At 71.9% G+C, this 57,671-nt stretch carries 42 protein-coding genes (2 of these 42 only partly in view); 14 read left to right on the top strand and 28 right to left on the bottom strand.

What is annotated here, in order from left to right:
• The 3 genes in view from ngcE to Pen02_RS15875 are tightly spaced (at most 20 nt apart) and all read right to left on the bottom strand, a layout consistent with a single transcriptional unit that may run on beyond the window.
• On the bottom strand, window positions 1–466 hold the start of the coding sequence (gene ngcE, locus Pen02_RS15885) for an N-acetylglucosamine/diacetylchitobiose ABC transporter substrate-binding protein (protein ID WP_203866762.1). It extends 1,007 nt beyond the left edge of the window; only the first 466 of its 1,473 coding nucleotides appear in the window; the start codon lies at window positions 464–466; its stop codon lies beyond the left edge, outside the window.
• A 20-nt stretch (window positions 467–486) separates the two neighbouring features.
• Window positions 487–1,245: a sugar isomerase domain-containing protein gene (locus tag Pen02_RS15880; RefSeq protein WP_203866761.1), complete on the bottom strand. Its 759-nt coding sequence runs from the start codon at window positions 1,243–1,245 to the stop codon at window positions 487–489.
• On the bottom strand, window positions 1,242–2,165 hold the full coding sequence (locus tag Pen02_RS15875) for a MurR/RpiR family transcriptional regulator (RefSeq protein WP_203866841.1): 924 nt from the start codon (window positions 2,163–2,165) through the stop codon (window positions 1,242–1,244). The genes Pen02_RS15880 and Pen02_RS15875 overlap by 4 nt, the downstream gene beginning before the upstream one ends.
• Before the next feature lie 99 nt (window positions 2,166–2,264).
• On the opposite strand from Pen02_RS15875, the gene Pen02_RS15870 reads away from it, so the two are divergent.
• A complete protein-coding gene (locus tag Pen02_RS15870) occupies window positions 2,265–3,299 on the top strand; it encodes an N-acetylglucosamine kinase (protein WP_203866760.1) in 1,035 nt (344 codons plus the stop codon).
• A 58-nt stretch (window positions 3,300–3,357) separates the two neighbouring features.
• Here Pen02_RS15870 and Pen02_RS15865 read toward each other — a convergent pair whose 3' ends face one another.
• The 3 genes from Pen02_RS15865 to Pen02_RS15855 all read right to left on the bottom strand — a co-directional run bounded on the left by Pen02_RS15865 (window position 3,358) and on the right by Pen02_RS15855 (window position 9,537).
• Window positions 3,358–6,687, bottom strand: coding sequence for a ThuA domain-containing protein (locus Pen02_RS15865; RefSeq protein WP_203866759.1), 3,330 nt, complete (start codon window positions 6,685–6,687; stop codon window positions 3,358–3,360).
• A 75-nt stretch (window positions 6,688–6,762) separates the two neighbouring features.
• Window positions 6,763–7,872, bottom strand: a complete 1,110-nt coding sequence (locus Pen02_RS15860) for a sugar phosphate isomerase/epimerase family protein (protein WP_239140768.1) — start codon at window positions 7,870–7,872, stop codon at window positions 6,763–6,765.
• A gap of 420 nt (window positions 7,873–8,292) precedes the next feature.
• Window positions 8,293–9,537 carry an alanine racemase gene (locus Pen02_RS15855; protein ID WP_239140765.1) on the bottom strand — a complete coding sequence of 415 codons (1,245 nt, stop codon included), beginning with the start codon at window positions 9,535–9,537 and terminating at the stop codon, window positions 8,293–8,295.
• A 157-nt stretch (window positions 9,538–9,694) separates the two neighbouring features.
• Between Pen02_RS15855 and Pen02_RS15850 the strand changes: the two genes are divergently transcribed.
• The 7 genes from Pen02_RS15850 (at window position 9,695) to Pen02_RS15820 (ending at window position 17,439) form a co-directional block, all read left to right on the top strand.
• The gene (locus Pen02_RS15850) at window positions 9,695–11,020 is read left to right on the top strand and encodes a MarR family transcriptional regulator (RefSeq protein WP_203866757.1); all 1,326 of its coding nucleotides are present in this window, start codon (window positions 9,695–9,697) and stop codon (window positions 11,018–11,020) included.
• Window positions 11,017–12,342, top strand: a complete 1,326-nt coding sequence (locus Pen02_RS15845; protein WP_203866756.1) for an amidohydrolase/deacetylase family metallohydrolase — start codon at window positions 11,017–11,019, stop codon at window positions 12,340–12,342. Before Pen02_RS15850 ends, Pen02_RS15845 begins: the two co-directional genes overlap by 4 nt.
• Before the next feature lie 3 nt (window positions 12,343–12,345).
• Window positions 12,346–13,632, top strand: coding sequence for an extracellular solute-binding protein (locus Pen02_RS15840; RefSeq protein ID WP_203866755.1), 1,287 nt, complete (start codon window positions 12,346–12,348; stop codon window positions 13,630–13,632).
• Window positions 13,633–13,638: 6 nt separating this feature from the next.
• Window positions 13,639–14,538, top strand: a complete 900-nt coding sequence (locus Pen02_RS15835; RefSeq protein WP_239140763.1) for a carbohydrate ABC transporter permease — start codon at window positions 13,639–13,641, stop codon at window positions 14,536–14,538.
• Window positions 14,538–15,371 (top strand): carbohydrate ABC transporter permease, encoded by an 834-nt coding sequence (locus tag Pen02_RS15830; protein ID WP_203866754.1) that lies wholly within the window; start codon window positions 14,538–14,540, stop codon window positions 15,369–15,371. Before Pen02_RS15835 ends, Pen02_RS15830 begins: the two co-directional genes overlap by 1 nt.
• Window positions 15,368–17,131 (top strand): beta-N-acetylhexosaminidase, encoded by a 1,764-nt coding sequence (locus Pen02_RS15825; protein WP_239140761.1) that lies wholly within the window; start codon window positions 15,368–15,370, stop codon window positions 17,129–17,131. The genes Pen02_RS15830 and Pen02_RS15825 overlap by 4 nt, the downstream gene beginning before the upstream one ends.
• Window positions 17,132–17,217: 86 nt before the next feature.
• The gene (locus Pen02_RS15820) at window positions 17,218–17,439 is read left to right on the top strand and encodes a hypothetical protein (protein WP_203866753.1); all 222 of its coding nucleotides are present in this window, start codon (window positions 17,218–17,220) and stop codon (window positions 17,437–17,439) included.
• 212 nt (window positions 17,440–17,651) lie between these two features.
• Here Pen02_RS15820 and Pen02_RS15815 read toward each other — a convergent pair whose 3' ends face one another.
• Window positions 17,652–22,775: a fibronectin type III domain-containing protein gene (locus tag Pen02_RS15815; protein ID WP_203866752.1), complete on the bottom strand. Its 5,124-nt coding sequence runs from the start codon at window positions 22,773–22,775 to the stop codon at window positions 17,652–17,654.
• Between the two features lie 186 nt (window positions 22,776–22,961).
• Window positions 22,962–23,177: a hypothetical protein gene (locus Pen02_RS15810; protein ID WP_203866751.1), complete on the bottom strand. Its 216-nt coding sequence runs from the start codon at window positions 23,175–23,177 to the stop codon at window positions 22,962–22,964.
• A 120-nt stretch (window positions 23,178–23,297) separates the two neighbouring features.
• On the opposite strand from Pen02_RS15810, the gene Pen02_RS15805 reads away from it, so the two are divergent.
• Window positions 23,298–26,447 (top strand): AfsR/SARP family transcriptional regulator, encoded by a 3,150-nt coding sequence (locus tag Pen02_RS15805; protein ID WP_203866750.1) that lies wholly within the window; start codon window positions 23,298–23,300, stop codon window positions 26,445–26,447.
• Here the strand turns inward: Pen02_RS15805 and aceB are convergent.
• Both aceB and aceA read right to left on the bottom strand, forming a co-directional pair.
• On the bottom strand, window positions 26,444–28,075 hold the full coding sequence (aceB, locus tag Pen02_RS15800) for a malate synthase A (RefSeq protein WP_203866749.1): 1,632 nt from the start codon (window positions 28,073–28,075) through the stop codon (window positions 26,444–26,446). The genes Pen02_RS15805 and aceB overlap by 4 nt on opposite strands.
• Window positions 28,075–29,358 carry an isocitrate lyase gene (gene aceA / locus Pen02_RS15795; protein ID WP_203866748.1) on the bottom strand — a complete coding sequence of 428 codons (1,284 nt, stop codon included), beginning with the start codon at window positions 29,356–29,358 and terminating at the stop codon, window positions 28,075–28,077. Before aceA ends, aceB begins: the two co-directional genes overlap by 1 nt.
• A gap of 202 nt (window positions 29,359–29,560) precedes the next feature.
• On the opposite strand from aceA, the gene Pen02_RS15790 reads away from it, so the two are divergent.
• The 3 genes from Pen02_RS15790 to Pen02_RS15780 all read left to right on the top strand — a co-directional run bounded on the left by Pen02_RS15790 (window position 29,561) and on the right by Pen02_RS15780 (window position 35,375).
• A complete protein-coding gene (locus Pen02_RS15790) occupies window positions 29,561–30,967 on the top strand; it encodes a short-chain fatty acyl-CoA regulator family protein (protein WP_203866747.1) in 1,407 nt (468 codons plus the stop codon).
• Between the two features lie 332 nt (window positions 30,968–31,299).
• Window positions 31,300–33,060 carry a peroxidase family protein gene (locus Pen02_RS15785; protein WP_203866746.1) on the top strand — a complete coding sequence of 587 codons (1,761 nt, stop codon included), beginning with the start codon at window positions 31,300–31,302 and terminating at the stop codon, window positions 33,058–33,060.
• Window positions 33,061–33,233: 173 nt separating this feature from the next.
• Window positions 33,234–35,375 carry an MMPL family transporter gene (locus Pen02_RS15780; protein ID WP_203866745.1) on the top strand — a complete coding sequence of 714 codons (2,142 nt, stop codon included), beginning with the start codon at window positions 33,234–33,236 and terminating at the stop codon, window positions 35,373–35,375.
• Window positions 35,376–35,405: 30 nt separating this feature from the next.
• On the opposite strand, the gene Pen02_RS15775 is transcribed toward Pen02_RS15780, so the two are convergent.
• The 4 genes from Pen02_RS15775 to Pen02_RS15760 form a co-directional block, all read right to left on the bottom strand.
• Window positions 35,406–35,948, bottom strand: a complete 543-nt coding sequence (locus Pen02_RS15775; protein ID WP_203866744.1) for a dihydrofolate reductase family protein — start codon at window positions 35,946–35,948, stop codon at window positions 35,406–35,408.
• Between the two features lie 164 nt (window positions 35,949–36,112).
• Entirely contained in the window at window positions 36,113–37,174 is a 1,062-nt protein-coding gene (locus tag Pen02_RS15770; protein WP_203866743.1) for a sigma-70 family RNA polymerase sigma factor, read from the bottom strand.
• Between the two features lie 35 nt (window positions 37,175–37,209).
• Window positions 37,210–38,793, bottom strand: coding sequence for a phospholipase D family protein (locus Pen02_RS15765; RefSeq protein WP_203866742.1), 1,584 nt, complete (start codon window positions 38,791–38,793; stop codon window positions 37,210–37,212).
• Window positions 38,794–38,920: 127 nt separating this feature from the next.
• Window positions 38,921–39,340 carry a GntR family transcriptional regulator gene (locus Pen02_RS15760; RefSeq protein ID WP_203866741.1) on the bottom strand — a complete coding sequence of 140 codons (420 nt, stop codon included), beginning with the start codon at window positions 39,338–39,340 and terminating at the stop codon, window positions 38,921–38,923.
• Window positions 39,341–39,624: 284 nt separating this feature from the next.
• Here Pen02_RS15760 and Pen02_RS15755 point away from each other — a divergent pair, with 284 nt between their 5' ends.
• Window positions 39,625–39,864: a hypothetical protein gene (locus Pen02_RS15755; RefSeq protein WP_239140759.1), complete on the top strand. Its 240-nt coding sequence runs from the start codon at window positions 39,625–39,627 to the stop codon at window positions 39,862–39,864.
• A gap of 53 nt (window positions 39,865–39,917) precedes the next feature.
• Here Pen02_RS15755 and Pen02_RS15750 read toward each other — a convergent pair whose 3' ends face one another.
• From Pen02_RS15750 to Pen02_RS15735, 4 genes are all read right to left on the bottom strand, one after another.
• Window positions 39,918–41,102 carry a low temperature requirement protein A gene (locus Pen02_RS15750; RefSeq protein ID WP_203866739.1) on the bottom strand — a complete coding sequence of 395 codons (1,185 nt, stop codon included), beginning with the start codon at window positions 41,100–41,102 and terminating at the stop codon, window positions 39,918–39,920.
• A gap of 126 nt (window positions 41,103–41,228) precedes the next feature.
• Entirely contained in the window at window positions 41,229–41,570 is a 342-nt protein-coding gene (locus Pen02_RS15745; RefSeq protein WP_203866738.1) for a cupin domain-containing protein, read from the bottom strand.
• Window positions 41,571–41,710: 140 nt separating this feature from the next.
• Window positions 41,711–42,112, bottom strand: a complete 402-nt coding sequence (locus Pen02_RS15740) for a nuclear transport factor 2 family protein (RefSeq protein ID WP_203866737.1) — start codon at window positions 42,110–42,112, stop codon at window positions 41,711–41,713.
• A gap of 103 nt (window positions 42,113–42,215) precedes the next feature.
• Window positions 42,216–42,848, bottom strand: a complete 633-nt coding sequence (locus Pen02_RS15735) for a TetR/AcrR family transcriptional regulator (protein WP_203866736.1) — start codon at window positions 42,846–42,848, stop codon at window positions 42,216–42,218.
• Between the two features lie 73 nt (window positions 42,849–42,921).
• On the opposite strand from Pen02_RS15735, the gene Pen02_RS15730 reads away from it, so the two are divergent.
• Window positions 42,922–44,130, top strand: a complete 1,209-nt coding sequence (locus Pen02_RS15730) for an FAD-dependent monooxygenase (protein ID WP_203866735.1) — start codon at window positions 42,922–42,924, stop codon at window positions 44,128–44,130.
• 71 nt (window positions 44,131–44,201) lie between these two features.
• Here Pen02_RS15730 and Pen02_RS15725 read toward each other — a convergent pair whose 3' ends face one another.
• The 10 genes from Pen02_RS15725 to Pen02_RS15680 all read right to left on the bottom strand — a co-directional run.
• Window positions 44,202–45,902 carry a CocE/NonD family hydrolase gene (locus Pen02_RS15725; protein ID WP_203866734.1) on the bottom strand — a complete coding sequence of 567 codons (1,701 nt, stop codon included), beginning with the start codon at window positions 45,900–45,902 and terminating at the stop codon, window positions 44,202–44,204.
• A 227-nt stretch (window positions 45,903–46,129) separates the two neighbouring features.
• Window positions 46,130–46,870 (bottom strand): anti-sigma factor, encoded by a 741-nt coding sequence (locus tag Pen02_RS15720; RefSeq protein ID WP_203866733.1) that lies wholly within the window; start codon window positions 46,868–46,870, stop codon window positions 46,130–46,132.
• A complete protein-coding gene (locus tag Pen02_RS15715; protein ID WP_203866732.1) occupies window positions 46,867–47,508 on the bottom strand; it encodes a sigma-70 family RNA polymerase sigma factor in 642 nt (213 codons plus the stop codon). Before Pen02_RS15715 ends, Pen02_RS15720 begins: the two co-directional genes overlap by 4 nt.
• Before the next feature lie 257 nt (window positions 47,509–47,765).
• Window positions 47,766–49,418, bottom strand: coding sequence for a hypothetical protein (locus Pen02_RS15710; protein ID WP_203866731.1), 1,653 nt, complete (start codon window positions 49,416–49,418; stop codon window positions 47,766–47,768).
• Window positions 49,415–50,737, bottom strand: coding sequence for a tetratricopeptide repeat protein (locus Pen02_RS15705; RefSeq protein ID WP_203866730.1), 1,323 nt, complete (start codon window positions 50,735–50,737; stop codon window positions 49,415–49,417). The genes Pen02_RS15710 and Pen02_RS15705 overlap by 4 nt, the downstream gene beginning before the upstream one ends.
• A gap of 109 nt (window positions 50,738–50,846) precedes the next feature.
• Window positions 50,847–52,577, bottom strand: a complete 1,731-nt coding sequence (locus tag Pen02_RS15700) for a DUF4331 domain-containing protein (protein ID WP_203866729.1) — start codon at window positions 52,575–52,577, stop codon at window positions 50,847–50,849.
• A 284-nt stretch (window positions 52,578–52,861) separates the two neighbouring features.
• On the bottom strand, window positions 52,862–54,073 hold the full coding sequence (locus tag Pen02_RS15695; protein WP_203866728.1) for a serine hydrolase domain-containing protein: 1,212 nt from the start codon (window positions 54,071–54,073) through the stop codon (window positions 52,862–52,864).
• 279 nt (window positions 54,074–54,352) lie between these two features.
• Window positions 54,353–56,716 (bottom strand): WD40/YVTN/BNR-like repeat-containing protein, encoded by a 2,364-nt coding sequence (locus Pen02_RS15690; RefSeq protein WP_239140757.1) that lies wholly within the window; start codon window positions 56,714–56,716, stop codon window positions 54,353–54,355.
• A 175-nt stretch (window positions 56,717–56,891) separates the two neighbouring features.
• Window positions 56,892–57,392, bottom strand: coding sequence for a hypothetical protein (locus Pen02_RS15685; RefSeq protein WP_203866726.1), 501 nt, complete (start codon window positions 57,390–57,392; stop codon window positions 56,892–56,894).
• 18 nt (window positions 57,393–57,410) lie between these two features.
• A protein-coding gene (locus Pen02_RS15680; protein WP_203866725.1) for a carbohydrate ABC transporter permease crosses the window boundary here: on the bottom strand, window positions 57,411–57,671 show its final stretch. 618 nt of this gene lie beyond the right edge of the window; 261 of the gene's 879 nt are visible here — the last part of the coding sequence; its start codon lies off the right edge, out of view; it ends in the stop codon at window positions 57,411–57,413.

Below are 57,671 nucleotides of genomic sequence, written 5' to 3'. Positions count from 1 at the left end.
TGAGCTTGCCGGCGGCGACCAGGGTGGCCAGGTCGAGCCGGCCGGCGCCGGTGTTGTCGACCACGTCCGGCGGGGTGTCGGCGACGAACCGGGGTTGCAGCGCCTCGCCGACCTTCTGGATCGCCTTGTGGTCGACGGTGGCACCGGGAAACCGTCCCTTGTAGATGGACTCGGCGTTGGTGGCGTACTCGTCGCCGTAGCCGCCGTCGAAGACGACCACCTCCAACGGCGTCGACGCGGGCACCCCGAGCGGATTGTCGGCGCTGGTCTCGCCCTTGGCGGCGGCCGGCTGCCCGTCGTCGCCACCACTGGTGACGCAACCGGCCAGCGCGGGAGCGGCCAGCCCGACGGCGGCGGCCCGCAGCACACTCCGTCGACTCGGGCCGGTGGTGGATGCCGGCCCGCCGACAGGTGCCGGGCCGGTGGTCGGTGCCGACCCGGAGCGGGCCGGACGGAAAGAGTTCATGGCGCCTCGCCTTCTTCTCGTCAGGCGGTGCGCCGGATGCGTCCGGCGTACCGCGCCTCTAGCTCGCTGTTCTGTTCCCGGCCGCCCGGGACGTTCGCGGACAGGTAGACCGGTGGCCGGGTACCGGCGTCGAGCAGCCGGGCGACGACCTCGGCGACGACCTGCTGGGCGAGCAACGCACCGGTGATCGAGGAGATGGCCCCGACGGCACCGCCACCGGGCAGGGGCAGGGCGGCGTCGCCGTACGGCGCCCCGTTGTCGAGTACGACGTCGGCGAGGTCGGCGAGCCGCCGCCCCGACGGGTGCCCCGGGGTGACCCGGGTGGTGTGGTCGAGTGAGGTGATCCCGATCAGCGGATGGCCGTGCTCCTTCGCCAGCAGGGCGAATTCGACGATCACCCCGTTGACGCCGGAGTTGGAGGTGAGCACGAATACGTCGTCCGGCTTGACCGGGGCGAGTTCGTAGAGCCGGTGTGCGACCGTCGGGTCCCGTTCCAGCAGCGGGTTTTCGAGGACGGTCCGGTCGGCGCCGCCGTAGAGCACCAGGTCGCGCAGGGCGATCCGGTTGCTGGGTACCAGTCCGCCGGCCCGACCGGCGATCTCCATCGAGAGCGCCTCGGAGTGCCCGCAGCCGAACGCCTGCACCACGCCGCCCCGGTCCAGCGCGGTGGTGATCAGGTCGGCCGCCCGGCGTACGGCGTCGGTCTGGGTGGTGGCGACCCGGTCGATCGCGGCGGTGACGGCGGTGAGGTAGGCGGCGGCGCCGATCTCGGTGGTCATGTTCCCTCCGTGGTCTTGAGCGGCCGGCGGGCCGTCCGGGGCGACTCGTCCGGCACCCGGTGCGCGTCGACGGCCCGGGCGGTCACCTCGAACGCCTCGGTGGTGCGCTGGTAGGTCCGCTGGGCGACGGCGACGTAGATCAGGTCGAGCACCAGCAGTTGGGAGTGCAGCGCGGAGAGCGCGGCCAGCCGGAACGTCGTCTCCTGCACGGCGGTGGTCAGCACCACGTCGGCGACCTCGGCCAGCGGGGAGCGCCGGAACGAGGTGACCGCGACGGTCAGCGCGCCGTGGTCGGCCGCCTCGGCCAGCACCTCGATCACCTCCCGGGTACGCCCGCTGTGTGAGAGCCCGATCGCCACGTCGCCGGGGCCGAGCAGGGCGGCGTTGGTCAGCGCGGTGTGCGGGTCGGCCCGGTGCCAGACCGGGATGCGGATCCGTTCCAGCCGGAACGCCATCTCCCGGGCGGCGTTGCCGGAGCTGCCGAGCCCGAACAGGTCGACGCGCTGGGCCCGCGCGACGGCTCCGGCGACCCGGTCGACGGCGGCCAGGTCGACCTGACCGGCGGTGTCCTGGATCGCCCGGGCGTCGGCGCTGGCCACCACCCCGAGCAGGTGGTCGAGCGGGTCGTCCGGCCCGATCTCCCGGTCGATGTCGGTGTCCCAGCGCGCCTGGGCGGCCCGGCCGATCTCGGTGGCCACCGCCACCCGGAGCTGGGCGTACCCCCGGTAGCCGAAGACGCGGCAGAACCGGGTCACGGTCGCGGTGGAGGTGCCGGCCCGCTCGGCCAGGTCGATGATCGTGGCCCGGGCGGTCTCCTCGGGCGCGATCAGGATCTGCTCGGCGACCCGCTGTAGGGCGACCGGCAGCGTGGCCAGCTCGGTGCGCAGCCGGCCCAGCAGCCCGCTCTCCTCCATCAACATTCCTTTCACGACATCCAGGTGATGAAAAAAGTTATGACCGCAGTGGCTCATGAGTCAATAGGTTTGACATTTTCGATCGGTACCCCGACCATCGGCACCATGGTCGATGCGCTCGTGCTCGGCGCCGACTGCGGCGGCACGGCCACCCGGGTGGTACTGGCCACCGTGGACGGTCGGATCGTGGGGCGCGGCAGGGCGTGCGCCGGCAACCCGGTGGCCGCCGACCCGGCCGAGACCGCCGCCGCGCTCGGCGAGGCCGTCCGGGCCGCGCTGCACGGGCACGATCCGGCCCGGGTGGTCGGCGCCGTGGTCGGGCTGGCCGGCGTCTCCCGGCTCGCCGAGCCGGCAGTGGCCGCCGGGTACGAAGCACAGTGGTCACGGCTCGGGCTGACCTGCCCGATGTCCCCGGTCGGCGACGCGGTGGTGGCGTTCGCGGCTGGCACGGCGGCGCCGCGCGGCACGGTGCTGATCGCCGGCACCGGTGCGGTCGCCGCCGAGGTGCACGACGACACGGTCGGGCGCGTCGCGGACGGCCTCGGCTGGCTGCTCGGCGACGAGGGCTCGGGATTCTGGCTCGGCCTGGCGGCGGCACGGTCGACCGCCCGGGCGCTCTACCGTGGCCCGCCGACCAGTCCACTGACCCGGGCCGTCGCCGCCGAGATCGGCGCGAGCGACCCGGACGCCTTCGTCACCCGGATCTACCGGCGCAGCCGTGAGCGGCTGGCCCGGCTGGCGCCGTTGGTCGGTGCAGCGGCCCGGGACGGGGATCCGGAGGCGGTCGCCATCCTGGACGCCGCCGCCGAGCGGCTCGCCGGGACGCTGCTGTCGCTGCACCCGGTGCCCGGCCCGGTGGTGCTGGCCGGCGGAATCCTCGCCGGGGTACCGGAGATCCGCGACGCCGTGCAGCAACGCCTCACCGCCCGGCTCGGTCGACCCGGCGTGCCGGCCGGCGACCCGGCTGCCGGCGCCGCCTGGGTCGCCGCCCGCCGCTTCCTCGGGTACGCCGACCCGGCGCTGCACGCCCGACTGCTGGCCGAGGCACCCGGTGGCCTGCCGGGTGACGATCCGGGCGCCCAGGTTGCCGGGGCTGCGGGCCGGCCTGCCGGCGATCGGTCCACAGACGAGTGGGCCTGAGAGTCACGATCATGACTCTCAGGCCCACTCGGCAATCGGGCTATCGCGCTGCCCGGGGCTACTTCGGGGTGAACTCCACCCAGTTGAGGTTCACCAGCCCGGTGGTCGGGCCGCCGGTGACCGGCTGGAAGACCAGATAGAGCCGGTGCCCGCCGGCCGGCTGGTCGACCGCCAGGGTCTGGCTGGACCAGTCGTTGTTGCCGGTCGTGGCGTTCAGCGTGGCGGTACCGGCCAGCGGACCGGTCGGCGAGTCGAGCCGCAGTTCGACGGTGGCCCGGGGCGTACCGGCGGTGGCTGCCGAGCCGCCGGAGACCCGGAAGGTCACCGCGCTGGCGTCACCCAGGTTGATCGGGTCGAACGCGATCGAGTCGCCCGCGTCGATCCCGTTGACGTGCTGACCGCCACCGGCGTCGCTGGTGTTGGCGATCGTCACGTTCTGCTTCACCTGGGCGAACTCGGCCTGCTGCCGGGGCACCTGCACGACGACCTGGCTCACCGTGGTCAGCGCCGGCTGGCCGCCACCGCCGAGGTCGGTGTACATGGCGCTGATCCCGCCGTACAGGTAGCCGCCGGCGTGGTCGGCGCCGTCGGCCGGGGACTGGAGCACCCCGGTGCAGCCGGTGGTCGAGCCGTGCTCGTGGCCGTGGGTGTCGTGCCCGAGTACGAAGCTCACGGTGACCCGGGAGCAGTCGATGGTGCCGTCCTCCGGGTCGGTGACCGTCACCGTGTACGGCACCGGGTCACCCCAGTTGAAGAAGGAACCCGGGACCGGGCCGGTCACCGTCACCGTCGGGGCGGTGTTGCCGACCGTGATGGTCCGGGTCAGCACCCCCGTCTTGCCACTGGAGTCGGTCACCGTCAACCGCGCGGTGTACGTCCCGTTCGCGGTGTAGGTGTGCGACGTGCTCGGATCGGCCGAGTCGACCGTACCGTCGCTGGTGAAGTCCCAGGCGTAGGAGATCGACTCGCCCGGGTCCGGGTCGTACGAGCCGACGGCCGAGAAGTTCACCGTCAGCGGGGCCTGCCCGGAGGTGGGGCTGGCGTTCAGCACCGCGACCGGGGACCGCTTGCCCTTGACGTACCGGATCACCGAGAGCTGGGCGTCCGGGTTGGCGGTGAAGAAGCCGTCGCCGTACTCGAGCAGGTAGAGGCTGCCGTCCGGGCCGAACTCCATCTCCATCGGGTTGTCGAAGACGAAGCCGGGCAGCAGTTGCTCGACCCCGGTCAGGTTGCCCCTGCCGTCGGTCCGCATCATGAAGATCTTGTCCCGGGTGAACTCGCCGAAGGCGACGGCGTTGTCGTAGTACTCCGGGAACTTCGTCTCCGAGGTCGACTCCGGGTCGTAGTCGTAGATCGGTCCGCCGTGCGGGCCGACGCCGCCGGTCCCGATCACCGGCCACTTGAAGTCGCAGCTCGTCGGCGGCGTCTCCAGGTACGCCCCGGGGCACGGGGTACGCGCCTCGTAGGTGTACCAGAACTGCGGGTCCTGCACCGGCGGCAGCACCGTCCGGCCGGTGTTCCGGGGCGAGTCGTTCACCGGGGCGCCGCAGTTGAACGGCTGACCGGAGGTACGGGTGGCGAAGTCGAAGTCGACGTACGGCAGGCCCGGCGAGTAGCAGTACGGCCAGCCGTAGTTGCCGGCCTGGTTGGTGGCGAACCACCGGCCGGTCCCCTCCGGCCCGCGGGCCGGGTTCGAGGTGCGGCTGTCCGGCGAGTAGTCGGCGACGTAGACCCGGCCGGAGGCGTCGACGTCGAACCGGAACGGGTTGCGCAGCCCCATCAGGAAGATCTCCGGACGGGTCCGGTTGTCGTGGTCCTGCGCCTCCGGGAAGAGGTTCCCGGCCGGGCTGGTGTACGTGCCGTTCGCCCGTACCTTGATCCGGAGCACCTTGCCGCGCAGGTCGTTGGTGTTGCCGGAGGAGCGCTGGGCGTCGTAGCCCGGGCCCTGGGTCGGCGACTCGTTGATCGGGGTGAAGCCGTCCGAGCCACCGGCGTTGGTGTCGTCACCGGTGATCAGATAGAGGTTGCCCTTGCCGTCGAACTTCACCTTGCCGGCGACGTGGCAGCAGATGCCCCGGTCCACGTCCACCCGCATGATCTGCTGCTCGGTGCTCATGTCCAGGTGCGGGGTCTCGCCGTCGACGAACTTGACCCGGGAGAGCTGGTTGTAGCCCTTGAACTTGTCCCAGACCGTCGGGTCGGCGCTGGTGGCCGGCGCGTCGCCCTCGTTCACGCCCGGGGTGGCCGGGTTGTCGACCGGGGTGGAGAGCGGCGGCGAGTAGTAGAGGTAGACCCACTTGTTGGTGGCGAAGTCGGGGTCGATCGAGATGGTCTGCAACCCGTCCTCGTCGTGGCTGTAGACCGGGATCGTGTTGATCACCGGGCTGGCGCCGCTGGTCGGGTTGTAGAGCCGCACCTGGCCGCCCCGGGTGTTGTGCAGCACCCGCCCGTCCGGAAGTACGGCGAGCGACATCGGTTCGCCCGGCTCGTCGTTGAGGGTGACCTTCTCGTAGTTGCCGATCACCGTCGCGCCGCAGTCGCCCTCGACCACGCCGGCGGCCCACTGGATCCCGCCGAGCAGGTGCCGGGTGAACGGCTTCGACCGGTAGGTCTCGATGGAGTGGCCGAGCCCGGTGTACCAGGAGCGACCGCCCTGGTAGTCCTTGCACCAGGCGACCGGGTGGTCGAAGCCCATCGTGCCGCCCGCGAAGCTGCGCTCGTCGGCGGTGGCCAACACGTGCGACACGCCCCGGACGTTGGCGGAGAAGTTGTACCACTCCTCGGTCAGGGTCAGCGTGCGCGGCACCGTCTCGGTGGACGGGTGCGCCCGGTCGGCGACGTCGATGTTGCCGGGCTCGACCGGGGAGGCGCCGGTGGCCTTCGCGCCGAGCAGGCTCTGGTAGAACGCCCAGTCCGGCTCGGTCTCGGCCGCCGCGTGCACCCCGGCGAAGCCGCCGCCGGCCTTGACGTAGGACTCGAACGCCGCCTCCTGGGTGGCGTTCAGGATGTCGCCGGTGGTGTTGAGGAAGACCACCGCACGGTACTTTCCGAGGTTCTGCTCGGTGAACTGGGCCGCGTCCTGGCTGACGGTGACCCGGAAGCCGTGCTCCTGGCCGAGGTCGCGGATCACCTTGACCCCGTCCGGAATGGACGCCCGCCGCGTGCCCGCCGTCTTGGTGAAGACCAGTACGCCGTAGTCGCGCGGCGCGCGGGCGTCCGAGCGGAGTGCGGCCGGGCCGTTCTCCTCGGCGACCAGCGTCTCGGCGGGTACGCCGCCGGGACCCGGTCCCGGATCCGGTACGGCTGCCGCCGGTGCCTGGACCGTCAGCGGGGCGATCGTCGCGGTCGCCACCAGCACGGTCAGCCAGCGACGTTTGCTTGTCCTCATTGCTCCTCCGTCTGCACGCCGTAGGGGGTTACGGGAAGCGGGCGGGACACGGCGGTCCGTGTCCCGCCCGGAGGGTCACCGGCGGTAGATGGTCAGCTCAGACATGTTGGTGTAGCTGAGCGCGGCGAAGTCGAGCGACTGGCCGGGGTTGGTCGCGCCGCCGGGCGCGGTGTCCTGCTCCCAGTTGGCGTGCCGGAACTCCGGGTCGCCGATGGTCTGGAAGAACTGCTGGAAGTTGATGTCGCCCTCGCCGAGCGGGATCATCTCGTAGCCGTTGGCCAGCGCGCTGTTCCGGTTGCCGTCCTTGGCGTGGAACAGCGGGAACCGCTTGCTCTGCGAGACCACGTTGAGGATCGGGTCGAACAGGTCGGTCTTCTCCCGGCCCCACCGGTCGACGTACTTCTGGTGCTTGAACCGGGCGACGTAGGCCCAGTAGATGTCCAGCTCGAAGAAGACGTACCTGGGGTCGGTCTTCTGGAAGAAGTACTCCAGCCGGCGGGTGCCGGAGGAGCGGGTCGGTCGGCCGTTGGCGTCCAGCGGCCCCGCGTCGAGCAGGAACGAGTACGCGGCGTCGTGGTTGTGCGTGTAGAGCCGCAGTCCCCGCTTGCGGGCCTGTCGGCCCAGCTCGTTCCAGACGTCGGCCGCCGCGTCCCAGTCCGACGTGTACGACGAGTTCGTCGGGTCGCTGCCGGTGCCGATGTTCTTCATGCCGAGGGTTTCGGCGATGTCCATCTGCTGCTCGAAGGTGGCCGGGTTGATCGAGGCGTGGGTGCCGTTGGCGACCAGCCCGTTGTCGTCGAGGATCTTGCGGATCTCCTCCGGGGTGATCTGCCGGCCGAGGATCTGGGTGTTCTGGGTGTAGCCGGCGAACTCCACCTCCTTGTAGCCCAGCTCGGCGATCCGGGCCAGCACCCGCTCGAAGCCGTACGGCACGCCGCTGTCGTCGGGCGCGGCGGAGATGCGGTCCCGGACGCTGTAGAGGATGATGCCCCGGTTGCGTCCGGGGATCAGCGGCTCGGCCCGCAGTTGCCCGTGCGCGACGGCGGGGGCCTCGGTCCGGACCACGTTGGCGCCGACCGCACTGAGCGCTGCCGCCGCGCCTGCCGAGGCGGCGAGGATGCTCCGCCGGGTGAGTCGGCGTCGGGCCGCCGGGTCCATCGGCGATTCACTCTGCGTTGTGCCCATGTCCTGCACCTTTCCGGGCGGCGACGCCTCCGCCACCCATGCTTGTATCGATTCAAGAAGCTTTCGGTGGACAGTTCGGACGGGACCGGTGCCTGCCCACGCCGGGGGAAGTCGAGGTGACGGGCGCGCTCACGTGCCACTCGTGGCGCGCGGGGACGTACGTCGCGGCCGTGGCCGGGCCGGACGTCTTCGTGGGCTCCTGCTCCGGGCGGCCACCCGGGCGGGATATGACGATCAGCGGTCGTCTCTGTTACGAATAGACACACGCTAGAGGCTGCGCCGCGAGAAGAAAAGGGCAGGACGCAGCAACTTTGGTTCTGGCCTACAAAAGTTCGTCGTGCCCTGCGGAAAGTTTCCGTCGATTGTGGTCGAACGGGACGACGGACCAGGCCGGGGCGGCGGTGGCCGGCCTCCTGCGGCTCAGAAGTAGGTGCGCAGCACGTCGACGATGACGTGGTCGTCGTCGACCACCGGCATCGCTCGCCACTTGTCGAAGGCGGTGCACGGATGGGAGATGCCGAAACAGACCAGGTCACCGGGGTGGACCTCGACGCCGGGCGGCACCGCGAGATATCCGTGGTGGTCGTTGAGCCGGTCGACGGACATCCCCTCGACGGCGTGCACCTCGCCGGAGCGACGCCGGACCCGCAGCGGCACCGGCAGGCCCTCGTCGTACGACGCGTCCCGCTTGCCCATGCCGACGATCGCCAGCCCCGGCTCCGGAGTGGAGGTGACCTGCGCCCAGAGTTCCAGGGCGGCGTCCAGCCCACCCTCGCCGGGGATCCGGTGGAACGGGGTGTGCTCGGCGTAGAAACCGTGGTCGTGGGTGACGTAGGCACCGCTGCGCAGCACCACCCGTAGGTCGTGGCCGGCCAGCCAGTCGCCGCCGAGTTCCTCGGCCACCAGGTCGAACCAGGCACTACCACCGGCGCTGACCAGCACCTCGGGGCCGACCAGCCGACGACGGGCCAGCTCGGTCGCCGCCGCGCGGAGCCGCCGCAGGTACGCCGTCACCGCCGCATCGTCCGGCAACCCGCCCTCGTAGCCGGCGACGCCGTCGAGGCGTACCCGGGGGGTCGCGGCGACCGCCTCGGCCACCTCGACCACCTGCTCGACGGTGCGGCAGCCGGCCCGACCGCCGGGGAAGCCGAGTTCGACGAGTACCCGCAACGGCGCTTCGCCGGGCTGGTCGGCGAGGGCGGTGGCGATCGCCTCCACCCCGGCAACCGAGTCCACGAAGAAGTACGCCTCGAAACCCCGGTCGAGTTCGCCGGCCAGCCAGCGCAGCGGGGTCGGATCGAGCAGTTCGTTGGCGAGCAGCACCCGGGGTACGCCGAGGGCGCGGCAGGCGAGCAACTGGCTGGCGGTGGCCATGGTGATCGCCCAGGCACCGGCGGCCAACTGGGCGTCGAGGAGCGACGGCGCCATGGTGGTCTTGCCGTGCGGCGCGAACGAGAACCCGTGCCGGGTGCAGAAGTCGGCCATGGTGGCGACGTTGTGCGCGACGGCGGAGCGCCGGACGGCCAGCACCGGCCAGGTGACGGCACCGCCGAACAGGGAATGCCCGGCGGCGGCGAACACCGCGTCCGGGACCGGCGGGTCGGGCTGCCAGAACCCCTTGGCCCGCCAGTCGAGCGCAGGCTCGTCGAGTTGGTCGTGGCGCACCGGCTGTCCCCCGTGGCAGGTTCGGATGTGGCTCGCTGTTAGCTGCTCAGCCTGCCGGACACGAGCCGTTCTCGTCAACGTCTTGACGAGGAAGGGCAGGAAGAGCCAGGCTAACCGCGCCACCGTTAACGGACCATTTTCGAACCTGGGGAGCCGGATGGTGATCGGTCTCGTCATCCACGCCAGCCATCGCGCCGTCTTCGAGGACGCGGCGCGGACGCTGGCCGGGGTGACGCTGGAGTGGATCGTCTACGAGCACGAGGACGCGGTCCGGGAACTCGTCGACGGCTCGCTCGCCCGGCAACGCGTCGACGGCCTGCTGCTCGGCCCGGTCCCGTACGCGAAGTGCCGTGATCTGCTCCCGGCCGACCTGCCGGTGGCCATCCTGCGCTCGGCCGGGCTGGACCTGTCGCTGGCACTGTTCAAGGCGCTGGCCCGGGGCTGGCGGCCCACCCCGGTGAGCGTCGACACCTACGACAGCCAGACCGTGGACGAGGTGGCCCGGGCCCTGGAACTCGACCCGGCGCAGATCACCTGCCTGCCGTACGACCCGGAGCAGAGCGTGGCCGAGATCGTCGCGTTCCACCGGGCGGCGCTGGCCCGGACCGGCGCCGACTACGTGATCAGCCTGCGTACCGCCGTCGCGGCCGAGCTACGGCAGAGCACTCCGGTGCTCGGCGGGCTGCCCGGACCGGCCACCCTGCGGGCCCAACTGCACGAGCTGGCCCTCCAGGTGCAGTCCAAACAGGCCAGTGCGCTGCGCTTCGCCGCCGGCATCTTCCTGGTCGGCCGGGCCGGTCCGCAGCTCGACCTGGACCGGGCCCGGGTCGGGCTGATGAACCTGCTGCTGAACACGCCAGAGTTCGGCGACGCCTGGATCGACAACCGGGGCCGGCGCGGCGTGGTGGTCTTCGCCCACCAGGCGCTCTTCGAGCAGGCGACCAACAGTTGGGTGTCACTGCCCGCGCTCAACCAGGCGCAGGAGACCCTCGGCATCCGGGTCGCCGCCGGCTTCGGTGTCGGTGCCTCGGCCCGGAGCTGCCTGCACCTGGCCGAGCGGGCCGTCGCGCGGGCCGAGCAGGAGGAGTCGCCGAGCGCGTACCTGGTGGAGGACGGCGGGGTCATCATCGGTCCGATGAGCCCGGCCGGGGCCGCGCTGGCCTTCACCTACCGGGAACACGGTGCCGAACTCGAACGGCTGGCCGGCGAAGTCGGGCTGAGCGCGGCCACGCTGTCCCGGCTCTCGGCCATCGAACGGGCCCTGGAGGGCCGGGCCATCTCCCCCAGCGACCTGGCCCAGCATCTCGGCATCACCGACCCGAGCGGCCGGCGGCTGATCCGCAAGCTGAGCGACTCGGGACTGGTCGAGGTGGAGGGCAGCACACAGGTGCACCGCAAGGGCCGGCCGGCCCGGCTCTACCGGCTGCGGATCGGCTCCGCCGTCGACGGCGGAGCCGCCGTCCCCGCCGAGGCGGCCCGATGAGCGGGCACCGCGCCGAACCCGTCGCCGGACAGCACCCGCCACCGGCCGAGGACCCCGGTCCGGGCCGCTGGGACCTGCTGCTGCGCGGCGGAGACCTGCTCGATCCGGGTACCGGCCGGGCGGGGCGGCACGACGTCGCCGTCCGGGGTGGCCGGATCGCGGCGGTGGCGCCCGAACTGCCCCGGGAACGGGCCGCCGAGGTGGTCGAACTGGCCGGGAAACTGGTCACGCCCGGCCTGGTCGACCTGCACACGCACGTACACCCCGGGGCGACGTACTGGGGTATCGACCCCGATCCGGTGGCCTGGCGCTCCGGCGTGACGACCTGGGTGGACGCGGGCTCGGCCGGGGCGTACGGGTTCCCGGCCTTCGCCGCCGCCTCCGCCCGGTACGCCGTCCGGGTGCCCGCGCTGCTCAACATCTCCGCGGTCGGGCTGGTCGCACCGGTCGGCGAGTCCCGGGAACTCGCCAACTGCGACGTCGGCCTGGCGGTGGCGACCGTACGCGCACACCGGGACCGGATCGTCGGGATCAAGGTACGGATGGACCGGCACAACGTCGGTACGCACGGGCTGGCCCCGTTGCGCCGGGCGGTTGAGGCGGCTCAGGAGTGCGGGCTGCCGGTGATGGTGCACATCGGGGCGGCACCGCCGACGGTGGCACAGATGCTGCCGTTGCTGCGCCCCGGCGACCTGATCACGCACTGCGCCAGCGGAATCGCCGCCGGACCCGACGGCTTCGATCCGGCGGCGAAGGAGGCGTACCAGGCGGGGGTGCGGTTCGACCTCGGGCACGGTTCCGGGGGCTTCGCCTTCGACGTACTGGAGGCGCAGTTGGCGGCCGACATGCCGCCGCACGCGGTCTCCACCGACCTGCACAGCCGGTCGGTGCACGGTCCGGCCTTCGACCTGCCGACGACGATGGCCAAGATGCTGGCGGTCGGGATGGCTCTGCCGCAGGTGGTGGCGGCGGCGACCGTCGGGCCGGCCCGGCTGCTCGGCCTGCCGGACGGGATCGGCACGCTGGCGGTCGGCGCCCCGGCCGACGTCGCGGTCTTCACCCTCGAATCCGGCCGCCACGAACTGGTCGACGTGCACGGGCAGCGCCGGTACGCACCGCTGCGGCTGGTCACCGAGCTGACCTACCGGGCGGGCCGGCTGCTGCCGCCCCGGCTGCCCGAGCCGGTGCCGCCGTGGATCCCGCTCACCGACGCCCAGCGTGCCGGGCTGGCCGACCGGGACCGCGCGGTACGCCGACTTTTCACCCCACCCCTGGTGGGCCCGGACGGGCTCGCCGAACAGTTCCCCCGACACGGAGGTTGACCCATGCGGAAACTCCTGGCACTTCCCGCGCTGCTCGCGCTGGCGCTCGGCGCCGGCGCCTGCGCGCCCTCCACCGACGCGCCCACGGACAGCACCGACAGCCGGACCGGCACCCTGCGGGTCTGGCTCTTCGACGAGGCCAACCGGACCGCCAAGGAGGCGGTGGTCAACGAGGCGATCGCCGAGTTCACCGCGAAGAACTCCGACGTGAAAGTCGACGTCAGCTACCTGGCCACCGACACCCGGGCCGAGAAGTACAAGGGTGCGCTGAACGACCCGGCGAGCGCGCCGGACGTCACCGAGGTCGGCAACACCGACCTGGCCAACTTCGTCGCCTCGAACGGGATGGCCGACGTCACCGAGGACAACAGGAAGTGGGCCGAGGCCGCCGACCTGCCGGCCGACCTGGTCCAGACGGTGACCGTCGGCGACAAGGCGTACGGGGTGCCGTGGTGGATCGGCGTGCGGGCGCTGTACTACCGCACCGACGTCTTCACCGCACTCGGGCTCACCCCGCCGACCTCGTACGCCGAACTGGTCACCGCCGCCAAGAAGATCCGGGCCGAACGCAAGGACATGCTCGGCATCGCCGTCGGCGGGCTCTACACCTTCGGTGCGCTGCCGTTCGTCTGGGACGCCGGTGGCGACATCGCCACGAACTCCGGCGGGAAGTACACCGGTGCGATCGGCTCGCCCGCGTCGAAGGCCGGGATCAAGGCGTACACCGACCTGTTCAGTCCGGAGATCTGCCCGGCGCAGCAGTGCGTCGACCTGACCGGCGGCGGCACCGTCGAGGCGTTCGCGGCCGGCCGGGCCGGGATGGGAATCCTCGGCAACTTCAACCGCTCGGCGGTGGAGGCCGGTGCGGTGAAGGGCAAGTACGCCGTGGTCCCGCTGCCCGGTGCCAAGCCCGGCTCGATCGCGCCCGCCTTCGCCGGCGGCAGCAGCCTCGGGGTGTTCCGGTCCACCACGCACCGCAGCCTGGCGGTCGAGTTCATGCAACTGCTGGCCAGCAAGAAGTACACCCTGAAGCTGTACGACGCGATGGGCTTCGTGCCGGCGATGAAGTCCGGCCGGGCCGAGGTGATCGCCAAGGAGCCGTTCCTGAAGCCGTTCGTCGACACGATGGAGGCGGGCACCAAGTTCGTCCCGGTCGACAAGGCGTGGACCACCATCGACGCCGAGAAGATCCTGCCGACCATGCTGCAAAAGGTGATCACCGGTAAGGCGACCGTCGACGCGGCGGCGGCCGAGGCGAACACCCAGATCACCGCGGCGTTCGGGAAGTAGTCACCGGTGCCGTCGTCCGCAACGATCCGCCGGCAGCAGCGGCTGATGCCCCTGTGGCTGCTGCTGCCGGCGCTCGCCGTGCTGGTGCCGATGTTCGCGTACCCGCTCTACCAGCTCGGCCTGCTGTCACTGTTCGACTACGGGCAGCCGCAGGTCAGTGGCGGCGAGCCGGCGCGGTTCGTGGGGGCGGGCAACTTCCGTACCCTCTTCGCCGATCCGGCGTTCTGGACCGTGCTCGGCCAGACGGTGGTCTTCGCCGCCGGTTGTGTGCTGGTGACGCTCGCCCTCGGCGCCGCGCTGGCGGTGCTGATGACCCGGATCGGCAAACTCGCCCGGACCCTGCTGTCGTACGCCGCGCTGACCGCCTGGGCGGCACCGGCGATGACCGGCTCCGTGGTCTGGATGTTCCTCTTCGACAGCAACCTCGGCCTGGTCAACGAGGTGCTGGGGCTGGACGGCCACAACTGGCTCTACGACCGCACGGTGGCCTTCGCCCTGGTCGGCGCGGTGGTGGTCTGGCACTCGTTCCCGTTCGTGATGATCACCCTGTACGCCGGCATCCAGGCGATCCCGCCGTCGGTGCTGGAGGCGGCGGCCCTGGACGGCGCGAGCGCGGCGACGGCGTTCCGCCGGGTCACCGCCCCGATGCTCCGGCCGCTGATCGCGATCGTGGTGATCCAGTCGATCATCTGGGACTTCAAGGTGTTCACCCAGATCTACGTGATGACCCGGGGCGGCGGCATCGCCGGCCAGAACATGGTGCTCAACGTGTACGCGTACCAGAAGGCGTTCGCCTCCTCCCAGTACGGCCTGGGGTCGGCGATCGGCATCGTGATGACGCTGATCCTGCTGGTGGTCACCCTCTTCTACCTGCGCGCCCTGCGCCGCACCGGGGAGGTGCTCTAATGCGTCGTCGCGTTGCAGACACGGTGGCGATCCTGGTCGCGCTGGTCACGGTCTTTCCGATCTACTGGATGGTGCTGTCGGCGCTGAAACCGAACGGCGAGATCCTGTCGGCCGATCCGCGCCCGTGGACCCTGCATCCGACGCTGGACCACTTCCGCTCGGCGCTCGGGGTGAGCGGCTTCGGCCGGTACTTCCTGAACAGCCTGGTCGTGGCGCTGGCCGTGGTCGCGTTGAGCGCGCTGGTCGCCTTCCTGGCCGCGGTGGCGCTGACCCGCTACCGGTTCCGCAGCCGCAGCACCATGCTGGTGATGTTCCTGATCGCCCAGATGGTGCCGGTCGAGGCGCTGAGCATCCCGCTCTTCTTCCAGATCCGCGACCTCGGCCGGACGGTGCCGGGGGTCGGGCTGAACACCCTCGGCTCGCTGGTGCTGGTGCAGTTGGCCTTCAGCCTGCCGTTCGCGATCTGGATGCTGCGCGGCTTCGTCGCGGCGGTGCCGCCGGAGGTGGAGGAGGCGGCGATCATGGATGGCGCGTCCCGGTTCACCATCCTGTGGCGGATCCTGTTCCCGCTGATCGCGCCCGGTCTCGCCGCGACCAGCGTCTTCTCCTTCATCACCGCCTGGAACGACTTCCTGTTCGCCAAGACCTTCATCATCAGCGCCACCGAGAACCAGACCCTGCCGGCCGCGCTGCTGGTCTTCTTCAAGCCGGACGAGAACGACTGGGGCGGCATCATGGCCGCCTCCACCCTGATGACCGTACCGGTGCTGGTCTTCTTCGTCTTCGTCCGCCGCCGGCTGGTCTCGGGTCTCGGCGGGGCGGTGAAGGAGTGAACTCCCTGCTGCCCCGCCCGGTCACCGTCCACGGTGGAGAGGGCGTCTTCATCCTCGGCCCGGCCACGGCGCTGCGCGCCGATCCGGCGTCCGGCGGGGTCGCCCGGCTGCTCCGGGAGACGCTGACCCGCTCCACCGGCCTGCCCCTGCCGGATCTTCCCTCCGGCGAGGGCCGGCCCGACCCCTCCTCCGGCGACGGCGCTCGCAACGGGGGTGGCGCCGTCGCCGGAGGAGGCACCATCTCGCTCGCCGTCGACCCGGCACTGCCCGCCGAGGGCTACCACCTGCGGGTACGCCCCGACGGGATCACCGTCACCGGTGGCGCCCCGGCCGGGGTCTTCTACGGTACGCAGACACTGCTCCAGTTGCTGCCGCCGGCCGTGCACCGGCGTTCCCGGGTCGGGGCCGGTCCGTGGACGGTGCCGGCGGTCGAGATCACCGACGCGCCCCGGTTCGGCTGGCGCGGCTGCATGCTCGACGTGGCCCGGCACTTCCTGCCGGTCGCCGGGGTGCTGCGTTTCGTCGACCTGCTCGCCGCGCACAAGCTGAACGTGCTGCACCTGCACCTCACCGACGACCAGGGTTGGCGGGTGCAGATCCGGCGTTACCCCCGACTGACCGAGGTCGGCGCCTGGCGGCCCGAGTCGATGGTCGGCTCGCGCCAGCACGAGCGCTTCGACGGCCGGCCGCACGGCGGGTACTACACCCAGGACGACATCCGGGAGATCGTCGGGTACGCGGCGGAGCGGTTCGTCACCGTCGTACCCGAGATCGACCTGCCGGGGCACACCCAGGCCGCGCTGGCGGCGTACCCGGAACTCGGCAACGACCCCGACGAGCCGGTGGCGGTCTCGACCCGGTGGGGGATCTCCCGCCGGGTGCTGAACGTCTCCGACGCGACCCTCGACTTCGTCCGGCACGTACTGGACGAGGTGACGGAGCTGTTTCCGAGCCGGCACGTCGGGATCGGCGGCGACGAGTGCGACAAGTCCGAGTGGCGGGCCAGCCCGGCCGCCCGACAGCGCCGCCGCGAGCTGGGACTGCGCGACGAGGACGAGTTGCAGAGCTGGTTCGTCCGGCAACTCCAGCAACATCTGGCGGCCGGCGGGCGGACGCTGTTCGGCTGGGACGAGGTGTTGGAGGGTGGCCTGCCCGAGCGGGCCACCGTGGCCGCCTGGCGGGGGCCGGCGGTGGCGGTCGCGGCGGCCCGGGCCGGGCACGACGTGGTGGCCTGCTGGGACACCTCGGCCTACCTGGACTACCGGCAGTCGGACCGGCCGGACGAGCCGATCCCGGTCGGCACCGTGCTCACCGTGGCGGACGTACGCGCCTTCGAGCCGGTACCGCCCGAACTCCCGGCCGAGCTGCGGCACCGGATCGTCGGGGCGCAGTGCAACCTGTGGACCGAGCACGCCGACAGTCCGCGCACCCTCGACTACCTGGCCTTTCCTCGGCTCTCCGGGTTCGCCGAGGCGGTCTGGTCACCGGCGGGCAGCACGGACGGGTTCGACGACCGGCTGCGTACGCACCTGGGCCGGTTGGACGCGCTCGGCGTCGAGTACCGGCCGCCGGCCGGGCCGCTGCCCTGGCAGCGCCGGCCGGACGCGGCGGGCTGGCCGCGCCAACGGGCCGACCGGGACGCCGAACTGGCCCGGCTCACCGCCAACGTGCTGCGGCCCCCGAATCCGCGCGGCGTTCCGGGCAGCGGATCGACGGCGGGTACCGACATCGGCCATCCGACGGCTCCGCCGAGTTCATGATCCGGCCGATGCCCGGTCTGTCCTCTCTGGAACAATGCTGGCCGGATCCGGCGCCGTGCCGGACCGATCATCGAATGGGAGCATCCGTGCCGGTTACCGCCAACCTCGCCAAGCTGGTCGACAAGGACTACCAGGACAAGAGCGTGGCCGAACTCGTCGACGCCCCGGTCGCCGCGCTGGCCGGCGTCAGCGAGCGGGCCGCGACCCACCTCAAGGAGGCCCTGGGCATCAAGACCATCGGCGACCTCGGCCGCAGCCAGTACTTCCGCACCGCCAGCGCACTGGTCGCGCTCGCCGACGACAAGTAGCCGGCACGGGGCGGGTGACCAGGGCGCCCACCCGGTCACCCGCCCCCTCGCCGACCACCGGCGCCCCGGAACCGACCGCCGACCGGCCCGACCGCACCCCCGCTGCTCCGGTGGCCACCAGAACGACGACCGCCACTCACCTCAGCCGCTGCGGGCCTCAACTGACCTCGGCCGCTGCGGGCTTCGCGCATGTCAGCCGTCGCGGGCTTCACTCACCTCAGCCGTTGGGCGAGCACGGCACCGTCCTCCTCGTCGTCGTACGGCAGCACGACGAGGCTGCCGTTGTCGGCCAACTCCGCGTCCGCCAGGTCCACCCTGTCCGGGGTGAGTCCGGCGGCGACGTCGTACCAGTCGCCCCGGTCGGCGTCGAGGACCCGCAGATGGTCGCCCTCTTCCAGGTCGTAGACGGTGAGCTGCTGGTAGAGGATGGTCCGGCCGTCCGCGCTGATCCCGATCGGCTCGTGCCGGCGCCCGAAGCCGTTGGGCAGTACCACGTCCGTCGGATAGACGGCGGCGGCAGCGGCCGGGGCGCGGGCCAGCCCGTCGAGGTCCCGCGCGTCGCCCGGATCGGTGTACATCCAGGAGCAGGTGATCGCGGTGCCGTCCCGGGAGATCCGGATGTGGTTCAGCGAGGTGTGGATCCGCTCGATCTCCTCGGTCTCCGGATTCAGCAGCGTCCGTGTCCCGCTCGCCACGTCGATCCGGTACGCCTGCCCCGCGCTGGCGAGTACCACGGTCGCGCCCGCCTCGTCGACGTCGAACCGGTTGCACGGGAACAGGTTGTCCGCGTTCCGGGGGCAGGGCAGCAGCGTCGGCTCGCCGGGGCCGGTCGCCAGGTACAACGCCTCCCCCTGGAGCGCACCCACCGAATAGACCGCGCCGAGACCGTCCCGGATCATCCTGACCGGCGACGCCATGCCCTGCGGATACCGCCCGGCGGTCAACCCGAGGAAGGCGGTGGTGCCGGTGTCCAGGTCGTGCACGAGCAGTTCGGCCTGCCCCGTGGGTACCTCGGGAGTGCGGACGAACAGCACCCGGTTCCCGTCGCGGTTCACGTCGAAGCTGGCCGCGCCGACGAACGTCGCCGGGGTCCGGCCGTCCCGCTGCCGGCTGGCCAGCCTGAGCTCGCCGGTGACGAGGTCCTTGCGGAGCAGCACGTTGCCGCCGGCCGCGCAGCCGGTACGGACCTCCGGCGGCGCGAGGTTGCTGCACACGCTGGTGCCGAAGACGACGTACCGGCCGTCGCCGGAGACCGCGACGCCCTGGCTGCCGGCGACCCGGGTGCTGTCCGGGATTCCGGCGGGATCGACCGCGACGTTGAACACGTCGCCGTCGGGTCGCAGTGCGGCGGTCGGCACCACCGGTGCGGTCGGCAGCGACGCGGCGCTGCGGCCGGACGCGTTGACGGCATAGACCGTGAACTGGTACGGACGGAACGGGGTCAGCCCTCCGATCCGGACACTGGTCCGGTCGCCCGGGACGTACGTGGTCGGACCGTCCGGCAGGGTCACCACCGCGTAGTCGGTGATCGGCGACCGGCCGTCCGTCTCCGGCGGCTGCCACGACACGTCGGCGGCCGACGGCGCGGATGCCGCTCTCGGTTCGAGAGGTGGGCTGGGCACGCTGACGCCGTCCACGAGGACCTGTGCCCGGCCGGTCATCTCGCCCAGTACCCCGGCGTCGCTGCGCGCCTCGACGACCGCGAGACCGGCGAGCGGTGACACGAACACCCCGTCGGCGGTGACGCCGCCCGGCCCGGAAACCACCCGCCAGGTCACCGGCGCGCCACCTGGCCAGCCGGTGGCCGCCGCCCGGAACTGCTGCGGCTGGCCGGGCTGCACGGTCGCCTTCTCCGGATCGAGTGTCAGCCCACGGAACGGCCCGTCGGCCTGGGCGATGGTGAGGAAGAAGTTGACCAGGTCGTCCCTGCGGAACTCGATCTTCTTGCCGAAGAACTCCCGGCTCTCCAGGAACACCCCGATGGTGATCCCGAGCCGCAGTTCCCACCACGGATTCTGGGTGGTGTCGAACCTGCCCTGGATGTAGGGACGCAGCGACAGTCCCGGCCCGGCCGTGTTGTAGAGGTACACCACCAGGGTCGTCCGGAACGCGAACGTGATGCTGCCGTCGCCGTACGGGTCGAGGTTGTACCGGGCCGGGGCGTAACTGTCGTTGATGCCGTTCGTCGCCGTCACGACACCGTTGTGTGTCACCATCTCGGCGCCGAGGGTCCGGGCGATGCCGACGGCGCCGCTGAGCCCGAACGAGCCCTGGAGGTCAAGGGCCGGGGCGAGGCCGAGTTCGGGGCAGACCACCACCGGCACCGGGCCGACCGGAACGGTCACGCAGGGCACCTTGAGCCCGAGGTTGCCCCACTCGAACTGCCGGTCGAGCAACACGCCGACCTTGCCGCGGAACTCGGCCTTCATGATGACCAGGTTGCGGTGGTGCGACCGTACCCCGTCGGTCAACGAGACGGATATCGAGTTGTCGATCTCGGGATCCAGGTCGAGCTGGAGTTCGAACTTGCCGCCGACCGGCGGGGCCTTGCCCGCGTTGCCCAGCGGGTCCTGCCCCTGGTAACTGGACGCCCAGTTGAGTTCCACGATGAAGTGGCCGTCCCGGATTCCGATGTCCACCCCTGCGCCGGCCCGCCGCGCGCCCTGGTCGAGCGTCCGGCCCCCGATGGTGGGTTGCTTGCGGCGCAGCCCCGGCGAGCCGCCGAGCAGGTCCTCGACGTCGGAGTCGCCGAGGTTCGTCGTCGCGTTCAGCTCACCCTCGGCGAAGACGTCGGTCAGCGGCGTCTGCCGGGTGGAGACCCGGAGCAGGTTGCCGTCCTGCGCCAGCGCGGTGACCGTCCGGAGCAGGCCCCGGGGTGCCTGCCGCTGCGGCGGCACGGCCAGGATGGTTCCGTTGCGCAGTGCCGTCAGCGACGCGGGCGGGTCGGCGAAGACCAGCGTCGAGTCGCCCTCGACCGCGGCGAGGGTGCCGAGTTCGGCCGGGGTGAGCGTCCGGGGTGCGGTCCTGATCTGGAGCGCGGGGCGGACCGGCCGGCTGGTCGTCGCCGCCGGGCCGGTGCCGGCCGCGTTGGTCGCGGTGACGGTGAAGGTGTAGCCGGTCGCCGGGTCGAGCCCGCCGATCCGGGCCGTCGGGCCGGTCGCGGTGACGGTGGCGCCGCCCGGGTCGGCGATCACCCGGTACGACGTGATCGCGCTGGTCCCGACGTCGACCGGGGGTGCCCAGGCCACCTCGACGGTGCCGGTCGCCAGCACGCTGGCCCGCAGGTCGACCGGGGCGTCGGGGGCCCGGGACGCGCTCGGCCGGACTACGGTCGCCTCGGCGGCCTCCCCGGTGCCGGCCTTGTTGGTGGCGGTGACCCGGACGGTGTACGCGGTGCCGTTGGTCAACCCGTCGACCCGGGTGACCGTGGTGTCGGCGGGTACGGCGACCCGGTGTCCACCGGGCTCGGCGGTGACGGTGTACCCGGTGATCGGGGCGCCGCCGTCGACGGGCGCGACCCACTGCACGTCGACGCGGCGGTCCAGGGCGACGGTGAGCAGGCCGGCCGGGCGCAGCGGGACGTCGGCGGCGTACGGCGTGACGTACTCGGAGGGGAACGACGTCGCCCCGGTGCCGTTGGCGTTGGCGGCGGTGACCGTGAACCGGTACGCCGTGCCGTTGGTGAGCCCGGTGACCACCGTCTCGGTGACCGTACCCGCGACGGTCACCTCCTGGCCCCCGGGCACGGCCCGGACCCGGTAACCGGTCACGCTGTCCGCGCCGTCGGGTGGCGCGGCCCAGCTCACCCGTACCGCCGAGTCCCTGGGGTACACGTAGGTGACGAACGGGGCGCTCAGCGTCGGCGGCGGCCCCGGCGTCGTCGGGCTCGTCGGCACCGACGGCGGCGACTGCCGGGTGCCACTGTGTGCGACGACCGTGAAGGTGTACGCCGTGCCGTTCGTCAGCCCGGCCACGATCGCACCGGCGGTGTTCCCGGCGGCGGTCACCGTCCGGCCGCCGGGGCTGGCGGTGACGGTGTACTGCGACAGCGGGGCGTCACTGGCCGACGGTGTCCAGGCGACGGCGACGTAGCCGTCCCCACCGGTGGCGGTGACGTTGGTCGGGGCCGGGATCGGGCGCGGGTTGCGCAGGTGGCAGGTCACGTCGAGGGCCACCCGGGCGGCGACTGAGCTGCCGTTGTAGACCCGGACGCTGCCGTTGGTGCCGAGCCGGACGTATCCGGCCACGCCCGCGCGCAGTGCCGGCAGCGTGGTGGCGCTGACCCCGTTGGGCCGGCTGGCGCCCGTCGGGTACACCGTCAACGGCACCGACCGGGTCGAGGTCGGCTCGGTGTGCAGCACCAGGCAGACCCCGCCGGCATCGCCGGGTACGCCGGCCACACCGGCCACACCGGCCACCGGAACGTCGACGGTGCCGAAGGCGCTCACCGAGAGGGCGTCCCGGACCCGGGCCGGCGGGATCGGCACCACCGCCAGGCCGGGCGCCGTGGCCAGGGCGGGGGCGTAGTAGCCGTTCGCGTACAGGTCGACGGTCACCGGGGCGGTGCTGGTGTTGGTGACGGTCAGCGCGCCTGCGGCGCCGGGACGTACCAGCGCGTGCGCGGTCGCCGGCTGGCCGGCCACCAGTTCGAGCTGTGGCATCGTCGCCGCCGATCCGGCGGGGTGCACGGTGAGCTGACCGGCGGCGGTCGCGGTCGCGGAGACGGCGAGCGCCAACGCGGTCACGCCGGTCGTCGGCAGGCCGGAGCCGGCCGGGGTGACGGTGGCGGCGCCGTTCGCCGGTACCGTCAGGTTGGCCGCGACCCGGACCGGACCGATCGGGGTGAGCGCCCCCGCCTGCGGGTCCGGTGTCGCGGTGAGATAGCCGCCGACCTCGACCGAGACGGTCGCGACCGCGCCGGTCCGGTTGGTCAGACTGAACCGTCCCTGGCCGTCGACGCCGACGATCCCGGCCCCGCGCGACCACCGTCCCGCGTTGAGGTCGAGCGCGACCCCGACCGGCGCCGTCACGTCGGCCGGGTACGCCGCCAGCGTGCCCGCCGCGTCGGACCGGGCGCTCACCGTCACGGCCGCCCCGGCCGCCCCGGCACCGAGTTGGTCGACGTCGAGGGTCACCGTGCCGTTCGCCGGGATGGTCGCCGCTTGGGCGATCAGCCGTGGTGTGACGGTGACCAACCGTCCGCTGCCGACCGCGTCCGGCGGCGCGGCGGCGGCCGGGTTGCCGGGTCCGAGCACCTGTGCGGAGACGGCGAGCTGACCGAGCAGCGCGGCGACCGCGACCGCACGGCGGAGCGCCGGGAACGTCGAACCTGCCATGGGACCTCTACTCGGACGGGAAGGGACGGACCGAAGGCGATCGGTGGCTGGAGCGGCCCGGCCCGGACCTCGGCCGCCTCCGCACGGGGGTGCCAGAGATGGAGGCGGCCGAGGCGTCCTGGGCGGTGCCGGCCTAGCGCCGGACGGGCCGGGGCGCGGATGCTGTGCCGGCGGAGCCGGACAGGGTCAGATGTCCAGCCAGACGTTCGCCTGGATGCGCATGTCCTGCCACATCTGGGCCGGCGCGGAGATGTCCAGCCACACGTCGGTACCGTCCGAGATGGTCTGTCGGATCTGCTCGGCACTGGCGGCGGCAGGTGCCGCCGCCACGCCGGCCGCCAGCCCGACTGTCGCGACGCCGAGCGCGATTCCGTGCCCGACCCTTCGGAATGCTTGCTTCATGCCGTACTCCTCGATGGACTCTCAGGTGGACCGGACGGCCCCGCCTTGGAGCCTGCGGCTCCCTGCCATCCACGGCTCACACACGCGCCATCCGTAGGTGATCAATGACATGGGGGAAACATGCGGTTCCGGCTGCTGGGCACGGTGGAGGTGGGCACGGCCGCCGGTTGGGTACGGCTGGACCGTCCCCGGCGACGTGCGGTGCTCGGATATCTGCTGCTGGCCGCGAACCGGACGGTCACGGCAGGCGAACTCGCCGAAGCGGTCTGGGGTGCGCTCCCGCCGGCCACGGCGCGCAGCCAGACCCAGAACGACGTCGCCGCGATCCGCAAGGCCCTGGCCGGGTACGCCAACCCGGCGTCGATCGTGACCCGGACCGGCGGGTACGAACTGGTGGTCGAGCCGGACGGCATGGACTACGAGCTGTTCCGGAGCCGGACGAGCGCGGCGACGGCGGCGGCCGGGCGCGCGGACTGGGCGGCAGCGGCGGACCAGCTCCGGGCGGGACTGGCCCTGTGGCGCGGCCCGGCTCTGGCCGACGTCGTCGCCGCGTACGTCGAGCCGACCCGGGCACGGCTCGACGAACAGCGGCTGGACGCGGTGGAGCGGCTGGCCGAGGCACGGATCACCCTGGGTGCGTACGACGAGCAGGTGCCGGTGCTGCGTGAACTGCTCGCCGAACACCCGCAGCGGGAGCGTCCCGCCGCACTGCTGATGCTCGCCCTGCACCGTGCGGGGCGGCGGGCGGACGCGCTGGCGGTCGCCCGTGAGCTGCGCGCACACCTCCGCGAACAGTACGGGCTCGACCCGTCCCGGACGGTGGTCGAGATGGAACGCCGGATCCTCCAGGACGACCCCGAGGCGGCGTTCGGCGGCACCGACGGCAAGGCCGGCAACGCCGGGGCGGGCGGCGACGGGGCCAGGTCGCCCCGGATACGCCGCCCCTACCAGTTGCCGATGGACGTCCGCCTGCTCGCCGGGCGGGACGGACAGCTCGCCGAGTTGTCCGCGCTCGCCCGTCGGCCCGGGGGCGACCGCATCGTGCTCGTCACCGGTACGGCCGGGGTCGGCAAGACGGCCCTCGCCGTACGGTGGGGGCACCGCGACGGCGACGGGTTCGCCGACGGCGTGCTCTTCGTCGACCTGCGCGGTTACGACCGGCGGCGCCCGTTGACCGCGTTGGAGGCGCTGCACCGGGTGCTCACCGGGCTCGGGGTGACGGCGGCACAGTTGCCGCCGGACCTGGACGACGCGTCGACGCTGTTCCGGTCCCTGACCGCGAACGGGCACTACCTGGTGGTGCTCGACAACGCCCGCTCCGCCGAACAGGTCCGGCCGCTGCTGCCCGGCGGTCGCTCCTGCTTGGTCGTCGTCACCAGCCGGGACAGCCTGCCGGGACTGCTGGCCAGTCACAGCGTCACCCGGATCGACCTGCCCGTCCTCGGCCGGTCGGCCGGCGTGCGGCTGCTGGAGCAGGTGATCGGGGCGGGCCGGACGTCGGCCGAGTTCGCCGCCGCCGCCTCGTTGGTGGACCTCTGCGGCGGCCTGCCGCTGGCCATCCGGATCGTGGCTGCCGAGTTGTGCGACGCACCGGACCGCCCGCTGCGTCGTCAGGAGGCGCTGCTGCGGGAGCACCGGCTGTCGGCACTGGACAACCGGGGCGATCCCGAGGCGGGCGTACGGTCGGTGCTGCGTACCACGTACGCGACCCTGCCCGGTACCTGTCAACGGCTGTTCCGGCTGCTGTCCGTGCTGCCGTACCCCGAGATCGGGGTCGGGGCCGCCACGGCCGTGGACGGCCGGGATCCGGCGGCGGTGCGGGCCGACCTCGACCGGCTGGTCGGCATCCACCTGGTCGAGCGACGCGCGGCCGACCGGTACGGCTTCCACGACCTGCCGCGCGCCTTCGCCGCCGAGCAGGCGGAGACGGTGGACAGCGGGCCGGCCAGGGCGGACGCGACGGCACGGGTGTCGGCCTGGTACCGCGATCGGCTCGACGAGGCGTCGACGGTCCTCTACCCGGAGGCGATGCGGCTGGTGCGGGGGGCGACGCGGGCGACGGCGACGGCGGAGCCGGACGGTGTTGCCGGGCCGGCCGACGCGCGGGCGTGGCTCGGCGCCGAGTACCCGAATCTCCTCGCCTCGGTCACCTTCGCGCCCGAGCAGGGTTCCCCGGCGACGGCCTGGCGGCTGGCGGCGTCGCTGCGCGGGCACCAGCTCTCGATCGGCGCCTGGCACGACCTGCTGGCGACCGCGTCGATCGGGGTGACCGCCGCGACCGCCTGCGGCGACACGCGCGGTGAGGCCATCTCCCGGCTCAGCGTGGCGGACGCGCTGCGCCGGCTCGCCCGGCACGAGCCCGCGATCACCGAGTACGTCGCCGCGCTGCGGCTGGCCGAGGCGGACGACTGGCCGGAGGGGCAGGCGGCGATCCTCGGTCATCTCGGCATCGTGCACCTGCGACGCGGCCAGCTCAGCGTGGCCGCCGGCTACTACCGCCGGGACCTGGAAATCTGCCGGCGGATCGGCTGGCCGGCGGCCCAGGCGGTCGCGCTGGGCAACCTCGGCAAGTGCGCCTACCACCTCGGCCGGTACGACGACGCACTGCGCGCCTTCGAGGAGGCCGCGACGCTGGCCCGGCAGACGTCGTCGGTCGCCGTGGAAATGATCGCCTGTCTCAACGCCGGCACGGTGCACCTCGACCGGGGTGACCCGGAGCGGGCCCGGAGCTTGCTGGAGCAGACGCTGGCGCTGCACGGCGTGCTGGATCGACCCGCGGACGAGTTGGACACCCGCAGCCAACTGACCAGGTTGGAGTGCGCGACCGGGGATGTCGTGGCGGCCCGGGGGCATCTGCGGCGGGCCAGGGACCTCGCCGGGCGCCTCGGCGACTCGCTCGACCCCAGTATGCGGGTGCAACTGGACAAGGCGGAGGCGACGGTGGCCGTTGCCGACGGTGAGCCGGCGGAGGCGGCGGGCACGCTGGCCGGGGCGGTGCAGCGGGCGGAGGCGGCCGGGCTGGCGTTCGAGTGGGCCGAGGTGCTGATCCAGCTCGCCGGAGTGTCGGCGCGGCTCGGCCGGACGGAGGAAGCCCGGGCTCAGGCCGGGGCGGCTGTCACCCTGTGCCGGCGCAGCGAGTTCCACGGTCTGGAGGCCGCCGCCACCGCGCTGCTGGCGTCGATCGAGCCGCCGTGCGCCCATCCCCGGCAGGCCTCCCCGGACGTGCGACGGCACGCCGGGGACGCCTGGGGTTCGCAGGACCGTCCCTAGGCCGCCAGGGAGTGCCGGGACTCGTGCCGGCCGGTCGACGGCTGTGCCGTCACCAGGTGCCGGGCGTACGCGTCGGTGGTGAAGAAGGCCGGCAGTTCCTCACCGAGCGCGGTCCGGACGAAAATCTCCGCCGCCCGGGTCAACCGGTCCCGTTCCTCGACCGTGCGGGTCGCGCCGAGGGTCGCCACCTCCTCGACCAGGATGGACCGGACCAGTTCCTCGGTCACCCGGCCGCCCTCGGCCACCGGCGTCGCGTGGTAGAGCCACTGCCAGACCTGGCAGCGCGCGATCTCGGCGGTCGCCGCGTCCTCCATCAGGTCGAAGATGGCCGCCGCACCGGTACCGCCGAGCCAGGCGTCGAAGTAGCGCAGCGCCACCGCCACGTTGCCGCGCAGCCCCGCACCGGTCACCCGGCCCGGCGTACGGTCGACGGCGAGCAGGTCGTCCGCGCCGACCGTCACCTCGGGGCGGAGCCGGTCGAGCTGGTGCGGCCGGTCGCCGAGCACGGCGTCGAAGGCGTCCCGGCAGACCGGGACCAGACCGGGGTGGGCCACCCAGGATCCGTCGAACCCGTCGGCGGCCTCCCGTTCCTTGTCCGCCCGGACCTTCGTCAGCGCCCCGGCGTTGACCTCCGGGTCCCGGCTCGGGATGAAGGCGGCCATCCCGCCGATCGCGTGCGCCCCGCGCCGGTGACAGGTCCGGACCAGCAGTTCCGTGTACGCCCGCAGGAACGGCACCGTCATCGTCACGTCCCCCCGGTCCGGCAGGACGAAGTCGTCCCGCCAGCCGAAGTTCTTGACGATGCTGAAGATGTAGTCCCACCGGCCGGCGTTCAGTCCGGCGCAGTGCTCGCGGAGTTCGTACAGGATCTCGTCCATCTCGAACGCGGCGGTGATGGTTTCGACCAGTACGGTGGCCCGGATGGTCCCGTACGGGACGCCGAGCCAGTTCTGGGCGAACCGGAAGACTTCGTTCCACAGCCGCGCCTCGCGGTGGCTCTCCAGCTTCGGCAGGTAGAAGTACGGCCCGCTGCCCGCGTCGAGCTGCCGCTGTGCACAGTGGAAGAAGTAGAGCCCGAAGTCGACCAGGGTGGCCGAGATGGCCCGCCCGTCGACCACGATGTGCTTCTCCACCAGGTGCCAGCCGCGCGGCCGGACCACGATGGTGGCGAGGTCGTCGCCGAGGGCGTAGCGCTTGCCGCCCGGCGCGGTGAAGTCGATCCGCCGGTCGATCGCGTCGACCAGGTTGAGCTGCCCGCCGATCACGTTGTCCCAGGTCGGCGCGAGGGCGTCCTCGAAGTCGGCCAGCCACACCTTCGCCCCGGAGTTGAGCGCGTTGACTGTCATCTTCCGGTCGGTCGGGCCGGTGATCTCGACGCGCCGGTCGTGCAGGCCCGGTGCCGGCGGGGCCACCCGCCAGTTCGGGTCGGCCCGGATCGCCTCGGTCTCGGGCAGGAAGCCGGGTAGCTGGCCGGCGGCGTAGCGGGCCCGGCGGGCCCGCCGGGTGTCCAGCAGGGCCACCCGGCGGGCCGCGAACTCGCTGTCGAGCGCGACCAGGAAGTCCAGCGCCTTGGGGCTGAGGATCTCGTCGTACCGCTCGCGGAGCGGGCCGGTGACTGCAATTCTCATCAGAACTGCTCCTCCTCGGTCGACCCGCGCAGGGCGGTGGTCTCGGCGGCGGGGTTGAGTACGGTGCTGACCAGGTCGAAGTAGCCGGTACCGACCTCGCGCTGGTGCTTGACCGCCGTGTAGCCGTACGCCTCGGCGGCGAACTCCCGCTCCTGCAACGACACGTACGCCGGCATCCCGTCGGTGGCGTAACCCCGGGCCAGGTCGAACATCGAGTAGTTCAGCGCGTGGAAGCCGGCCAACGTGATGAACTGGAAGCGGTAGCCCATGTGTCCGAGTTCGCGCTGGAACTTGGCGATGGTGGCGTCGTCGAGGTGCTTACGCCAGTTGAACGACGGCGAGCAGTTGTACGCCAGCAGCTTGTCCGGGTACACCGCCCTGATCTCCTCGGCGAACCGGCGGGCCAGGTCCAGGTCCGGGGTGCTGGTCTCCATCCAGAGCAGGTCGGCGCAGGGGGCGTAGGCGAGCCCTCGGGCGACGCAGGCGTCGAATCCGTTGCGTACCCGGTAGAAGCCCTCGGCGGTCCGTTCGCCGGTGACGAACGGCTGGTCCCGCTCGTCGACGTCGGTGGTGAGCAGCGTCGCCGCCTGCGCGTCGGTACGCGCGACGATCACCGAGGGGACGCCGGCCACGTCGGCGGCGAGCCTGGCGGCGTTGAGGGTCCGCACGTGCTGCCCGGTCGGCACCAGCACCTTGCCGCCGAGGTGGCCGCACTTCTTCTCCGAGGCGAGCTGGTCCTCCCAGTGCACCCCGGCCGCACCGGCCACGATCATCGCGGTCATCAGCTCGTACGCGTTCAGCGGCCCGCCGAAGCCGGCCTCGGCGTCGGCGACGATCGGGGCGAGCCAGTCGATGCCGCCGTCGTCGCCTCCGCTGCGGCGGCCCTCCGCCGTCTCGATCTGGCCGGCGCGCAGCAGCGCGTTGTTGATCCGGCGCACCACTGCCGGCACCGAGTTGGCCGGGTAGAGGCTCTGGTCCGGGTAGGTGTGGCCGGCGAGGTTGGCGTCGGCGGCGACCTGCCAGCCGGAGAGGTAGATCGATTTCAGTCCGGCCCGGACCATCTGCACCGCCTGGTTGCCGGTGAGCGCGCCGAGCGCCGGGACGAAGTCCTCCTCGTGCAGCAGCCGCCACAGCCGCCGGGCGCCCCGGTCGGCGAGGGTGTGCTGTTCGGAGACCACTCCGCGGAGCCGGACGACCTCGTCCGCGCCGTAGACCCGCTCCACGCCCCGCCATCGCGGGTCGGTGGCCCACTCGGTACGCAACTGCTCGGCCGGCGTGCTCATGGAAATCTCCTCCGGAGTTCGATGGGATAGTCGATAACTGTCGTGCATCAGGCCATGTCGAAACTGTGGCACGGTCGCCGTCGACGGGTCGAGGCACGGAAACAGCCAACTATTGAAAAGTCCGGGCGCCATTCTGCGAACTTGCGAATCCGCCACTTTACAGACGTGTTAATGTGACGGGATACGGGCGGAGGGAGGCGCCGTGACCAAGACGTTCGCGGGCGCGCGGCTGCGCCGGCTGCGCGAGGAGCACGGCATCAACCAGATCGAGCTGGCCCGGCAGCTCGCCATCTCCCCCAGCTACCTCAACCAGATCGAGCACGACTCGCGCCCGCTGACCGTGCCGGTGCTGATCCGGATCACCGAGGTCTTCGGCGTCGACACGGCCTACTTCGCACCGCACGACACACCCCGGCTGGTGGCCGAGTTGCGCGAGGCGCTGCCGACCCGGGCGAGCCTGCCCGACCTGACCGAGCTGGCCGGCAAGCTGCCCGAGGTGGCGGAGGCGGTGATCGACCTCTACCGGCGCTACCGGCAGGTCAACGACCAGCTCGCCGAGGTGGTGGGCGACCGCGAGCTGGTTCCCGGTCGCAGCCCGCACGACCAGGTCAGCGACTTCTTCTACCGCCGGCAGAACTACGTTCCCGAGCTGGACGAGGCGGCCGAGGCGCTCGCCGCGCAGATCGGCATCCGCCGGGGCGAGACCCGGACGGCCCTGAACGACCGGCTGGCCGGCCGGCACGGCATCCGGATCGTCCGGCAGGACCCGGACTCGCTCGCCGGCGACCTGCACCGGTACCGGCCGGAGACCCGCACCCTGCACCTGTCCACGTCGCTGCGCTCGGGGCAGCGGGCGATCCGGATGGGCGCCCAGATCGCACTGCTCGAATTCGCCGACGTCATCGACGAAATCATCGAGGAGGAGAACGTCACCGACCTCCAGACCCAGATTCTCATGCGGGTCGGACTGGCGAACTATTTCGCCGCCGCGCTGATTCTGCCGTACCGGGAATTCCTCACCGCGGCCGAGACGATGCGCTACGACATCGAACTGCTCACCGACCACTTCGCGATGGGTTGGGAGAGCGTCTGCCACCGGCTGAGCACGCTGCAACGGCCGAGGGCGCGCGGGGTGCCGTTCTCGTTCGTCCGGGTGGACCGGGCCGGCAACATGTCCAAGCGGCAGTCGGCGACCGGCTTCCCGTTCTCCCGCTCCGGCGGGACGTGTCCACTCTGGAACGTCTACGAGGCGTTCGGCGCACCTGGCCGGGTGATGACCCAGGTCGCGGCGATGCCGGACGGCCAGCGCTACCTCTGGATCGCCCGCACGGTCATCCGGCACCACGGCGGGTACGGCCAACCCGGCAAGACCTTTGCGATCGGGCTGGGCTGCGAGACCCGGCACGCCGGACGGCTCGTCTACTCCGCCGGAATGGACCTGCACGCCACCGAGGCGGCCACCCCGATCGGGCCGGGCTGCAAGACCTGCGAGCGGATGACCTGCCCGCAGCGAGCCGCCCAGCCGATCGGCCGGCGCCTCGACCTCGACGAGAACCGGAGCACCTTCATCCCATACCCATTGCGGGACCAGGATGCGGCGTCCGGTTAGGACAATGCGGATATCCGCAGCCGAATACAGCAGCGGAAATGCTCACCGTGGCGGATCAGTAGTCACAGGGTGACAGCTCGGCCCGCCTTGCGTCGCATGCTTGACACTAGGTGGACGACCTCCGGGGTGCTGCGGACTCTTGGCCCTAGTCGACCGAGACCGGCATGGTGCACCGGCCGGATCGGCTGGTCCGCGCCGATCGCGGACGTTCACGGGGGTCAGACCGAACGGACGCACGTTCCGTCGTCGTGCGTACGAACCTGTCGTGTACTTCCCTCCCCCGTCAGCCGAGCCGGGTCCGGGTGCCGGTCACCACGAGGGAGGAACGACGAATGAAACGCCACATGCGGGAGGACTACCTCGTCGAGGGCGAGGGCCTGCTGTGCTTCGACGAGAACCACGAACCCACGACCCGGCGTCCGTCGACAACGGCCGAACTGCGCAAGTTCCGGTTCTCCCGGCTCGGCCCCGAGGGGCGGGCACTCGACAAGCGGACGCGGACGGCACTCGCCGAGGCGATGGTCAACACCGCGTCCGTCGACTCGGCGGATCCGGCGGTGCCGGCCGGCTACACGTACCTCGGGCAGTTCGTGGACCACGACCTGACCATGGACAACACGGCTGCGGCGCTGGGCGAAGACGTCTCCGTCGACGAGTTGCTCCAGGGCCGCTCACCGGCGCTGGACCTCGACTCGCTCTACGGGCGGGGGCCGGAGGACAAGACCGACCGGGTCTTCTACGCCGCTGACGGCGTACACCTGAAGACCGGTGCCACCGCCGGGCTCGGCGGCGCGGACCCGGCGGTGGCGCCGGACCGGGACGGTTTCGACCTGCCCCGGTCCGGGCTGGGGTCGAGCAAGCGGGAGCGGCGGGCGGCGCTGATCCCGGACGCCCGCAACGACGAGAACCTGGTGGTCGCCCAGACCCACCTGGCGTTCATCCGGTTCCACAACCGGGTGGTCGACCAGTTGGCCGAGGGCGGCCTCTCCGGGCGGGCGCTGTTCCAGGCGGCCCGCTCGGTGGTGGTGCGGCACTACCAGTGGCTGCTGGTGCACGACTTCCTGCCGAGGATCGTCTCGCCGGAGGTCGTGGAGGAGGTGTTCACCCGGGGCCGGAAGTTCTTCGAGGTCTCTCCCGGCTACGGCCAACGCCAGCGGCGCAGGGCCGTGCAACCGGGCGACCGGCCGACGATGCCCATCGAGTTCTCCGTCGCGGCCTACCGGCTCGGGCACAGCATGATCCGCGAGGTGTACGACTGGAACCGCATCTTCAACACCTCGACGCACCGGGACGTGCTGGCGCCCGGCACCCTGCAACTGCTGTTCCAGTTCTCCGGTACCAGCGGCATCCTCTCGCCGGACGGCACCATCGCCGACCCGGAGTCGGGTTCGTTCGAGCGGCTGCCCACCAACTGGATCGCCGACTGGCGGCGCCTGTTCGACTTCACCGAGGCCGGCCGGGACGACCTGGTCGCGGTCGTCGACGTGGACGAGAACGACACCGAGCCGGGGGTACGGCAGCTCAACCTGACCAAGCGGATCGACACCAACCTGGTGGACCCGCTGCGCGACCTGCCGCTCGGCTCGTTCGGCGGCCAGGACGTGCCGCCGGCGATCGAGCTGAACCTGGCCTTCCGCAACCTCACCCGCGCGGTGATGGTACGGCTGGCCAGCGGCCAGCAGATGGCCCAGCTCTTCGACCTGGTGCCGTTGAAGGCCGACGAGATCCTGGCCGGGCTGGACGGTGCCGTGCTGGACGGGCTCTCCGACGCGCAGAAGGCCGAGTTGACCACGAACACGCCGCTGTGGTTCTACATCCTGCGGGAGGCGGAGTTCAACGGCGGCCGGCTCGACGGTGTCGGTGCGCGGATCGTCGCCGAGGTCTTCCACCGGGCGATCGAGGGCAGCCGGATCTCGATCCTGCGTGACCCGACCTGGCGGCCGACCCTCGGCCCGGACGACGAGACGTTCCGGATGGTCGACCTGCTGCTCTACGCCTTCGAGGGCAACGCGGAACTGCTCAACCCGGTCGGCGACCCGGTGCCGGCGACGCCGGCCGAGCCGGAGGTGCCGGCGGAGGTCGTACCGGCCTGAGGCGGCCGGCGGCGACGCCGCGTCGGTACCCGGTCCAGGGCCCGGCCGCACAGGTCGGGCCCCGGACCACCGAAACGATCAGGAGCTAAGCCATGAATTCACCACATCTGTGGACAACCTAGCGTTTAGGTTTGATCACGAAAGGATGGTCACCGACCGCGAGAGGTGCCACTGTGTTCGCCGCTGTGGGACGGTTCGTCGTCCGGCACCCGATCTGGGTGATCGTGGCCTGGGTGGTCGCCGCCGCGGCGGTGATCGGCTTCGCGCCGACCCTGACCGCCACCACCGACGAGGCGTCCTTCCTGCCCGCGCACTACGAGTCGATCCGGGCCGCCGAGGTCCAGCGGAAGGCGTTTCCGCAGGCCACCACGCCAGCCGCGATCATCGTCTTCGAACGCCAGGACGGCGCGCCGCTGACCGACGCCGACGCGGCCAAGGTGGCGGCGATCGGGCAGGCGCTGGCCGGGCAGCGAATCCGCAACGTGGTCGCGGTGACACCGACGCCGCCGTCACCCAACCGGCTGATCCAGATCGTCGCGGTACAGCTCAATCCGCAGCGCAGCGCGGGTGACCGGTCCCAGGCCGACGCGGTGCAGGCGGTACGCGACGCGCTGCCGGCCCAGCTCGCCGGCTCCGGCCTCAAGGCCGGCACCACCGGTACGGCCGCGCAGGCGCTGGACGCCCAGAAGTCCGGCGACCGGGCCAACGCCATCATCGGAGTCGCGACGATCGGGCTGATCCTGGTCCTGCTGCTGGTCATCTTCCGCAGCCCGATCATCGCGCTGCTGCCGGTGGTGGTGATCGGTGCGGTGTCACAGGTCGCCACCGGTCTGATCGCCTGGGCCAACGACGCGTTCGACCTGAAGACCGACAGCTCGGTCAGCGCGATGCTGATCGTCGTGCTGTTCGGGGTCGGCACCGACTACATCCTGTTCCTGATGTTCCGCTACCGCGAGCGGCTGCGGCTGGGCGAGGACGCGAAGACCGCGATGATCAGCGCGGTGGCCCGGGCCGGCGAGGCGATCGCCTCCGCCGCCGGTGCGGTGATCATCGCGTTCCTGGCGCTGATCCTCTCCACGCTCGGCCTGTTCCGGTCGCTCGGCCCGGCCCTGGCCATCGCGGTCGCCACCACCCTGGTCGCCGGGCTGACCCTGATCCCGGCCGTGGTGTCACTGCTCGGCACCAGGGTCTTCTGGCCGTCGAAGGCGTGGCGGCACGAGCCGACCGGCGCCCGGTTCACCGCGATCGGCCGCTCGCTGGGCCGCCGCCCCGCACTGTACGCGGCGGTCTCCGGCGGCGCGCTTGTCGTACTCGCCGTCTTCGCCCTCGGCTTCCATCCGAACTTCGACCTGAGCAGCGGCTCGACCGCGACCGAGTCGGAGTCGAACGTCTGGAGCAGGGAACTCCTCAAGGGGCTGCCGGCCGGCGCGACCGAGCCGTCCAACGTCTTCCTCCGCTCCGACACCGGCGCCCCGCTGCCGGTCGACCGGCTCGGCGGCTACCGGGAGGAACTGGCCCGGGTGCCCGGAGTCGGGCAGGTCGGGCAGCCAGCCCTGTCGCCGGACCGGACGGTGGCGAACTTCGTGGTCACCCTGGCGGACACCCCGCAGTCCGCCGCCGCGCTGCGTACCGTGGACGGGCCGCTGCGGGACACCGCGCACGCGGCGGCACCGGACGGTACGACCGCGCTGGTCGGCGGCATCACCGCGGTCTTCGTCGACATCCAGGCCGCCGTGGACCGGGACTACGCGGTCGTGTTCCCGGTCGCCGCCGTACTCATCATGGTCATCCTGGGGCTGCTGCTGCGCAGCGCCGTGGCGCCCTGGTACCTGATGCTCTCGGTCGGTCTCGGCTTCGCCGCCACGCTCGGCGCCACCGTACTGATCTTCCAGGTCGGGCTGGGTGAGCCCGGTCTGATCTTCATCCTGCCAGTGATCATGTATCTCTTCGTCGTCGCGCTCGGCACCGACTACAACATCCTGATGATCGCCCGACTTCGGGAGGAGGCCCGGGAGGGGCGCAGTCCACGCGACGCCGCCAGCATGGCGATCCGGCACGCCGGACCGACGGTCGCCGCCGCCGGGCTGATCCTGGCCGGTACCTTCGCCTCGCTGATGCTGGCCGGCAACAGCACCCTCACCCAGATGGGCTTCGCCATCTCCTGCGGCATCGTCATCGTCGCGTTCGTGATGTCGCTCTTCCTGACCCCGGCCCTCACCGCCCTGCTCGGGCACGCCGCCTGGTGGCCGGGGCACGAGGACACCGCGCCCGCCCCGGGCGGCCGGCACCGGCGGGACGACGAGCCCGCCGGATGACGCCGACCGGGGCGTACCGGGGCAGGGGCGTCAGCGGACCACCCGGAACCAGAGGTTGGTGCCCATCGGGGCCTCGGCCACCCGGGTACGTTCGAGCCTGACGTCGGCACCGCCCGGCTGGACGAAGAGCCGGGTGCCGTCGCCGAGCAGCACCGGGACGACGCAGACCAGGATCTCGTCCAGTACCCCGGCGGCGAGGCACTGCCGGGCGATGTCGGCGCCGAGGACGTTGACGTAACGCTCCCCTGCGGCGGCACCGGCGGTGGCGACCGCGCTCGGCAGGTCACCCACGAAGGTGACCCCGGGCACCGGCCGCTCCGGCGGGCGGTGGGTCAACACGAACTGCGGCCCGCTCCACCCGCCGCCGAACGCCTCGCCCTCCTGCGGCGTGTCCCGGTACGGGTCGTCGCCGCCGAACGTGCGCGCTCCGGCGAGGATGGCGCCGACGTTGCCGACCAGGTCGTCGACGGTCGGGTTCGCCCCGAGATGGGCGGCCAACCAGGACATGTCACCGCCCGGTCCGGCGATGAAGCCGTCCAGGGACATGCTCGCCGAGTAGAGAAACGTGGCCACGGGCTACCTCCGGCTGGTGGGGAACACACTTCCCCGGTTGAGACGGCGGCCCGGCCGGAAACTCATCGGTGCCGGCCGGGCCGGTCATCGGTGCCGGCCGGGCCGGGCATCTGTGCAGGCTCAGCCGGGCATCTGTGCAGGCTCAGCCGGGCATCTGTGCAGGCTCAGGCGGGCTCGGCCGCCGGCAGCGACCCGGGCAGGTACGCCGGCAGGGCGAACGCCGTGAACAGTTCGGGATCGTGGAAGGCCACCATCTCGGTGATCTTCCCGGCCTCGATCCAGAGCAGCCCGATCGCGAACGGCCGGTAGTCGTGCTCGCCCGGCCGCCGGACGTACGACGCCACCGCCGGCCGCCCGTTCGCCCGGGTAGGCAGGGTGCGGAACCTGCCGACGTAGTCCGGCAGATCCGGGTCCCAGCTCGACTCCAGCGCCCGGAGCACCGACTCCCGCCCCCGGAACCACTCCGGGAACGGCGGCATCGTCGTCCGTACGTCCTCGGCCAGCAGCCCGGCCACGGTGGCCAGGTCGGCGCGTTCCAACGCCGCCACGTAGCGGCGCAGCACCGCCCGCTCCTCCTCGGTGGGCTCCGTCGCCGGTGCCCAGTCGAGCCGACGCTCGGGCAGGTGCGCGCGGATCGTCCCCCGGGCCCGTTGCAGGGCACTGTTCACCGACGCCACGCTCGCGTCGAGCAGGGTCGCGGTCTGGTTGGCCGGCCAGCCGAGCACGTCCCGCAGGATCAGCACCGCCCGCTGCCTCGGCGGCAGGTGCTGGATCGCGGCCAGGAAGGCCAGCTCGATCGTCTCCCGGGCGACCAGTACCGCGTCCGGCTCGGCCTCGGCCGGCGCCGCCGGCTCCCACAGCCGGTCCGGAAACGGCTCAAGCCACGGAATGTCGGTACGCGGCGCCACGTCGTCGGCCGGATCCGCCGGGCCGGACAGGTGGTGCGGGAGTAGCCGGCGGGCGCGACCGTCGAGCGCGTCGAGGCAGGCGTTGGTGGCGATCCGGTAGAGCCAGGCCCGGAGCGTGGACCGGCCCTGGAAGCCCGCGATGCCCTTCCATGCGCGCAGGAACGTCTCCTGGACCAGGTCCTCCGCGTCGTGGTACGAGCCGAGCATCCGGTAGCAGTGCACCCGCAGCTCGCCCCGGTGCCGCTCGACCAGCACCGTGAACGCGGACTCGTCGCCGCGTCGGGCGGCGTCCACCAGCCCGTCGTCGCCACCGCTCATCGGTCGGCCTCCGTTTCCCCCGTACCGGATCAGGTCTACCAGGTGCCGGCGCGGCGGTCCCGCAGGGCACGCCCGTCCGGGTCGTAGACGAGCCGGTACGCCGGGACCGCCCAGAGCCGCTGGTACCACGGCAGCCGGCGGGTCTCGTGCGGGACCAGCCGGCCCGGCGGCCGGGGTCCGACGCGTCCGCCCGCGTGCCAGTCGCGCAGGGCGGTGGCGGTGGCGTCGATGGCGCCGACCGCCGATTCCGGGTCGAGCAGGTCCGCGGCGTCGTCGGCGGCGCGGTCCAGGTGCTCGCGGAGCAGGGCGAGGCGCAGGTCACGGGGGAAGCGCCGGGCGCCGTCACCGAGCCCGGCCGGGTCGCGCGGCTCCCGTTCGTCCGGGGTGTCGTCGAGTACGGCGCAGGACAGCTCGCTGTCGTGGGTCCAGGAGCGCCGGTTGAAGTTGTCGCTGCCGACACTGCACCAGACGTCGTCCACCACGCACACCTTCGCGTGCACGTAGACGGGGGTGCCGGCGTGGTTCTCGACGTCGTACACGTGCACCCGGTCGGCGGCGGCCTCCTTGCAGAGCGCGATGGCCTGCTCCCGGCCGACCTGGTTGGGCGGCAGGGCGAGCCGGCCGTCGACGTCGGGATGCCGGGGCACCACGGCGACCAGGTGCAGTTCGGGGTTGTCGCGCAGCGCGTCGGCGAAGAGCTTCGCCACCTCCCGGGACCAGAGATACTGGTCCTCCAGGTAGATCAGTCGCCTGGCCCGGTTGATCGCCTTGGTGTAGCCACGGGCGATGGTCTGCTCACCCAGTTTCGCGAAGCCATAGGCCGGGCGCATCGCCGGATAGGTCCGGAGCACCTGGATCCGGTGCGGGCCGCAGGGCGGCGGGTCGGGCGGCTGCGGCGGAAGCCGGTCGGCGTGCAGGTCGGCGCCGCGCAGCATGTCGCGTACGGTGCTGACCGGCCCGTGCTGGTCCAGCGGCGCCGGGTCGGTCCAGCGCTCCCGGAAGGTGGTGTCGAGCGCGCCGACCACCGGGCCGCGCACCGCGAGCTGCACGTCGTGCCAGGGCGGATGCTCGCCGTACGCCTTCGCCATCCGCACCGCCTGCGGATCGCCGTGATGCTCGGCGTCGTCGCGCCGGCTGTGGCACAGGTCGATGCCGCCGGCGAACGCGACGTCGCGTTCGGGCCGGCCCGGATGCCGGAGTACGACCAGCTTCTGGTGGTGCGAGCCGCCACGCCGTACCCGCTGGTCGAGCAGCACCTCCCCGCCGGCCGCCTCGACCTCCTCGCCCAGGTGGCGGTTCTCCTCCTCGCTGTAGGTGAACCGGTCGAGATGGGAGCGCCAGATCAGGCCCTTGACGACCACGCCACGCCGGGCGGCGGCGGAGAGCAGTTCGGCGATGGTCGGGCCGTCGTCGCGCATCCGCTCGTCCGGGTCGCCCCGCCAGTCGGTGAAGAAGACGTGGTCGCCCTCGCGCAGAGCCTCGATCTCGGTGGTGAGCCGGTCGAAGTAGCTGGCGCCGTGGATCAGTGGTTCGGCCAGGTTGCCCTCGGTCCAGGCGGGGACGGCGGAGTCGGCGTTGTCCCGCTCCGCCTCGCTGAGAAACCAGTCCTGAACAGGCACGCGGCACCTTCCGGTAGGCGATCACCTCACCGTAGGACGGGTGCCGACCGTCTGCATCCCGTACGCCGGTTCGGGCCGCCCGGCGGCGATTGCTACCTGGCCCGTCGACTGGTTCGCGACAGCTTCCTCAACGCCGCGACACGGGAGGATAGAACAACTCCGTCCGGTCACCGGAGTAAAGCTCCGTTGATCCATCGGCCCGGGTAACAACCATCACGGGAACACCTTCGGCGATGTCCAGCTCGCGCCGTTCCGCCGGACTGGGCATCCGGGCGATCACGGTGTCGCCCTTGCGGAGCGTGACAGTCTCGGGTGCCTCGGCCGCCCGCACCCTGGTGCCACGCGGTCGATCCACGACCACCAGTCCTTCGGCGCGGAGGACGGCCATCGCCTGACGAACCGTAGTGCGGCTGATTCCGTACTCCTGCGTTAGCCGAAGCTCGCTTGGCACCTTCTCCCCCGGCGCCAGTTCTCCGGAGAGGATCCGATCCCGCAGCAGGTCGGCAAGCTGCCGGAACACCGCGCGGTCCGCGTTCGGATCAACCACGAAAACTACGCTAGGCGACTACCAGCCTACGTCTTATTGTATCTACGTTCCTACGTTGCTACTGTAGGCCAATGTGATAGCAGCGACGGGAGAGGGCCGGTGTTCCTGATCAGGTACGTACGTGGAGAATTGCGCCGACTACTTACCAGGCACGGCTCCGCCTGGTCGACGCTCCATCACAGGACGGTTTGCCGCTGCGGCGAAGCCTGGCCTTGCCAAACCTTGCAACGACAGCTCAAACGGCGTAACGATCGCTGGGCGCGACACCGGTGACCCGCGCACCCGTGGCCGGAGACGTGATCGGAGTCGGCCCGGCGGCCAGCATCCAGTTCGGCGGTAGGCGCTCGCTGCGGTTTCGCGTCATTGCCGTCGATTCCCGTCCGACTTATTACGGGTTCGCCTGGATCACCGGCTACGTCGTCGACCGACACGGCGCGGCCGAGGACAAGCGCGAGATCTACGTACAGGTGGCCGGGCTTGTGTTGTTGCGCCCGGCGCCCCGATCAAGACGCCGCATCACCTGAACTGCCCTGCCGCCGCTTTCCCGGCCCGCCACCGTTGAAAGAATCCGGCGGTTTCATTCCTGGCTTGCCGGTCCCCGGTCCGCCGGGTCCTGGTCGCCGTACGACCTGACATCGTGCCTGTCATCGCGTCGGCGCCGGGTGGCCAGTTCCTCCCCCACAGCCATCCCGACGACCACCAGGAACAGGGCCGCGACCATGACGAGGGCCGGGATCAGCGTGGCCAGCGGCAGCAGTACCAGGCTGAGCACCGCTGCCCCGACCCGGTGCCAGGCGATCCTGCCCCGGATCCGCCAGTGTGTGTACGCGAAGGTGGCCATGAAGAGCGCGGTGCCGCCGAAGAGGAGCGTTGCCATCTCGACACCGAGCGCGTCGAGTGGAGTGGGCACCATGTCGGCCAGGCCGACGGAGACGGTGATGATCCCGAAGCTGAAGAGCAGGTGACCGTAGACGAGGACCGCGCGGCGGAGGTCCGCCTGGTTCGGGGCGTGTTCGAGAGCGCGGCGGAAGCTGGGCAGCCCGTAGCTGAAGTACGCCCACCAGAGGCCACCGACCAGGGCGTAGCTGGCGGCGATGGCGGTGAGCCGGACGAGGGTCAGCGGCCGGTCGGCGGCGACCGCCCCGACCTGGATCACGGACTCGCCGAAGACGAGGATGATCAGCAGTCCGTACCGGTGCGAGTAGTGCAGCGGCTCGGCCCTGGTCGGGGTGACCAGGTAGCGCGACACCCAGGGGCTGACCAGGTCGCTGACGGCGGCAGCCGCCCACAGGCCGATCCGGGCCGCGCCCTCGGTCAGCGCACCCGCCACCAGCAGCGGTCCGGTGAGCAGGAAGACGCCGTACGGGCCGACGAAGAGGGCTCGCCAGCCCGGCAGGCGGCGCAGGGCGAGGGTGGCCAGCAGGGCTCGGCTGGTGACGTAGATGGTGACGAAGAGCAGGCCGAGGTCGTCGTACGCACGGGGGATGGTCAGGGCCATCAGGAGGCTGCCGAGGCCGAGGGCCAGGATGCCGAGGCGGTCCAGGACGGGGCTGAGGTTGCGCTGGTCGGCGTAGAGGGTCACGCCGCCCCAGGCCCAGTAGACCGGGACGAAGAGGATCAGCGCACGGCCGATCCCGGACCATTCGGGATTCTGGTGCAGCAGCCGGGAGAACTGGGTGAGGGCGAAGACGAAGGCGAGGTCGAAGAAGAGTTCCTCCCAGGTCACCCCCTTGCCGGTGGTCCGGCCTGCTGCGGCGGTCACCGCGCCGGTGCTGCCACGAGGCCCGGCACCAGCCCACCCTTGATCGGCCTAATCGTCCAGATATCGTGAGGTTAACCCCGGTGCAGGCGGATTCTGCCGAGCGCCGCGCCGCTGCGGCGGCGATCGTCAGTGCGCGGGCACCGACACGCAGACCATCGTGGCGTCCTCAAGGGCCTCGACCACCCCGGGCGTCTGCTCCGGAACGTACACGAAGTCTCCTTTGTACACCGTCACGGCGTCGCCTTCGGTGCCCACTCGTAGCGCTCCGCCGAGCACCACCCAGACCTCCGCGTAGGAGGCTGGCAGGTCGGCACGCGCCCCCGCGTGGAGAAACGATGTATAAGCGCTCATCGACCCGCCGGCCTCTTTGTCGAGGGCGGGTACGAGGAGGATCCGGTCGCCGAAGCGGACGGCGTCGTCGCCGATCGCCGAACTGAACCTGCGGACCCCCGAGGGCGTGCCAGCCATGTCGAACCCTTCCTGCGTAATGGTCAGGCGTCGAGTTGGACCGTAGAACCTCAACGTTTGTTGAAGTCAAGTGCCGGCGGCGACCCCGAAGAGGACCGGAGGAGCGTGAGCACTGTCGACACGCTCGACGCCGTGCGGCTCTAGGCGAGGGCCTGCTGGATGGCCACGGTGTTCTGGTACTCGCGCCAGAGCGCGATCCTTCCGTCCCGGGCGGTCAGCACGCCGACGAAGGCGGCGGTCGCCCGCCGGTCGGTTCTGGTGGAGGTCCCGGTCAACTCGTACTCCACCACGATCGTGTCGGGATCGGTGGTGTCGTGAATGGCGATGGTGCGGCACGCGTCGAAGCGGACCGGGAACGCGGCGCGTTGCGGGTTGACGAAGTCGAGGAACTGCTGCTTGCCCTGGATCCGGTACGGACCCGGGGCGGCGAACGGGATCTCGACGATCACGTCGTCGGCCAGCAGGTCACCGGTCAGCGGCGCGACCTGGCCGAACCACTGCTGCCGCATCTGCTCGAACAGGTCACGAGGGGCGCTGGGCATCTGCCGAACCTCCATAAGATGAGTCGCGACTCAGGTTCTTCGAACATAGTGAGTCAGCATTCATCTTGTCCAGAGGAGCGACCCGCAACGGACCAGCGGGCGACTAGGCCCCCGGCCGGTACGCCCGAAGGAACGCGCGTACTCCCTCGACGAGGAGCGGACGGACCCGGGGATCCTCCGCCGCGTTCGCCGAACGGAGCCGGTTCAGCGCGACACCGAAGGTCAGCGCGACGAAATGGTCGGCGGCGAGGCGCGGATCGGCGGCGTCGATCAGCCCGGCCCGGGCCAACTCGCCGAACCGCTCGGCCAGCGCCTCCTCCGGGGCGTTCTCCAGGTCGTAGCGGTCCAGCTTCGCCAGATGCCCGGATTCGGTCTGCACCAGCCGTTGCAGGGTGGCGTACTCGGGTGAGCCGAGCATGTCGGTCGAGACCCTGACCGAGAACTCGACCAGCGCTGGTTCCAGCCGGTCGGCCCGGGCATCGTGGAGTGTTTCGTCGAGTGCCCGCCGGATCGCGGCGACCAGCGACTGGCCGACGGCGTCCACCACCGCGTTGAGCAACGTCAGCTTGTCGCCGAAGTAGTCGTAGACGGTGCGCTTGGATACCCCCGCCCGGGCGGCGATCGCGTCGACGCTGGTCCGGTCGAAGCCGTCGACGAGGAACAGTTCCCGGGCCGCCGTGACGATGGCGGCCCGCTTCTGCGTCGACCCCTCACGCAGCGTCTTCGCGGTCGGCATGAGCCGATCGTACCGGAGCTACACTGCACGGTGTAGTGTAGTGAACGGGAAGACGACGAGAGGTGAGGCGGCCATGAGAAAGGTCCTGATCTCCGGCGCCAGCATCGCCGGGCCGACCCTGGCGTACTGGCTGCACCGATACGGCTTCGAGGTGACGGTGGTGGAGAAGGCCACCGGCGTACGCGACGGCGGCTATCCGATCGACGTCCGGGGTACCGCGATCGACGTGCTGGAGCGGATGGAGGTGCTGCCCCGAGTCCGGGCCGGGCACGTCGACACGCGCCGGCTCACCTTCGTCGACGGGAACGGCCGTACCGTCGGATCGCTACGTCCCGAAGCGTTCAGCGGCGGCGTACCCGGCCGCGACCTGGAGGTTCCCCGCGGGTATCTGACCTCGGTCCTCTACGCCACGATCCGCGAGGACGTCGAGTTCCTCTTCGGCGACTCGATCGCGGCCCTGCAGGACAACGACGACGGCGTACGGGTGACCTTCGTCAGCGGCCGACAGCAGGAGTTCGACCTGGTCCTCGGCGCGGACGGGCTGCACTCGAACACCCGGCGGCTCGCGTTCGGTCCCGAGGAGCGGTACGTCCGCTACCTCGGCTACTGCTTCGCCGGCTTCACCCTCCCCAACGACCTCGGACTGGCCCACGAGGGCACCATCTGCACCGCGCCCGGCCGGATGGCCACCATCTACGCACCCGGCTGCACCGACACCCTGCACGGCCTCCTGACCGTCGCCCGGTCACAGCCACCGCTCGCCGAACTCGGCGACGCCGAGGCGCAGCGCGAGTTGATGGCCCGGGTCTTCGCCGACGACCGGTGGCGGGTGCCGTACCTGCTCGACGCGATGCGCGCCGCCGACGACGTGTTCTTCGACGTGGTCAGCCAGATCCACATGCCGGAGTGGTCACGCGGGCGCGTTGCCCTGGTCGGCGACGCGGCACACGCGCCGTCGTTCTTCTCCGGCCAGGGCACCAGCATCGCCCTGGTCGGGGCGTACGTGCTGGCCGGCGAACTCGCCACCCGCGCCGAACACACCGCCGCCTTCGCCGCGTACGAACGGATCGCCCGACCGTACGTCCAGGTCAACCAGGCTCTCGCCGACACGGGCGGCAGTACTCTCGCCCCGACCACGGCCCGGGCGCTCTGGCTGCGCAACCAACTCCTCCGGGTCGCACCCCTGATCGCCCGGACCGGGCTGGTCGGCCGGTCCGCCCGCCGCGCCACCACCGCACTCGACCTGCCCGGCTATCCCGACCCGGTCGCCCGGGCCCGATAGCCGGGCACCCGCCGAACCGCGTCCCCGGCCGGCTTCTGCCGGTGCGCCTGCGCTGCGGGCGCACGGCCCGGTCAGTTCGTCAGCGGCAGGGTGAGTCGGCTGGGCGAGAGCTGCACGGTGACCCCGGCGGCGGACAGGTCGGTGGTCAGGTACTCGCCGTGGTTGGCGACCAGCACCAGGCCGATCCGGCTGCCGACCGGGAAGACGTAGTCCTTCGGCTCCAGCCGGATGGTGACCGTGTAGGCGGTACCGGGCGTCAGCGGCGTACCGGTCGTCAGCGAACTGCGGTTCTTGGTGTCGATCGCACCCCGGCTCACCACCCGGGTCGCCACGCCGTTCGTGTAGTGCACCAGCAGCGCGGTCAGCGGAGTACTGGTCGAGGTGGCGGTGAACCGGACCTCGGCGGTGCCGGCCCCGGCCAGCCGCCGGGCCGTGGTCAACGCCGGGGCGAGGTAGACCAGCCGGTTCGCCTTGGCCGTCTCCGGCTGGCCGGTCATCGTGGACTCGAACTGCCCCCGGCTGTCCGTGAACGACTGGCTGGCCGTCGGGCCGGGTGCGGTGAGCAGGGTACCGGCGGCACCGCTGACCGGCCCGCCCAGGTAGTAGTTGGTCGAGGTGACCGTGCCCGGCCAGACCGGATAGGTGGCGGTGGTGCCACCCGGCCGCTTGATGGTGGCCTGCGGCTCGTTCATGATCCCGTTGGCGATGTCGTAGAGCCAGTGGTCCATCCAGCGGCCGACGGTGTCCCGGCCGGTCAGGTCGCTGCCGAACGGGTCGGTGTGCCCCGCGTCGTGCAGCCACAGCTTGCGCGGTACGCCCTGCGCGGCGATCGCGTCCCAGTAGCGGCCGAAGTGCGTGGTCTTGGTGTTGTTGTCCTGCTGACCGTGCACCAGGAAGACCGAGGCGTCCACCGACGCCGCGCCGTCCCGGTAGTCGCGCTGCTGCCAGAAGGCGTTCATGTCGGCGGTCGCGTCGTCGGCCGAGTTGCCGAGTTGGACGTAGCGGGAGTCGCACTCGGCGTCGTGCGCGGGCGAGGAGACGTACCGGGCCAGGGATTCCGGGTACCGACTGCCGAAGCCGCCGTACGCGATGCCCTGGGCACGGGCGTAGTCGTACCAGGCGGAGATGGCGGCGATCGGGACGATGGTCTCCAGCCCGTCGATGCCGGTCTCGGCGACCGCGATCGGCAGCGTGCCGGCGTAAGAGACACCGATCATGCCGACCGAACCGGTGCTCCAGTCGGCCACCGCCGGCGTACCGTCGGCGTAGGTCGCCGTGGTGCGCCCGTTGAGCCAGTCGATCGCGGCGCTCGCACTGCGGACGTCCTCCGGCCCGCCGATGGTGGCGCAGCCGTCCGAGCCGGCGGTGCCCTGCATGTCGACCTCGACGACGGCGTAGCCGCGCGGCACGAAGTAGTCGTCGTACCAGGCGGTGAAGTGCGCCGGGACGATCAGGTTGCCACGCGGCGCGGTGCTGTCCCCGAAGTACGGGCTGGCGTGCATCACGGTGGCGACCTGGAGGCCGCTGTCGGTCTCCTCGGGCCGGATCACCTGGACGGCTATCCGGTCGGTCGTACCGTCGCCGTCACTGTCCATTCCGGAGCTGACGTAGACGGTCTCCTGGATCGCCGCGTCGCGGGCGAAGACGGGCTGGGTGGCGCCGTCCGCCACCACCAGGCCGGGTGGCGCGGCGACGGCCGGCACCGTGCCGACCAGTACGCTTCCGGCGGTCGTCGCCGCGACCAGCACGGCGGCGGCGAACGATCTGGACATGGTTGTGCCGATGCGATGACGCATGGTCCCTCCCCCGTACGGACACGTGCCGTCACCATATCGATCAACAGCGATCTGACGGAAGTCGATGTGATGTTCGCTATCCGGTCGGCACCGCGAACGGACAGCAGCGCAACCGAACGACGGTCAACGCAACGGAACGATGGTCAGTGCAGCGGCACGCTGGTCAGTGCAGCGGCACGCTGGTCAGTGCAGCGGCACGCTGGTCAGCGCAGCGGAACGCTGGTGAGTACCGTGGTGGTCGGCTGGGCCGAACCGGTCGCCGGTTCCACGGTCACCGCGACGGCGTCCCGGCCCGACATCCCGGTCACGACGGAGGTGTCGTCGCCGGCTCCGGCCGTCAGCATCCCGGCCGGACGTGGCGTCGTCCCCTCCATCAGCCACAACTGGTACGCCCGGTCGGCGGGGAGCGGCGGGGCACCGGCCAGCAACACCACCCCGGCATCCTGGCCCGGCGAACCGAGCACGGTCAGCACGCCTCCGCCGGCCAGCCCGTTGCGCCGGACGGCCAGCTCCGGCTCGTCGAGAATCTCCTGCATCCGGTCCAGTTCCGAGCGCGCGGCGACGGCGGCGGCCTGCTCGTCGCGTACCCGCTGCTGCTGCACCAGGTAACCGGCTACCCCGGCGGCCACCGCAAGCACGGCGGCGGCGACCGAGGCGGCGGTGAGCGTACGCCACCGGGACACGGCGGTGCGGGCGTCCCGGCCCGGCCGGCGCCCCGGCCGCACCTGCGGGGTACGGGACACCTGGGCCAGCACCTCGGCTTTCAACCGTGGCGGCGGTACCGACCAGGCACCGTCGGCCAGCCGGGCGGCGGTCTCCAGCAACTCGCCGACCTCGGCCGCACAGGAGTCGCAGTCGGCCAGGTGCCGGTCGAAGGCGGCCCGTTCGAGATCGTCGACGGCGTCCAGCACGTACGCCCCGACGAGGGTGTGGATGTCGCTCACCGGGTCACCTCCATCCCGAGTACGCCGAGACAGTCCCGCAACCGGATGAGCCCGTCCCGCATCCGGGTCTTCACGGTCGGCAGTCCGGCGCCGAGCAGGTCCGCGACCTCCCGGTAGGTGTGCCCGGCGTAGTAGGCGAGCGTGATCGCCTCGCGTTGCAGGTCGGTCAGGTCGCCGAGACAGCGCCGGACCTGCTGCTGTTCCAGCCGACGGGTGGCCTGGTCCGGTACCTCGTCGTGCGGGGTCTCGGCCGGGCTGGCGGCGACCCGGGCCTGACGTTCGGCGCTGGCCTGCTCGGCCCGGACCCGGTCCACCGCCCGGCGGTGCGCGATCGTGCAGATCCAGCTCGTCGCGGAGCCACGGGCCGGGTCGAACCGGGTAGCCGTGCGCCACACCTCGACCAGTACCTCCTGGGCGACCTCCTCGGTCTGCGCCGGATCCCGCAGCACCCGGCGGACCAGGCCGTACACCCTGGGTGCGACCAGGTCGTAGAGCCGGCCGAAGGCCGCCTCGTCGCCGAGGGCAACCGCCCGCAACAGCCCGTCCGCCTCGGCCCGCCCCGCGTCCGGCGCCGGCCTTGGCGACGGTACCGGGGTGAGGTGGTCGGGCCGGCGTCGCGCGCCGCTGGGATCCGTCATGGCACCAGCCTTCCGTCAGCAGTCCACCGGACCACGATTGGTATTCGACACGACAACCCGGCAGATCGGTATCCCACCGCGCCACCGGTTTCCGGGCCACAGCTCCGGCGCTCGCCGAACGGCAGCTCCGCCGGTTGTCCGAACGGCAGCTCCGCTGGTTTCCCGGCGACGGCTGCTCCATCGGTTCCGGGCGACGGCAGCTCCATCGGTTCCGGCCGACGGCAGCTCCGCCGGTTCGGGGCGACGGCAGCCGGTTTCTAGGCGGCGACCGCGCCCAGGGCTCGGCCGGCGAGGACCAGGCCGACGACGAGCACCAGCGCGGCCGTGCCGATCGGCGCGGCGGCGGCGAGCACGGCCAGCCGCCGCCACCGGGCTGTCCGGTCGGGCCGCCGCCGCTGGTCCCAGCGCTGTCGCAACCGGACCACCAGCAGGCCCGCGGCGGTCAGCGTGGCCGCCATCCCGACGCCGTAGCCGACCACGAGCAACACCCCGAATCCGGTACGGCCGAGCCCGATCGCGCCGAGCAGGATCACCAGCGCGGACGGGCTGGGTACCAGCCCACCGGAGACACCGAGCCCCAGGATGCCGAGCCGACTCGGACCGTGGTGGTGGCGATGCCCCGCCCCGTGCCGGTGCGAGTGATCGTGGCTGTGGCCGTGCTCGTGGCTGTCGGCGTTGTCGTGCTGGTGCGCGTGCTCGCGGCCGGGGGCCTGTGTGGACCCGTGATCCGGGATGGATTGTTGCTCGTGGGTGGACCCGTCGGCGTGGACGTGCCGGTGGGCGGACCTCGGGCCGGTTCCGGCGCGGCGGCGTCGGAGGTCGAGCAACATGCTCGCACCGACCACGGCGATCAGGCCGCCGCTGACCACGCCGAGCCAGCCGAGGACGGTCTCGCCTACCAGTCCGGCCATCGTGGTCAGCAGCAGGCCGAGCACCAGTACTCCGCCGGTGTGCGTGAGCGTCACCGTGGCGCCGACGGCGACGGCGTCCCGGGGCCGGCCGGCCCGACCGGCCAGGTAGGCGGCCATCACCGTCTTGCCGTGGCCGGGCAGCGCCGCGTGTGCCGCGCCCAGCACCAGGGCGAGCAGCACGGCGAGTACCCCGACCAGTGGCGTCAACTGGCGGCTGCCGACGAGGTCGCGTAACCGCCGCTCGGCGCCGGCCGTCCAACCGGCGGCAACCGAGGCGGGATTCCCGGTGACGGTGCCCGAGGCCGGATCCCCGACCACGGTCGTCGAATTGCCGCCGGGGGATATCGCCCCACCGCCCCCGACCGGCGCCACCCGCAGCCGCGCCGACCGTACGTCCAACGGCGAGCTGAGCAGATCCGCCGGGTACGCCCGCAGCCCGGCACTGACACTCCGCACCGGCAGCGGGGAGTCGACGATCTCGACGCCGTACCCGACGGCGGTCAGCTCGCGCCAACCGACCCGGTCGATCCGGTACCGGTTGACGATCTCGACGGTCGTCGCCGAGCCGAGGGCGGCGTCGGCGGTCAACCGGCAGCGCAACCGGCTGGTCGGCAGTCCGGCGGTGCCGGAGGCGTACTCGAAGGCACTGTCGGCGACCGTCCAGCCGAGCCGGCGGCCGGCGACGGTGGCCGAGAAGTCCCGGGCCAGCCCGGCGCAGCCGGCAGTGGCGTGCGCGGCGCGCTCCGGCCCGCTCGCCGTGCCGTCGCCGTCCCGGTCGACCGTGCCGGACTCCTGTGCCGTCGGCAGTTCGGCGAGGTCGACCTCGGCGGCCACCTCGACCCGGTCGGAACGGAGTTCCACCGCCGCGAGTTGGTTGACCGAGAAGTTGCCCAGCGGGTGGGCGGTGGCCGGACCGGGCGGTACGGCCAGCGCGCCGGCCAGCCCGAGTCCGAGCCCGAATCCGAGCCCGGTGACGACCACCCGCGCGATCCTGCTCATGGTGACCCCAGTTCGGCGAGGGCGCGCACGGCGGCCGGCGCGTCCAGTGGTGAGAAGTGCGGGTTGATGTCGAGCGCGCGGCCGAGGTCGCGCCGGGCGGCGTCCCGGTCGCCGAGCGCGAGTTCGATCACTCCGAGGTGGTACGCGTACCGGGCGTCGCGGGCGCCCAGCGCCTCGGCGCGGCGGGCGTAGCCGAGCGCCTCGGCGTTCCGCCCGTTGGCGTGCAGCGCTCGGGCGAGCGCGTCGGCCACCTCGGCGAACTGCCGCCGCTGCCACTCCCGGCGGGCCAGCGTCAGCGCCTCGGCCGGACGCGACCGGGCCAGCGCGATGGCGACCCCGGTCAGGTCGTCGGCACCGCCGTTGCCGGTGAAGAGCTGGTGTGCGGCCTGCGCCAGGGTCCGTTGGGCAGTCGCCTCCGTGCTCCGGCCGGCGGATTCCAGCAGCTCGGCATATTCGAGGAGGTAACCGGGCGTCGGTGACCGGGCGGTGAGATCGGCGTAGTCGGCGAGTGCCCGGTCGAGCCGACCCTGGGCGGCGGCGACCTTCGCCCGGCCCTGGAGTAGCGGCAGGTAGCCGGGGTCGGCGGCGCTGCCGGCCGCGTACTCCCGCTCCGCGCCGGCCAGGTCGCCGGAGTTCCAGGCCAGCTCGCCGAGCTGGTAGCGGCAGAACGCGACGTCGGCGGGATCGAGGGCGGTGTCGAGGGCCTGTCGCAGCAGGGCGGTCGCCTCGGTGATCCGGCCGCGCTGCTCCCGGTCGTAGGCGGCCCGGGTCAGCGCGGTCAGCCCGGGGCGCAGGTCGAGCAGGCGTTGCACCGCGTCGGTCGCCGCATCGGCCCGGCCGAGCTGGGTCTCGGCGTCGCCGAGCACCGCGTACGCCTCCGCGCTGTAGGGGTTGATCCGCAACGCCTGGCGGGCGTAACCGGCCGCCCCGGTGAAGTCGTGCCGGGCGTTGGCCAGGGCACCGAGTCCGGCCAGCGCCGGGTCGTTGCCGTCCGGGCGCACCGCGAGGGAGCGGCGCAGTGCCCCCTCGGCCTTGCCGAACCAGCTCGGGTCCGCCGTGATCCGGGACTTCTCCAGGTACGCCAGCCCGAGCGTCGCCCAGCTCCGGTGGTCGCCGGGTACTCGCCGGAGCTGTTCCTGTGCCCGGTCGATCGTCGCGGCGAGCCGGTTGACCCGGGGTACGACCTCGCCGGTGGCCGACGCCGGTGTCGGTGCCGGTGCGCGGAGTCCCAGTACCCCACCGACGCCGAGCAGCAGTACGGTCGCCAGCCCGAGCACGACCAGGGAACGTACCCGGATTCGTGGTAGTGGCCGCCTCATCTCTCCTCCTCTGCCTCTTCCGGCCTTCCGGTTCCTCTTCCGGCCTTCCAGGGCCGGGGGCCGGGGGCACGGCCGGCGGGCGAGCGCCGTGCCCCCGGGGCGGGGCGAACTACAGCGGTTGGGTGGGTTCGGAGCCGACCGGCGCGGGGCGGCGGCGCCAGCGCAGCCAGCCGACCAGCAGCAGCGTGCCGAGTGCGGCGGCCACTCCGGCCAGCCCCCAGGCGACGGTGGTCGCGACCGTCGTCGCGGCGGTGTCGCCGCTGTTCCGGCTGGCCAGCCCGGCCTGGCTGCCCGGGGTGCCCGACGGATCGGCGGACTGCGGCGACGCGGTGGCCCGGTCACCGTCGTCCGACGCCGCTCCGGTACCGGCCCCGGTGCCGCCACCCTTGTTGACCGCGCCGACGTTCGGCAGGGCCAGGTACGGGAAGGAGTCGCCGAACCCGTTGTCGTTCGCGTCCACCTTGTCTCCGGCGGCGAGCGCCTCGACCAGCTTGCCGCTCTGCGCCGCACCCTCGACGGCCTGGATCGCGATGTCCACCGCGTCGTCGGTGAGCCGCCGCCCGTTCGGGAAGCCCTGTAGGTCACCACCAAGTACGCCCAGCCGGTTCGGCGACTCGGCCACCGGCGTCGACAGGTTCAGCCGGAGCATCTCGGACGGCTGGAACCGGCCCGGCGACACGTCCTGGTTGTTGAGCTGCGAGTTGAGGTCGACCTTGATCGGGCCGTCCGGTGTCTTCGTGGTGATCCCGGTCAGGAAGATCTCCACGAGGTCCTGCCGGGGCGCCGGCGGCGCCGGTACGTTATAGATCTTCTCGATCAACTGTGGCAGTTCGGGGTTGGTCACCCGGGCCACCACCTCGGGAATGCTGGCGTCCTTGTCCGGCGACAGCGAGTTGAACGCGTCCTTCAGCTTCGCCGGCACCACCACCTCGTTGACCAGCGGGTTGCCCAGCCGGGAGACCTGCACCCGGTCACCGCTGCGCGGCACGTCGCCGACCTTGCCGGAGATCCGTACCCGGGGCCGGTCGGTGGTCGCCCAGACCCCGATCACCGGATTGCGCTTCGCGTCGCCGCGCAACGCCACGTCGGAGAACGGCACCTGGAGGGCGATGCTGTTGACGTTGTAGCCGGCCAACGTGTCCTGACCGGTCTCGCTCAGGTCCCCGCCATAGAGCAGGTCGAAGACCCGCAGGTCCAGGAAGAACGGGTCGTCGGCCTGGCCGGCGAAGACCTTCCAGCCGCCGGGCAGGGTGGTGGTGGCGTCCCGGCGGAGCTTGGCGTAGTCCGGCATCGAGGCGTTGCCGACCCGGGACGGTGCGACCATCCCGCCGGTCACCCGGGTCTTGAACGGTTCGCCGTCGAACGACGACTCCAGCTTGTAGGTCTGCCGGAACAGCAGGTTCTCGTCGTCCAGCGAGGTGACCGGGCCGTTGTTGTAGAGGAACGTCGAGCCGCCCCGCCGGTCGACGTTCTGGAACGTCCACCGGAACGTCGCGTCCGGCTTGGCGTCACCGTCGTTGTCGACCTTGATGTTGTACGCCGCGTCGGTCGCGAACGGGTAGAAGTTCGGTCCCCCGTTCGGCTCCTCGAACGGTACCCAGTTGGCGACGAACGTGAGATAGCCCGGGCGCTCGGGGCTGACGAAGGCGTACAGGTCGGTGTTGTCGATCGCCGGGTCCATGGCGACCAGGGGCGCCTCGCGGTGGCTGGACGCCCCTGCGGTGCTCGGCCCGAGGCCGGCCACTCCCCCGGCGAGCGCGACGCAGGTGGCGGCGGCCAGCGCCGTGGTCACCCGTCGCGCGGGCCTCGGCCGTGTGGCCGGGCCAGGTGTCGTGGTCATCTTCCCTCCCGATTCCGGTGCGGACGGTGGTGTCGTCTGCCGGGCATTCGGAAGGGAAGCGGTCGGTGATGGCCCGTTGTGAGATTGCCGTCAGCCACCCATCCGCACCGGGCGGCGGCTCCGAATGTCGATATCCGATGTCCGACGGTCATCCGGGCCGCCGTCCGGTGGACCGCCGTCCGGGCCGGTCCACCGCGACGGCCGACGGTGCCGGCGGCATGGATGCCGTTGGTCTTGCGCGGGTCGAGGTCGTCAGGACGCCGAGACGGGCGCCGGTGCCGGGGTTACCAGGTCGGCGCCGGGCCGGCGATGGGCGGGAGGCCGGGCGGCGGCGAGGCCCGGACGAGGCCCGCCGGGCTGTTCGGGCAGTGCGCGATCCGGAAGAACTCCTGCGTCGCGACGTCGATCGGGTGCGGCTCGGCGGCGAACACCTGGTAGTGGCTCAGGTTGCTGCTCAGCGACGCCTGCCGGCTGCCGTCCCGGGTGTGCAGGGAGATCGTGAGCTGCCCGATCACGCCGCCGTCGTGCCCCCAGACCTCGCCGCAGGGCGTGCCGAGTTGGAAGATGCCCAGACCGTAGCCGCCGAGTTCCGGCGCCTCGGTGTCGAACGGTACGGTGCGGAGCATCTCGGCGAGCGTCGCCGCCGAGAGCAGCCGGCCGCCGAGCAGCGCCCGGAAGAACCGGTTCAGGTCGTCCATCGTGGCGATCAGCTCACCGGCGGTCCAGGCCCAGGTCATCCCGTACTCGCCGAAGTTGCGCACGCCGAGCGGGGCGAAGTAGGCACCGGCGTGCGGCCCCCGGATCGTCGGGTCCCCGGCCGGGAAGTAGGTACCGGTCAGCCGCAGCGGCCGGATCACCCGCCGGGTCACCTCGTCGGTCGCGTCGTTGCCGGTCACCCGCTCGATGATCAGTCCGACCAGGATGTAGTTGGTGTTCGAGTAGGCGAAGCCCTCGCCCGGTTCCCCGGCGCGGGGCAGTCCGAGCCCGATCGAGGCCAGCTCGGTCGGCGGGTACGTCGTGTCCCCCACCCGATCGACGGCGGCGAGCGAGTCGAGCAGCACGTCGGTGTAGTTCCCGATCCCGCTGGTGTGGTTGAGCAGCATTCGTACCGTCGCCCGTTGCCCGAGTTCGCCGGGCAACAGCTCCGGCAGCCACCGTCCGACCTGGTCGTCGAGGCCGAGCGCGCCCTCGTCGACTAGCCGCAGCAGGGTGGTGGCGACGAACGTCTTGGTGATGCTGCCGACCCGTTGTCGTGACCACGGCCGGATCGGCGCGGCGTCCGCCAGGTCCGCGATGCCGGCGGCCCCGGCCCAGGGTTGGCGGTCGATCCGGGCGGCGGCCACCGCTCCGGGTACCCCGGCCGCCGGTAACGCGTCGAGCGCCATCCGCAACGCCGACCGGTCGATCTCGGGCGCCGCCTCGACCCGGTACACCCGCTCTGCCACGGCGGTCGGGGCGACGACGACTGCGGTGGTCAGTAGCAGGCCGGCCAGCATGATCCGATTTGTCTTTGAAAATCGCAGCATACTGTCCTACCGAGCGGCCGGATGACAGGTAACGCCATCACCGTCCTCCGCCGGACGAACATCCCGCGTTGCGGGACGACGTAGATCAGGCCCTGCCAGACAGCCTCGGGTCGGTCGGAGGCGATCTGCCGATCCGGTAGCCGGACACATCCCTGGTCGGATCGACGCCATCTGGATGCCTGGGCGGATGCGGGGGTGTGGACACCGTCCACACCCCCGCCGGGCAGTACCGCTAGGTCAGGCTTGCCGTCACCGAGCTCGGCAGGAGGCGAGCGCCCCGACCACGCCGACGCCCGGCTTGCGCAGCGGCAGCCTGGTCGACGCCGCCGGGCACCGGGGTACCGTGAGGTCGTAGACGCCCCGGCCGAAGGTCGCGGCGGTCAGTTGCCGGGTCGGCTCGTGGTAGCGCAGGTACATCACGGCCGCCTGCGGCAGGTTCGTGCCGAGTGCGGCCCACTCCCCGCCGTTCCAGGCCGAGAGGTAGACCCCGACGTCGGTGCCGACCACGAGCAGGCCGTCGGCGGTCGGGATGACCGAGTTGACCGGCGCGTCCGGCAGGCCCCGGCCGATGTCCGTCCAGGTACGGCCGCCGTCCTGGGTCACCATGACGTGCGGGCGGTCACTGCCGGACCGGAAGCCGGAGAAGGTGGCGTACGCGATGTTCTTGTCCGTCGGGTGCACCGCGACCCGGGTGACCCAGGTGCCGGGGAGTTCCGCCGGGTCGACCTGGTGCCAGTTCTGCCCGACGTCGTCGGTCCACCACAGCCGGCCGTCGTCGGTGCCGACGTAGAGCTTGCTGCCGTCGGTCGGCGCCGCCGCGATCGTGGTGATCGTGCCCCACGGGTACCCGTTCGGGTCGTTCGGGCCGCCGCCGGTCAGGTCCGGGCTGATCGCCGTCCAGGTACGGCCGTTGTCGGTGGACCGGTTGACGATGTTGCCGGCGTAGTACATGACGTTCGGATCGCTCGGGTCGAACTGGAGCGGCGTCTGCCAGTTGCGCCGCTGCGAGACGGTCTGGTTGGTGCCGATGGTCTGCCGTGGGGTGCCGCCGCTGTTCTCCGAGCGGTAGCAGGAGCCGTACTGGCTGCATCCGAAGACGATGTTCGACGCCTCGGGATGGATGACCACCTGGAGCCCGTCGCCGCAGCCGATCGCGTCCCACGGGCCGCCGACCCCGTTGTAGCCCCGGTTGCAGCCGTTGTCCTGCGCTCCGGCGACCTTCAGCGCCGGATCGGTCTCGGCGACGTCGACCGTGTAGAACTGCGTGTACGGCTCGTACGTCGCCTTGGTCCAGCCGCCCACGCCATTGACGTCGGAGCGGTACATCCCGCCGTCGTTGCCGAGGTAGGCCCGGTCCGGGACCTTCGGGTCCCAGCGCATCACGTGCTGGTCGGCGTGCACACCGCTGACCGAGGCGAAGGTCTGCGCACCGTCGGTCGAGCGGACCAGGTTCACCCCGGCCAGGAAGACGTGCTCGGCGTCCTCGGGGTCCACCCAGAGCTTGCCGAACCACCAACTGAAGGTGGACTGCGATGCCTGGTTGGCGGTGACCGGGGTCTGGGTCCAGGTGTCGCCGCCGTCGTCGGAGCGGTAGAACGCCCGGAACGGGCCGAGCGCGGTGCCGACGTACGCGTAGAGCCGCTCCGGATCGCTCGGCGCGAGTGCCAGGCCCCAGCGGCCCTGGTCGGCGTCGGTCGGCAGCCCGTTCGTCATCCGCTGCCAGGTCCGGCCGCCGTTGTCGGAGCGCCACAGGCTGGAGCCCGCCCCGCCGTACGTCCGCTGGTGCGGCTCGCGCAGGTGGTCCCAGAGGGCGGCGTAGACCCGGTTCGGGTTGGTCGGGTCGACGAGCACCTCGGTCGCCCCGGTGGTGCTGTTCGGCGGGGTGAGCACCCGGCGCCAACTGTCGCCGCCGTTCTCGGAAAGGTAGACGCCGCGCTCACCGCCCGGCTTGAACAGGTTGCCGGCGGCGGCGGCGAAGATCCGCCGCTCGTTGCGCGGGTCGATGGCGAACCGGGCGATGGCGTGGCTGTCCGTCAGCCCCACCCGCTGCCACGTCCTGCCCCGGTTGGTCGACCGGTAGATCCCGTCCCCGCCGAAGGTGATCGAGCCACCGCCGGGCTGCGCCTCGCCGGTGCCGGCGAAGAGCACCCCGCTGCGGGTCATCGCGACCGCGCCCATGCTCTGCACCCAGTTTCCCGGCCAGACGGACTCGTAGGTCATCCCGGCGTCGCTGGACTTCCAGATCCCGCCGGAGGCGGCGGCGACGAAGATCTGGTCGTCGACCTTCGGGTCGATCGCGATGTCGACGATCCGCCCGCCGATGTTGGTCGGGCCGAAGAAGTGCCACTTCTGCCGGGCCAGGTCCTGGTACGCGCCCCGGCTGCGTGCGGCGACCCCGTCCGCCTCGCCCCGGGCCTTGACGTACTTGGCGGCGGAGAGTTCCCGGCTGCCGTCGCTGAGCCGCTGCGAGGTCATCCACTCGGCGGGCAGCTCCATCGGGCCGGTCGGCATGGTGGTGGCCAGGGAGCGCTGGTCGGCGGGCTGCCGAGCCAGGGAGGTCGACGACGAGGAGGCGAGGGCACCGGCGGCGAGCAGTACCAGGGTCGCTGTCACTGCGATGCTGCGGCGGGGCGGGCGGGGGGTGGCCTTCATACGGTCTCTCTCCTGTCCACGCTGGAGTGCGATCCGAAATCCGGTCGACGTGCGGCCAGGCTAGATTGATCACCGATCAAGGTCAATGCAGCGCTGTCCCATTTCGACCTCCGGGTCAACCCCCGTGCCGGGGGCGCTATCCGCCGCCACCGCTGCGGAATCCCGGCAGGCCCGCGTCGTCGGAGTCCGGACCGATCACGGCGGTCAGCGCGGTACCGTCGGCGCAGAGCGCGGTGGCCCGCAGGTACATCCGCCGGTCCTGGGCCCGGAGCAACACCTCGGACTCGAAGACCTCGTCCTCGACACTGAGCAGTTCGATGTCGGTCCGCTCCTGGTAGTGCGCCCGTACGTCCAGCGGGGTCCGCCGGATCGTCGCCTCCACGGTGGTCAGTGCGCCCTGGGTGGCCGTACCCGTCACCCGGGCGCCCGGCGGCAGCACCAGACCAGTGACCTCGGCGGTCACCTCCGTGCCCTCGCCCATCGGCACCCGGTCACAGCTCGGCAGGTTCGCCAGCAGCGCCTGGTTCCGGTCCGGCGTCGCCGGCTCGCCCGCACCGCCACCGCCACCGCAGCCGACGAGCCCCGTCCCGACGAGCCCGAGTACGGCGACGGTGAGCGCGAGCACCCGGGATCTCATCGGTGCAGGATGCCACGGTCAGCGCAGCACCCGCCAGCGTCGTACCGCGAGCAACTGCACGGTGATGACGGCCGCGCTGATCACCATCAGGACGATCGTCAACAGTGCGCCGTAGGCGAATCCGGAGAACTCGAAGGCGTGGTCGAAGATGTAGACCGGCAGGTACTGGGTGGCGTTCGCCGGCCGCCCGTCGGTGAGGACGTACGCCGGCACGAAGTTGACCTGGAGGGTGAGGATCGTGTCCCGGACCGCCAGCAGCACCAGCACCGGGGCGAGCAG

Origin of the sequence: Plantactinospora endophytica (assembly GCF_016862915.1) — a bacterium.
Classification (GTDB): Bacteria; Actinomycetota; Actinomycetes; order Mycobacteriales; family Micromonosporaceae; genus Plantactinospora; species Plantactinospora endophytica.
Note: the sequence above shows the minus strand (reverse complement) of the source record. Positions and strands in the feature narration are given on the sequence as shown.

Excerpts from the sequence above, each read along its gene's own strand:
- Pen02_RS15740 (WP_203866737.1), bottom strand. The coding sequence starts at position 42,112 with ATGCCCAGCGCCCCTCGTGACCTGTTCGAGCAGATGCGGCAGCAGTGG.
- Pen02_RS15870 (WP_203866760.1), top strand. The coding sequence starts at position 2,265 with ATGGTCGATGCGCTCGTGCTCGGCGCCGACTGCGGCGGCACGGCCACC.
- Pen02_RS15815 (WP_203866752.1), bottom strand. The coding sequence starts at position 22,775 with ATGGCAGGTTCGACGTTCCCGGCGCTCCGCCGTGCGGTCGCGGTCGCC.
- aceA (WP_203866748.1), bottom strand. The coding sequence starts at position 29,358 with ATGAGCACGCCGGCCGAGCAGTTGCGTACCGAGTGGGCCACCGACCCG.
- Pen02_RS15730 (WP_203866735.1), top strand. The coding sequence starts at position 42,922 with ATGAGAAAGGTCCTGATCTCCGGCGCCAGCATCGCCGGGCCGACCCTG.
- Pen02_RS15785 (WP_203866746.1), top strand. The coding sequence starts at position 31,300 with ATGAAACGCCACATGCGGGAGGACTACCTCGTCGAGGGCGAGGGCCTG.
- Pen02_RS15700 (WP_203866729.1), bottom strand. The coding sequence starts at position 52,577 with ATGACCACGACACCTGGCCCGGCCACACGGCCGAGGCCCGCGCGACGG.
- Pen02_RS15845 (WP_203866756.1), top strand. The coding sequence starts at position 11,017 with ATGAGCGGGCACCGCGCCGAACCCGTCGCCGGACAGCACCCGCCACCG.
- Pen02_RS15840 (WP_203866755.1), top strand. The coding sequence starts at position 12,346 with ATGCGGAAACTCCTGGCACTTCCCGCGCTGCTCGCGCTGGCGCTCGGC.
- Pen02_RS15880 (WP_203866761.1), bottom strand. The coding sequence starts at position 1,245 with ATGACCACCGAGATCGGCGCCGCCGCCTACCTCACCGCCGTCACCGCC.
- Pen02_RS15860 (WP_239140768.1), bottom strand. The coding sequence starts at position 7,872 with ATGGGCACAACGCAGAGTGAATCGCCGATGGACCCGGCGGCCCGACGC.
- Pen02_RS15705 (WP_203866730.1), bottom strand. The coding sequence starts at position 50,737 with ATGAGGCGGCCACTACCACGAATCCGGGTACGTTCCCTGGTCGTGCTC.
- Pen02_RS15685 (WP_203866726.1), bottom strand. The coding sequence starts at position 57,392 with ATGAGATCCCGGGTGCTCGCGCTCACCGTCGCCGTACTCGGGCTCGTC.
- Pen02_RS15710 (WP_203866731.1), bottom strand. The coding sequence starts at position 49,418 with ATGAGCAGGATCGCGCGGGTGGTCGTCACCGGGCTCGGATTCGGGCTC.
- aceB (WP_203866749.1), bottom strand. The coding sequence starts at position 28,075 with ATGAGAATTGCAGTCACCGGCCCGCTCCGCGAGCGGTACGACGAGATC.
- Pen02_RS15850 (WP_203866757.1), top strand. The coding sequence starts at position 9,695 with ATGGTGATCGGTCTCGTCATCCACGCCAGCCATCGCGCCGTCTTCGAG.
- Pen02_RS15695 (WP_203866728.1), bottom strand. The coding sequence starts at position 54,073 with ATGCTGGCCGGCCTGCTACTGACCACCGCAGTCGTCGTCGCCCCGACC.
- Pen02_RS15830 (WP_203866754.1), top strand. The coding sequence starts at position 14,538 with ATGCGTCGTCGCGTTGCAGACACGGTGGCGATCCTGGTCGCGCTGGTC.
- Pen02_RS15805 (WP_203866750.1), top strand. The coding sequence starts at position 23,298 with ATGCGGTTCCGGCTGCTGGGCACGGTGGAGGTGGGCACGGCCGCCGGT.
- Pen02_RS15810 (WP_203866751.1), bottom strand. The coding sequence starts at position 23,177 with ATGAAGCAAGCATTCCGAAGGGTCGGGCACGGAATCGCGCTCGGCGTC.
- Pen02_RS15770 (WP_203866743.1), bottom strand. The coding sequence starts at position 37,174 with ATGAGCGGTGGCGACGACGGGCTGGTGGACGCCGCCCGACGCGGCGAC.
- Pen02_RS15725 (WP_203866734.1), bottom strand. The coding sequence starts at position 45,902 with ATGTCCAGATCGTTCGCCGCCGCCGTGCTGGTCGCGGCGACGACCGCC.
- Pen02_RS15745 (WP_203866738.1), bottom strand. The coding sequence starts at position 41,570 with ATGGCTGGCACGCCCTCGGGGGTCCGCAGGTTCAGTTCGGCGATCGGC.
- Pen02_RS15735 (WP_203866736.1), bottom strand. The coding sequence starts at position 42,848 with ATGCCGACCGCGAAGACGCTGCGTGAGGGGTCGACGCAGAAGCGGGCC.
- Pen02_RS15875 (WP_203866841.1), bottom strand. The coding sequence starts at position 2,165 with ATGTTGATGGAGGAGAGCGGGCTGCTGGGCCGGCTGCGCACCGAGCTG.
- Pen02_RS15865 (WP_203866759.1), bottom strand. The coding sequence starts at position 6,687 with ATGAGGACAAGCAAACGTCGCTGGCTGACCGTGCTGGTGGCGACCGCG.
- Pen02_RS15715 (WP_203866732.1), bottom strand. The coding sequence starts at position 47,508 with ATGACGGATCCCAGCGGCGCGCGACGCCGGCCCGACCACCTCACCCCG.